General features: G+C 71.0%; 56 protein-coding genes (2 of these 56 cut by a window edge). 44 read left to right on the top strand and 12 right to left on the bottom strand.

Annotated elements, in window-relative coordinates; all coding sequences use genetic code 11:
- From ectA to ehuA, 8 genes are all read left to right on the top strand, one after another.
- On the top strand, positions 1 to 362 hold the 3' portion of the coding sequence (ectA, locus tag ACQEV1_RS36645; protein WP_285576467.1) for a diaminobutyrate acetyltransferase. It extends 175 nt beyond the left edge of the window; 362 of the gene's 537 nt are visible here — the last part of the coding sequence; its start codon lies beyond the left edge, outside the window; it ends in the stop codon at positions 360 to 362.
- Positions 363 to 367: 5 nt separating this feature from the next.
- Positions 368 to 1624 (top strand): diaminobutyrate--2-oxoglutarate transaminase, encoded by a 1257-nt coding sequence (gene ectB, locus ACQEV1_RS36640; RefSeq protein WP_433406037.1) that lies wholly within the window; start codon positions 368 to 370, stop codon positions 1622 to 1624.
- A 53-nt stretch (positions 1625 to 1677) separates the two neighbouring features.
- Positions 1678 to 2070 carry an ectoine synthase gene (locus tag ACQEV1_RS36635; RefSeq protein WP_285576470.1) on the top strand — a complete coding sequence of 131 codons (393 nt, stop codon included), beginning with the start codon at positions 1678 to 1680 and terminating at the stop codon, positions 2068 to 2070.
- A gap of 1 nt (position 2071) precedes the next feature.
- On the top strand, positions 2072 to 2980 hold the full coding sequence (thpD, locus tag ACQEV1_RS36630) for an ectoine hydroxylase (RefSeq protein WP_285632238.1): 909 nt from the start codon (positions 2072 to 2074) through the stop codon (positions 2978 to 2980).
- A gap of 77 nt (positions 2981 to 3057) precedes the next feature.
- On the top strand, positions 3058 to 3945 hold the full coding sequence (ehuB, locus tag ACQEV1_RS36625) for an ectoine/hydroxyectoine ABC transporter substrate-binding protein EhuB (RefSeq protein WP_285632241.1): 888 nt from the start codon (positions 3058 to 3060) through the stop codon (positions 3943 to 3945).
- A gap of 6 nt (positions 3946 to 3951) precedes the next feature.
- On the top strand, positions 3952 to 4653 hold the full coding sequence (gene ehuC, locus ACQEV1_RS36620; RefSeq protein ID WP_433400420.1) for an ectoine/hydroxyectoine ABC transporter permease subunit EhuC: 702 nt from the start codon (positions 3952 to 3954) through the stop codon (positions 4651 to 4653).
- Positions 4650 to 5303, top strand: a complete 654-nt coding sequence (gene ehuD, locus ACQEV1_RS36615) for an ectoine/hydroxyectoine ABC transporter permease subunit EhuD (protein WP_285576477.1) — start codon at positions 4650 to 4652, stop codon at positions 5301 to 5303. The genes ehuC and ehuD overlap by 4 nt, the downstream gene beginning before the upstream one ends.
- The gene (gene ehuA, locus ACQEV1_RS36610; protein ID WP_285632247.1) at positions 5290 to 6108 is read left to right on the top strand and encodes an ectoine/hydroxyectoine ABC transporter ATP-binding protein EhuA; all 819 of its coding nucleotides are present in this window, start codon (positions 5290 to 5292) and stop codon (positions 6106 to 6108) included. The genes ehuD and ehuA overlap by 14 nt, the downstream gene beginning before the upstream one ends.
- Before the next feature lie 57 nt (positions 6109 to 6165).
- Here ehuA and ACQEV1_RS36605 read toward each other — a convergent pair whose 3' ends face one another.
- From ACQEV1_RS36605 to ACQEV1_RS36590, 4 genes are all read right to left on the bottom strand, one after another.
- Entirely contained in the window at positions 6166 to 7341 is a 1176-nt protein-coding gene (locus ACQEV1_RS36605) for a geranylgeranyl reductase family protein (protein WP_433400416.1), read from the bottom strand.
- A gap of 41 nt (positions 7342 to 7382) precedes the next feature.
- A complete protein-coding gene (locus tag ACQEV1_RS36600) occupies positions 7383 to 8144 on the bottom strand; it encodes a DUF6928 family protein (protein ID WP_285632254.1) in 762 nt (253 codons plus the stop codon).
- Between the two features lie 75 nt (positions 8145 to 8219).
- A complete protein-coding gene (locus ACQEV1_RS36595; RefSeq protein ID WP_285632256.1) occupies positions 8220 to 8573 on the bottom strand; it encodes a hypothetical protein in 354 nt (117 codons plus the stop codon).
- Between the two features lie 86 nt (positions 8574 to 8659).
- Positions 8660 to 9796, bottom strand: coding sequence for an FAD-dependent oxidoreductase (locus ACQEV1_RS36590; RefSeq protein ID WP_433400413.1), 1137 nt, complete (start codon positions 9794 to 9796; stop codon positions 8660 to 8662).
- 179 nt (positions 9797 to 9975) lie between these two features.
- Here ACQEV1_RS36590 and ACQEV1_RS36585 point away from each other — a divergent pair, with 179 nt between their 5' ends.
- Both ACQEV1_RS36585 and ACQEV1_RS36580 read left to right on the top strand, forming a co-directional pair.
- Complete coding sequence (locus ACQEV1_RS36585; RefSeq protein WP_433400410.1) at positions 9976 to 10593, top strand: TetR/AcrR family transcriptional regulator; 618 nt, start codon at positions 9976 to 9978, stop codon at positions 10591 to 10593.
- 107 nt (positions 10594 to 10700) lie between these two features.
- Complete coding sequence (locus ACQEV1_RS36580; protein ID WP_433400407.1) at positions 10701 to 12962, top strand: FUSC family protein; 2262 nt, start codon at positions 10701 to 10703, stop codon at positions 12960 to 12962.
- 4 nt (positions 12963 to 12966) lie between these two features.
- On the opposite strand, the gene ACQEV1_RS36575 is transcribed toward ACQEV1_RS36580, so the two are convergent.
- A complete protein-coding gene (locus tag ACQEV1_RS36575; RefSeq protein WP_285632264.1) occupies positions 12967 to 13704 on the bottom strand; it encodes a GntR family transcriptional regulator in 738 nt (245 codons plus the stop codon).
- 179 nt (positions 13705 to 13883) lie between these two features.
- Here ACQEV1_RS36575 and ACQEV1_RS36570 point away from each other — a divergent pair, with 179 nt between their 5' ends.
- From ACQEV1_RS36570 to ACQEV1_RS36520, 11 genes are all read left to right on the top strand, one after another.
- Complete coding sequence (locus ACQEV1_RS36570) at positions 13884 to 14882, top strand: Gfo/Idh/MocA family protein (protein WP_285632267.1); 999 nt, start codon at positions 13884 to 13886, stop codon at positions 14880 to 14882.
- On the top strand, positions 14879 to 15730 hold the full coding sequence (locus ACQEV1_RS36565) for a TIM barrel protein (protein WP_433400403.1): 852 nt from the start codon (positions 14879 to 14881) through the stop codon (positions 15728 to 15730). Before ACQEV1_RS36570 ends, ACQEV1_RS36565 begins: the two co-directional genes overlap by 4 nt.
- A 51-nt stretch (positions 15731 to 15781) precedes the next feature.
- A complete protein-coding gene (gene iolC / locus ACQEV1_RS36560; RefSeq protein WP_433400400.1) occupies positions 15782 to 16711 on the top strand; it encodes a 5-dehydro-2-deoxygluconokinase in 930 nt (309 codons plus the stop codon).
- A 177-nt stretch (positions 16712 to 16888) separates the two neighbouring features.
- Positions 16889 to 17647, top strand: coding sequence for a Cgl0159 family (beta/alpha)8-fold protein (locus tag ACQEV1_RS36555; RefSeq protein ID WP_433400397.1), 759 nt, complete (start codon positions 16889 to 16891; stop codon positions 17645 to 17647).
- A complete protein-coding gene (gene iolB, locus ACQEV1_RS36550; protein ID WP_285632317.1) occupies positions 17644 to 18492 on the top strand; it encodes a 5-deoxy-glucuronate isomerase in 849 nt (282 codons plus the stop codon). The genes ACQEV1_RS36555 and iolB overlap by 4 nt, the downstream gene beginning before the upstream one ends.
- A 2-nt stretch (positions 18493 to 18494) precedes the next feature.
- Positions 18495 to 20354, top strand: coding sequence for a 3D-(3,5/4)-trihydroxycyclohexane-1,2-dione acylhydrolase (decyclizing) (gene iolD, locus ACQEV1_RS36545; protein WP_433400393.1), 1860 nt, complete (start codon positions 18495 to 18497; stop codon positions 20352 to 20354).
- A gap of 9 nt (positions 20355 to 20363) precedes the next feature.
- On the top strand, positions 20364 to 20906 hold the full coding sequence (locus ACQEV1_RS36540) for a hypothetical protein (protein WP_433400390.1): 543 nt from the start codon (positions 20364 to 20366) through the stop codon (positions 20904 to 20906).
- A gap of 152 nt (positions 20907 to 21058) precedes the next feature.
- Complete coding sequence (locus ACQEV1_RS36535; RefSeq protein ID WP_285576497.1) at positions 21059 to 22039, top strand: sugar ABC transporter substrate-binding protein; 981 nt, start codon at positions 21059 to 21061, stop codon at positions 22037 to 22039.
- Between the two features lie 81 nt (positions 22040 to 22120).
- Entirely contained in the window at positions 22121 to 23158 is a 1038-nt protein-coding gene (locus ACQEV1_RS36530; protein ID WP_285632324.1) for an ABC transporter permease, read from the top strand.
- The gene (locus ACQEV1_RS36525) at positions 23155 to 24000 is read left to right on the top strand and encodes an ATP-binding cassette domain-containing protein (RefSeq protein ID WP_433400386.1); all 846 of its coding nucleotides are present in this window, start codon (positions 23155 to 23157) and stop codon (positions 23998 to 24000) included. Before ACQEV1_RS36530 ends, ACQEV1_RS36525 begins: the two co-directional genes overlap by 4 nt.
- Positions 24001 to 24234: 234 nt before the next feature.
- Complete coding sequence (locus ACQEV1_RS36520) at positions 24235 to 24819, top strand: dihydrofolate reductase family protein (protein WP_433400383.1); 585 nt, start codon at positions 24235 to 24237, stop codon at positions 24817 to 24819.
- A 76-nt stretch (positions 24820 to 24895) separates the two neighbouring features.
- Here ACQEV1_RS36520 and ACQEV1_RS36515 read toward each other — a convergent pair whose 3' ends face one another.
- Positions 24896 to 25189 carry a hypothetical protein gene (locus tag ACQEV1_RS36515; protein ID WP_433400380.1) on the bottom strand — a complete coding sequence of 98 codons (294 nt, stop codon included), beginning with the start codon at positions 25187 to 25189 and terminating at the stop codon, positions 24896 to 24898.
- A gap of 263 nt (positions 25190 to 25452) precedes the next feature.
- Here ACQEV1_RS36515 and ACQEV1_RS36510 point away from each other — a divergent pair, with 263 nt between their 5' ends.
- The 12 genes from ACQEV1_RS36510 (at position 25453) to ACQEV1_RS36455 (ending at position 36084) form a co-directional block, all read left to right on the top strand.
- Positions 25453 to 26040: a methyltransferase domain-containing protein gene (locus ACQEV1_RS36510; protein ID WP_433400377.1), complete on the top strand. Its 588-nt coding sequence runs from the start codon at positions 25453 to 25455 to the stop codon at positions 26038 to 26040.
- 103 nt (positions 26041 to 26143) lie between these two features.
- Entirely contained in the window at positions 26144 to 26947 is an 804-nt protein-coding gene (locus ACQEV1_RS36505) for an IclR family transcriptional regulator (protein WP_433400375.1), read from the top strand.
- Between the two features lie 18 nt (positions 26948 to 26965).
- On the top strand, positions 26966 to 27979 hold the full coding sequence (locus ACQEV1_RS36500) for an ABC transporter substrate-binding protein (protein WP_433400372.1): 1014 nt from the start codon (positions 26966 to 26968) through the stop codon (positions 27977 to 27979).
- The gene (locus ACQEV1_RS36495; RefSeq protein ID WP_433400369.1) at positions 27979 to 28836 is read left to right on the top strand and encodes an ABC transporter permease; all 858 of its coding nucleotides are present in this window, start codon (positions 27979 to 27981) and stop codon (positions 28834 to 28836) included. Before ACQEV1_RS36500 ends, ACQEV1_RS36495 begins: the two co-directional genes overlap by 1 nt.
- A gap of 5 nt (positions 28837 to 28841) precedes the next feature.
- Positions 28842 to 29585, top strand: coding sequence for an ABC transporter ATP-binding protein (locus ACQEV1_RS36490; RefSeq protein ID WP_433400366.1), 744 nt, complete (start codon positions 28842 to 28844; stop codon positions 29583 to 29585).
- Entirely contained in the window at positions 29585 to 30346 is a 762-nt protein-coding gene (locus tag ACQEV1_RS36485) for an alpha/beta fold hydrolase (protein ID WP_433400363.1), read from the top strand. Before ACQEV1_RS36490 ends, ACQEV1_RS36485 begins: the two co-directional genes overlap by 1 nt.
- A 1-nt stretch (position 30347) precedes the next feature.
- Complete coding sequence (locus ACQEV1_RS36480) at positions 30348 to 30842, top strand: (2Fe-2S)-binding protein (protein ID WP_433400360.1); 495 nt, start codon at positions 30348 to 30350, stop codon at positions 30840 to 30842.
- Complete coding sequence (locus ACQEV1_RS36475) at positions 30835 to 33234, top strand: xanthine dehydrogenase family protein molybdopterin-binding subunit (protein ID WP_433400357.1); 2400 nt, start codon at positions 30835 to 30837, stop codon at positions 33232 to 33234. Before ACQEV1_RS36480 ends, ACQEV1_RS36475 begins: the two co-directional genes overlap by 8 nt.
- Positions 33231 to 34214, top strand: coding sequence for an amidohydrolase family protein (locus ACQEV1_RS36470; protein ID WP_433400354.1), 984 nt, complete (start codon positions 33231 to 33233; stop codon positions 34212 to 34214). The genes ACQEV1_RS36475 and ACQEV1_RS36470 overlap by 4 nt, the downstream gene beginning before the upstream one ends.
- Positions 34211 to 35086, top strand: a complete 876-nt coding sequence (locus ACQEV1_RS36465) for an FAD binding domain-containing protein (RefSeq protein ID WP_433400351.1) — start codon at positions 34211 to 34213, stop codon at positions 35084 to 35086. The genes ACQEV1_RS36470 and ACQEV1_RS36465 overlap by 4 nt, the downstream gene beginning before the upstream one ends.
- Positions 35087 to 35431, top strand: coding sequence for an NIPSNAP family protein (locus ACQEV1_RS36460; protein ID WP_433400348.1), 345 nt, complete (start codon positions 35087 to 35089; stop codon positions 35429 to 35431). It begins immediately after the preceding gene.
- Positions 35428 to 36084, top strand: a complete 657-nt coding sequence (locus ACQEV1_RS36455; RefSeq protein WP_433400345.1) for an SRPBCC family protein — start codon at positions 35428 to 35430, stop codon at positions 36082 to 36084. The genes ACQEV1_RS36460 and ACQEV1_RS36455 overlap by 4 nt, the downstream gene beginning before the upstream one ends.
- A gap of 84 nt (positions 36085 to 36168) precedes the next feature.
- Here ACQEV1_RS36455 and ACQEV1_RS36450 read toward each other — a convergent pair whose 3' ends face one another.
- On the bottom strand, positions 36169 to 36828 hold the full coding sequence (locus tag ACQEV1_RS36450) for a hypothetical protein (RefSeq protein WP_433400342.1): 660 nt from the start codon (positions 36826 to 36828) through the stop codon (positions 36169 to 36171).
- 218 nt (positions 36829 to 37046) lie between these two features.
- Between ACQEV1_RS36450 and ACQEV1_RS36445 the strand changes: the two genes are divergently transcribed.
- Entirely contained in the window at positions 37047 to 39083 is a 2037-nt protein-coding gene (locus tag ACQEV1_RS36445) for a TIM-barrel domain-containing protein (protein WP_433400339.1), read from the top strand.
- Between the two features lie 65 nt (positions 39084 to 39148).
- On the opposite strand, the gene ACQEV1_RS36440 is transcribed toward ACQEV1_RS36445, so the two are convergent.
- On the bottom strand, positions 39149 to 40171 hold the full coding sequence (locus ACQEV1_RS36440) for a LacI family DNA-binding transcriptional regulator (RefSeq protein ID WP_285632328.1): 1023 nt from the start codon (positions 40169 to 40171) through the stop codon (positions 39149 to 39151).
- 206 nt (positions 40172 to 40377) lie between these two features.
- Between ACQEV1_RS36440 and ACQEV1_RS36435 the strand changes: the two genes are divergently transcribed.
- From ACQEV1_RS36435 to ACQEV1_RS36410, 6 genes are all read left to right on the top strand, one after another.
- Entirely contained in the window at positions 40378 to 42315 is a 1938-nt protein-coding gene (locus ACQEV1_RS36435) for a glycoside hydrolase family 127 protein (protein WP_433400335.1), read from the top strand.
- A gap of 34 nt (positions 42316 to 42349) precedes the next feature.
- Complete coding sequence (locus tag ACQEV1_RS36430) at positions 42350 to 43594, top strand: sugar ABC transporter substrate-binding protein (protein WP_433400332.1); 1245 nt, start codon at positions 42350 to 42352, stop codon at positions 43592 to 43594.
- Between the two features lie 29 nt (positions 43595 to 43623).
- Positions 43624 to 44592, top strand: coding sequence for a carbohydrate ABC transporter permease (locus ACQEV1_RS36425; RefSeq protein WP_285632333.1), 969 nt, complete (start codon positions 43624 to 43626; stop codon positions 44590 to 44592).
- Positions 44589 to 45410, top strand: a complete 822-nt coding sequence (locus ACQEV1_RS36420) for a carbohydrate ABC transporter permease (protein WP_285632336.1) — start codon at positions 44589 to 44591, stop codon at positions 45408 to 45410. The genes ACQEV1_RS36425 and ACQEV1_RS36420 overlap by 4 nt, the downstream gene beginning before the upstream one ends.
- 39 nt (positions 45411 to 45449) lie before the next feature.
- A complete protein-coding gene (locus ACQEV1_RS36415; protein WP_285632338.1) occupies positions 45450 to 47141 on the top strand; it encodes an RICIN domain-containing protein in 1692 nt (563 codons plus the stop codon).
- Between the two features lie 407 nt (positions 47142 to 47548).
- Complete coding sequence (locus tag ACQEV1_RS36410) at positions 47549 to 48502, top strand: cyclase family protein (RefSeq protein WP_433400327.1); 954 nt, start codon at positions 47549 to 47551, stop codon at positions 48500 to 48502.
- Between the two features lie 95 nt (positions 48503 to 48597).
- Here ACQEV1_RS36410 and ACQEV1_RS36405 read toward each other — a convergent pair whose 3' ends face one another.
- On the bottom strand, positions 48598 to 49911 hold the full coding sequence (locus ACQEV1_RS36405) for a methyltransferase (RefSeq protein ID WP_433400324.1): 1314 nt from the start codon (positions 49909 to 49911) through the stop codon (positions 48598 to 48600).
- On the opposite strand from ACQEV1_RS36405, the gene ACQEV1_RS36400 reads away from it, so the two are divergent.
- Complete coding sequence (locus ACQEV1_RS36400; protein ID WP_433400321.1) at positions 49873 to 50247, top strand: hypothetical protein; 375 nt, start codon at positions 49873 to 49875, stop codon at positions 50245 to 50247. The genes ACQEV1_RS36405 and ACQEV1_RS36400 overlap by 39 nt on opposite strands.
- A 311-nt stretch (positions 50248 to 50558) precedes the next feature.
- On the opposite strand, the gene ACQEV1_RS36395 is transcribed toward ACQEV1_RS36400, so the two are convergent.
- Positions 50559 to 51794 (bottom strand): alpha/beta hydrolase fold domain-containing protein, encoded by a 1236-nt coding sequence (locus ACQEV1_RS36395; RefSeq protein WP_433400318.1) that lies wholly within the window; start codon positions 51792 to 51794, stop codon positions 50559 to 50561.
- A gap of 108 nt (positions 51795 to 51902) precedes the next feature.
- Here ACQEV1_RS36395 and ACQEV1_RS36390 point away from each other — a divergent pair, with 108 nt between their 5' ends.
- From ACQEV1_RS36390 to ACQEV1_RS36380, 3 genes are read left to right on the top strand one after another with little or no spacing between them, the layout of a single operon-like run.
- Entirely contained in the window at positions 51903 to 52556 is a 654-nt protein-coding gene (locus ACQEV1_RS36390) for an alpha/beta hydrolase (protein WP_433400315.1), read from the top strand.
- Positions 52547 to 54091, top strand: coding sequence for an MFS transporter (locus ACQEV1_RS36385; protein ID WP_433400313.1), 1545 nt, complete (start codon positions 52547 to 52549; stop codon positions 54089 to 54091). The genes ACQEV1_RS36390 and ACQEV1_RS36385 overlap by 10 nt, the downstream gene beginning before the upstream one ends.
- 29 nt (positions 54092 to 54120) lie before the next feature.
- On the top strand, positions 54121 to 54654 hold the full coding sequence (locus ACQEV1_RS36380; protein WP_433400310.1) for a dihydrofolate reductase family protein: 534 nt from the start codon (positions 54121 to 54123) through the stop codon (positions 54652 to 54654).
- 20 nt (positions 54655 to 54674) lie between these two features.
- Here the strand turns inward: ACQEV1_RS36380 and ACQEV1_RS36375 are convergent, their stop codons facing one another.
- Together ACQEV1_RS36375 and ACQEV1_RS36370 are read right to left on the bottom strand one after the other, a co-directional pair.
- Entirely contained in the window at positions 54675 to 55922 is a 1248-nt protein-coding gene (locus tag ACQEV1_RS36375; protein ID WP_285632347.1) for a 2-hydroxyacyl-CoA dehydratase family protein, read from the bottom strand.
- A protein-coding gene (locus ACQEV1_RS36370; protein ID WP_433400307.1) for a 2-hydroxyacyl-CoA dehydratase crosses the window boundary here: on the bottom strand, positions 55922 to 56171 show its final stretch. Its footprint extends 887 nt past the window's final position; the window shows 250 of its 1137 coding nt (coding positions 888–1137); its start codon lies beyond the right edge, outside the window; its stop codon occupies positions 55922 to 55924. Before ACQEV1_RS36370 ends, ACQEV1_RS36375 begins: the two co-directional genes overlap by 1 nt.

The following is a 56171-nucleotide window of genomic DNA, read 5'->3' as shown; positions in this document are numbered from 1 at the left end:
CCTCCGTGGTCGCCCGGTCCGGCGGTGAGATCCGCGGCTTCGTGACCGGTTTCGACCGGCCCGAGGAGCCCGGGACCCTCTTCGTCTGGCAGGTCGCGGTGGAAAAGGACTGGCGCGGCCGCTCTCTCGCCGGCCGTATGCTCGGCCACCTCGCCGACCGGGGCCACCGGTACGTCGAGGCGACCGTGACCCCGGACAACGTCGCCTCATCCCGGCTCTTCACCGCCTTCGCCCGCGATCGCGGCGCCGAACTGCGCCGCACCCCGCTCCTCTCCGAGGAGCTGTTCCCCGGCGACCACGAGCCGGAGGAGCTCTACCGCATCGGCCCACTGGACGTACCAGCCATGTCAGGAGACAGGTGAGACGCATGGACGTGTTCGAGTCGCTCGAGTCCGAGGTCCGCAGCTACTGCCGGGGGTGGCCGGCGGTGTTCCAAAAAGCCTCCGGCAGCCGCCTGTACGACGAGGAGGGCAACGCCTTTCTCGACTTCTTCGCCGGCGCGGGAACGCTGAATTACGGCCACAATCACCCGCTGCTGAAGGAGAAACTCCTCGCTTATCTGGCCGACGACAACGTCGTGCACGGCCTCGACATGTACACGGTCGCGAAGCGGCGCTTCCTTGAAACGTTCCAGAACGTCGTGCTGGCACCGCGCGGGCTCGACTACCGCGTCCAGTTCCCCGGCCCGGCGGGCACGACCGCGGTCGAGGCGGCGCTGAAGCTCGCCCGCAAGTACACCGGCCGGGAGACGATCGTCAGCTTCACCAACGCCTTCCACGGCATGTCGCTCGGTGCGCTCGCGGTCACCGGCAACGGCATGAAGCGTGGCGGCGCCGGGATCCCGCTGGGCCACTCGGTGCCCATGCCGTTCGACAACTACCTCGACGGGCGGACGCCGGACTTCCTGCTGTTCGAGCGGCTGCTGGAGGACAGCGGCAGCGGCCTGGACGCTCCGGCCGCGGTCATCGTGGAGACCGTCCAGGGCGAGGGCGGGCTGAACGCCGCCACCCCCGAGTGGCTTCGCGGCCTGGCCGACGTGTGCCGGCGCCACGAGATGCTGCTCATCGTCGACGACGTCCAGATGGGCTGCGGGCGCACCGGGCCGTTCTTCAGCTTCGAGCAGGCCGGCATCGTGCCCGACATCGTCTGTCTGTCCAAGTCGCTGAGCGGCTACGGCCTGCCGTTCGCCGTGACGTTGCTCAGGCCGGAGCTCGACGTGTGGGAGCCCGGCGAGCACAACGGAACGTTCCGCGGGTTCAACCCGGCGTTCGTCACCGCCACGGCCGCGCTGGAGTTCTGGGACGGCGAGGGCGGCAAGGGGATGGAGAAGGAGACCCTCGCCAGGAGCGAGCAGGTCGAGCAGGCGCTCGGGAAGATCGCCGCGGCCCACCCCGAGGCGATCAGCGGGGTTCGCGGGCGTGGCCTCGCCCAGGGACTCGCCTTCACCGAGCCCGCGGCGGCGACGAGGGTGTGCGCCGAGGCGTTCGACCGCCGCCTGCTCATGGAGACCTCCGGGCCGGAGAGCGAGGTCGTCAAGCTGCTGCCGCCGCTCACCACTACCTCCGACGAGCTCGACGAGGGGCTCGACATCATCGCGTCCTCCGTGGACGCGGTGCTCGCCTGACCAGAAAGACCAAGCAGACCAAGGCAGACAAGGCACAAGGAAGGGAGAACCCATTGATCGTCCGCTCGCTGAAGGAGATCAGCGGTACCGAACGCGACGTGGAGGCACCCACCTGGCGGAGCCGTCGCTTCGTGCTGGCGAGCGAGAAGGTCGGCTTCTCTATGCACGAGACCGTGATGTACGCCGGCACCGAGACGCACATGTGGTACGCCAACCACATCGAGGGCGTCTACGTCATCGAGGGCGAGGGCGAGCTCGTCAACGAGGAGACCGGTGAGAAGCACCATCTCGAGCCCGGCACGCTCTATCTCCTCGACGGCCACGAGCACCACACCGTACGGCCCCAGACCGACCTGCGGACCGTCTGCGTCTTCAACCCACCATGCACGGGACGGGAGGTGCACGACGAGAACGGCGTCTACCCCCTGATCACCGAGGAGGCCTGAAATGATCGAGCACCCGAACCCCGGACCCAACGACCTCTACCCCACCCGCAAGGCCGGCGAGCCCGCACTGCTCTACCGCACCGACCCCGTGGCGTACGGCGGCCCCGGCGACGGTCCCATCGACGCCGAGACCCTCACCTCGTACGACGAGAAGGGTTTCCTGACGATCGAGGAGCTGCTCGCGCCCGAGGAGATCGAACGCTACCGCGCCGAGCTGCGCCGGCTGTCCGAGGACGAGGCCGTGCTGCGCGACGAGCGGACCGTCACCGAGCGCGGCTCCGACGAGATCCGGTCCATCTTCGAGGTGCACAAGGTCAGCGAGGTGTTCGCCGAGCTGGTGACCGACCCGCGCGTGGTCGGCCGGGCCCGCCAGATCCTGGGCTCCGACGTGTACGTGCACCAGAGCCGGGTCAACTACAAGCCGGGGTTCAAGGGCAAGGACTTCTACTGGCACTCGGACTTCGAGACGTGGCACGCCGAAGACGGAATGCCTCGTATGCGTGCTGTAAGCATTTCCATCGCGCTCACCGAGAATTTCGTCCACAATGGTGGCTTGATGATCATGCCGGGATCGCATCGGACGTTCGTCTCGTGTGTGGGCGAAACCCCGAACGATCACTACAAAGAGTCGCTGCGCGGTCAGGAGGTCGGCACTCCCGACCCCGACAGCCTGTCGATCCTGGCCAACAAGCACGGCATCGATCTGTTCACCGGGCCCGCGGGCTCGGCGACGATGTTCGACTGCAATTGCATGCACGGTTCGAACGGCAACATCACGCCGTTCCCGCGATCGAACGTCTTCATCGTCTTCAACAGCGTCGAGAACACCTGTGAGGAGCCCTTCGCCGCACCGTCCCGCCGACCCGAGTTCATCGCCGCCCGGGACTTCACCCCGGTAGGCGACAGATAATCCCCCGAGCCTTCGGCGGTGGCCACCCCGGTTTCCGGGGTGGCCACCGCCGGGCTCTCGGACCTTGGAGATCCCCCATGACCTCATCACGACGTGACTTCCTCCGCACCGCGGCCGTGCTGGCCGGAGCCGTGCCTCTCGCGGCGGCGTGCTCGACCACGGACCCCGGCAAGGAACGGTCCGGCGGTGGCACCCTGGAACGCGCCAAGCAGCAGGGCTACATCCAGGTGGGCTTCGCCAACGAGTCGCCGTACGGCTTCACGGACAAGAGCGGCAAGCTCACCGGTGAGGCGCCGGAACTGGCTCGGGTGGTCTTCAAGGAACTGGGCATCAAGGACGTACGAGGCGTTCAGGTCGACTTCGGCGGCCTCATCGGCGGTCTGCAGGCCCGCCGCTTCGACACCATCGCGGCCGGCATGTTCATCACGCCCGAGCGGTGCGCCCAGGTCGCCTTCGCCGACCCGGACTACGTCGCGACGACCGCGTTCCTGGTGCCCAAGGGAAACCCGAAGGGCATCAAGCGGTTCGAGGACGCCGCCAAGCAGAACATCAAGCTCGGCGTGCTCACCGGAGCGGTCGAGGAGGGGTACGCCACCAAGCTCGGCGTGAAGAAGGGCAACATCAAGACCTTCGCCGACCAGCCCAGCGCGTACGAGGGCCTCAAGGCCGGGCGCATCGACGCGATCGCGCTGACCCGCATCTCGCTCGCCGACACGCTGTCCAAGCACCCGGGAGCGCCGTACGAGCTCACCGAGGCGTTCGTGCCGCTGATCGACGGCAAGGAGCAGTTCGGCGCGGGCGGCTTCGCGTTCCGCAAGGCGGACACCGACCTGCTGAACGCCTTCAACGGCAAGCTCGCGGAGCTCAAGCAGAACAACCGGCTCCTGCCGATCATCCAGCCGTTCGGCTTCACCCAGGCCGAGTTGCCGGGCAGCCACACCGCCGCCGAGCTCTGCAAGGGCTGATCCGGGGTGTCTGACGTCCTCAGCAGCTACCCGCTGCTGCTCCGGGGCGCGTGGGTCACCATCCAGCTCACCGTGTACGGCAGCGCGCTCGCACTCGTGCTCGCCTTCGTCTTCGGTCTCATGGGCGGCGCGCGGTCGGCGTGGGTGCGGGCGGTCGGCCGGGTCTACGTGGAGTTCTTCCGCGGCACCGCGACGCTCGTGCTCATGTACTGGCTGTTCTACGCGCTGCCGCTGATCGGGTTCAGGTTCGCGCCGATGTTCGCGGCCGTCCTCGCGCTCGGCCTCAACGTCGGCGCGTACGGCGCCGAGGTCGTGCGCGGCGCCGTGAAGGCGGTGCCCAAGGCGCAGTTCGAGGCCACGATCGCGCTGAACATGCGGCCGTGGCAGCGCCTGCGGCGGGTCCTGCTGCCGCAGGCGGTCGCGCTGATGCTGCCGCCGTTCGGCAATCTGCTGATCGAGCTCATGAAGGGCAGCGCGGTCGTGTCGCTGATCTCCATCGCCGACCTGATGCTCCGGGCGCAGCAGCTGCGCCAGTCCACCGGCCAGACCACCGCGGTCTTCCTGGTGATCCTGGTGATCTACTTCGTGATCGCCCAGGTGCTCCAGCTGCTCGTGCGCTACCTGGAGCGCCGCGCCGACATCATGCTGGGGCGGCGGCCGGGACGCGCGGCGCGGTCGGCCCTCGACACTCTGGGGGCGGCCAAGTGATCTGGGACTGGCACTTCGCCGGGAAGATCCTCCCGGACCTGCTGCGCGGGCTGGTCGTCACGGTCGAGGCGACGCTGCTCGGCTACGCCGTCGCGCTGGTCCTCGGCCTGCTCTGGGCCGTGCTGCGCCGCTCGCCCAGCCGGGTCGTGAACCAGGTGGTCCGCTGGGTGGTGGAGTTCATCCGCAGCACGCCGCTGCTGGTGCAGCTGTTCTTCCTGTTCTTCGCGCTGCCCTCGATCGGCCTGACGTTCAGCGCGCTGGTCACCGGCGTGATCGGCCTCGGCGTGCACTACTCCTCCTACACCTCGGAGGTGTACCGGGCCGGCATCGCGGACGTGCCCGCCGGCCAGTGGGAGGCCACGACCGCCCTCAACCTGCCGCGCCGGCGGGTCTGGTTCGGCGTCGTCCTCCCGCAGGCGGTGCGCAAGGTCATCCCGACCCTGGGCAACTACCTCATCGCGATGTTCAAGGACTCGCCGCTGCTGCTGGCGATCACCGTGCCCGAGATGCTGCACAGCGCGTACGACGTGGGCGCCAAGTCGCTGCGCTTCCTGGAGCCGATGACGATCGTCGGTGTGCTGTTCGTCATCGTCAGCGTTCTGTCCTCTCTCCTCCTGCGACGCCTGGAGTTCCGCTATGGCAACAACTGACCCCGCCGCCGAGGCGCTGCCGCCGCGGGAGCACGCCGACGGCATCCGGTTCGATGGGGTCGTGAAGCGTTTCGGCGACAACGTGGTCCTGCGCGAGCTGGACTTCGCCGTCGCCCCCGGCGAGCGCGTCACCCTCATCGGCCCGAGCGGTTCGGGCAAGACGACGATCCTGCGGCTGCTGATGACGCTGGAGAAGGTGGACGACGGCGTCATCTGGGTGAACGGCCACCCGCTGTCGCACATGAAGCGCGGCGAGCGCCTCGTGCCCGCGGACGACAAGTACCTGCACAAGGTCCGCGGCGACATCGGGATGGTGTTCCAGCAGTTCAACCTGTTCCCGAACATGTCGGTGCTGCGCAACGTCACCGAGGCGCCCGTGCACGTCCTCAAGCTGTCCCGTGACGAGGCGAACGAGCGGGCCCGCGGGCTGCTGGACCTGGTCGGCCTGGCCGACAAGGCGGACGCCCATCCCGCCCAGCTGTCCGGCGGGCAGCAGCAGCGCGTCGCGATCGCCCGCGCCCTCGCGATGCAGCCGAAGATCCTGCTGCTGGACGAGGTCACCTCCGCGCTCGACCCCGAGCTCGTGGCGGGCGTGCTCGACGTGCTGCGCGACATCGCGAACGAGACCGACATCACGATGCTCTGCGTGACGCACGAGATGGGCTTCGCCCGTGACGTGTCCCATCGGGTGCTGATGTTCGACCAGGGGCAGATCGTCGAGGAGGGCTCGCCGGAGAAGATCTTCAGTGAGCCGGAGAACCAGCGTACGCAGGACTTCCTGCACGCGGTCCTCGACCAGCACTGAGCGGCGCGCTCTCGTCGAGAGGCCGCCGGGACGCCCACGGGCTCCCGGCGGCCTTCGTCATTCCGCGTCGCTCGCCCGGCCGCTCGCCAGGAGACGGAGCGCCAGCCGCGCCGACCGGTGGCGCACGATCCGGGCGAGCGTGGTCTCGCCCAGGGTGATCCGGCAGAACAGCCGCCATCCCCACGGAGTGCGGGTCAGCAGCCGGTGCATCGTCCGGGGGCGGCGTTCGAACGCCGTCAGGAACAGGGCGCCGGCCCGCATCTCGCGCGCCAGCGACGAGTCGACCTCCGCCGCGTACGCGCCCTGCGCGTCGGCCAGCTCTCCGCGCGCCGCCCGTGCCGCGGTCCGGCCGGCCATGGTCCCCGACCTGACCGCGAAGGAGATGCCTTCGCGGGTCCAGGGTTCGAGCAGGCCGGCGGCGTCGCCGCAGAGCAGCACCCGGCCCAGGCCCAGGGGCGAGCCGGGGGTCCGGCAGCGCGTCAGATGGCCGGACTCATGGAGGACCTTCTGGTCCCGCAGCCCCTGCTCGCGAAGGAACGCCTTGAGGTAGGCGCGCGTGCGGTCGGGCGTGCCCTTACGGGCGATCACTCCGACCGTGAGGCGCTCGCCCTTGGGGAAGACCCATGCGTACGACCCGGGGATCGGCCCCCAGTCGATGTGGATCCGCCCCTGCCACGCGTCGCCCACGCCCGCCGCGTCGAGCTCGACCTCCAGGCCGAGGTCGACCTGGCCGAGCTCCACGCCGACGTGCCGGGCCGTACGGCTGGCGCTGCCGTCCGCGCCGACGACGTAACGCGCGCGCACCGGTCCCTGGCTCGTGGCCAGCTCCACCACGCCGTCCGCCTCGGTGATCGAGGAGACCGTCACGCCGTGCCGTACCACGGCGCCCTCGGCGACGGCGCCGTTCAGGAGCGCGTGGTCGAACTCGGTGCGGTCGGTGAGCGACAGGATGCGCGTGGGCGACGTGCGGTGCCGGACGTCCTTCCCGCGTTCGCTGAACGTCGCGGAGACGATCTCCTGCCGCACCGGGACGTCGAGGCCGGCGGGCAGCGAGGCGAGCGTGACGCCGATGAGGCCGCCGCCGCAGGTCTTGTAGCGGGGGAACGACGAGCGGTCGAGGATCAGGGTGTTCGCGCCGGCCCTGGCCGCGGCGAGAGCCGCGCTGCTGCCGGCCGGCCCCGCGCCGACGATGACGACGTCGTACGGCTCTGATGTCTCGATGCCCCCAGCCACGCCGTCACCCTATCGATCACCCGCGCACCGCCCGTACGCGTTCAGCCGCCGTCCGCGCCGATCTCCTGCCACGCCCCGTCCGGCCCGAGGGTGAACCTGCGAGGCCGTCCCATCGCCCGTACCGCCTCCGCGTAGGCGGCCTCCCGCACGGCCTGCTCCGCACCCGACGGGTCGGCCACCCGGAACCCGTGCAGGTGGACCTCGTGCGGATCGATGTCGTCCGGTGCCGGAGCACCCTCCACCGTGAAGCCGAACAGCGCACGCAACGCCTCTTCCCCCAGGTCGAGCGGGTGGAACGGCAACGGGTACGGGCCTTCGTCCGGCCATCCGGGCATGGGCTCGACGGGATGCTCGCCCGCCCAGAACGGCAGCTCGAAGTCGTACGGGTCGCCGATGTTCTCCATGACGCCGCCGTCGGGGGACAGGCTCAGCGACCGGACCAGCTCGCCGTCCTCCCAGACCCCGAAGCCGAGCCAGTCCACCACCGAGTGCATCCCGTGCACGACGATCCGCCGGCCCGCGGCCGCGTCGTGCAGGTGCGCCGGCAGCTCGGACGGGCGGTCGAGCATGAACCTCCGGTCGCAGAACAGCTCCGCCCCGGCAAGGACCGTCGCGTACGTCATGTCGTCCGGCGGGTACACCCAGTCCAGCAGCGTCCCGTCCCCGTCGGGCGCGACCGCGTAACCCGGAAGGACCCGGCGCACCGGCGTCTCGACCTCGGAGCGCTCCGCCCGCGTCGCTCCGCGCAACGCCGGACGGAGGTCACCCTCGCTGAACGCCAGCAACGCCGTTTTCGCACCCATGCCGCTCCCTCTTCCGGTCTCGCTTCCAGCGAGGTCCGCACGCTATCCGTGGGTGCCGACAGACGGGCGCGGCGTTCAGACCCCGGTCAGGGAGATCAGGTTCCACGAGGTGCCCCCGTGGGCGACGGTGCAGGTGTACGGCGCCGGCGGACGCCCGGCGACGAGTGCCGTACCGGTGACGACGTGCCGGACCGATGACAGGTCGCGGACCTTTTCCCGGGAGAAGCGCACGTCCGCGCCGGCCTCGCGGCCCCGGACGAAGCGTTCGCAGACGAGTTTCGCCTCGCCGTCATGGTTCTGCCCGGACGCCAGGACCGTGACGAGGCCCGCCGCGACGAAGACGGCGACGAGGCAGGCGACCAGCCAGGGCCGCCGCTCGCCGGGGAGGCCGGGGGAGCGCTCCTCCGGATCGTCACCGGGTTCGGACACGAGATCACCGCCGTGAGGAATCGGGCCGGCCGGCGCCGGTCAGGTGCCGAGACTATTCCCCACAATGCGGTCACCGGTGCGCTGGATCAATCCGCGAACATCTGGGCGGCCATGTGCCGGGAGTTATCGACGGCTTCGAAGCCGCGGGGCAGCATGACCGCCTGGTAGGCGGCGACGGCTTCGGTGAGCGACTTCTCACCCCGTGCGGCGGAGAGGATCTCGCCGGCCAGGGTGGCGGCGTCGGCCAGTGCGGTGTTCGCGCCCGCGCCGGCCGTGGGCGGCATCGTGTGCACCGCGTCGCCGAGCAGGGTGACCGGGCACGGTTCCCAGTTCGGGATCCGCTCGCTGATCCGGAAGGTGATCGGGAAGAACGTGTCGACGTCGGCGTGAGCGTAGATCTCGCGGATCGTGGGGTGCCATCCTTCGACGGTGTCCACGGAGAGTTTCCACAGCTCCTCCGACGACATGCGGAACAGCGTGTCGTCCGTGACGCCGAGACGTTCGGGGGTCGCGATGAGGGTGACCATCAGGTAGTCCTGTCGATGGTCCGCGCGAGTGCGGAATCGAACGGTGCCGAAGCCGGCGCCGCAGGTGCTGCCGCCGGATACCCAGCACAGGCCGCGCTCGAACTCCTCGGGACTCAGGGGGCCGGTGAGGGGCATCCGGCCGTAGACGCAGCGCAGGCCGAAATCGTTCACCACGGCGTCGGGCAGCAGCCGGCGGCGGACGGCCGAGCCGACGCCGTCCGCGCCGACCAGGAGATCGCCCTCGTCGCCGCCACCCTCGGCGAACTCGACCCGGACCCGGCCTGAGCCGGTGACCTGGTAGGCGCGCACGGTGCGCCCGAAGTGGACGACGTCGTCGAGGCCGGTGAGCAGCCCCCGGCGGAAGGAATCGCGGTCGACCGCGGTGAGCTGTTCGGCGGGGATGTCGGGGAAGTGCTGCACGAACACCCGCTGCAGCCCGGTGGTGAAGGTGGCCACCAGATCGCCGTTGCGGCCGCTGGTGCCGCGCAGCGTGTCCAGCACCTCCGGTGAGACGCACTCGGCCAGGGCGGCATTGCCGTTCGGGTCGATGTGGATGCGGTAGCCCTGATCGCGAACCTGAGGGGTCGAGTCCTGCTCGTAGACGGCGACGTTCAGGCCGGCGTGGTGCAGCGCCTGCGCCAGGGCCAGACCGCCGACGCCGCCGCCGGCGATGAGGATTCGTGGGCTGTCGGGCATGTCGATCTCCTTACTGATTCCTGCTTGTCGTTGTGCGGGTCCAAGGTGCCCCCGGCCGCGCCCCTCTGTCAAGCGTTCGTTTGAGACTTTCAAATGAACGCTTGAAAGTGCCACGCGGATGTATGATCGCGCCTGTGTCCGCTTCGAAACCCCGTAGGTCGCCCGGGCCGCAGGAGCGGGTGCGCGATCCCCAGCGCACCCGCGAGCTGATCCTGGACGCGGCGATGGCCGAGTTCGGCGCGCACGGATACGCCGGCGCACGGATCAGCGCGATCGCCGCCCGCGCCGGGGTGAACGTGCAGCTGATCTCCTACTACTTCGACGGCAAAGAGGGCCTGTATCGCGCCATTTCGCAGCAGTGGCAGCGGCGCCAGGGCGACCTGGCGCCGGCGGGCACCCCGTTGCCCGAGCAACTACGCCGCTATGCGCTGGAGGCGTTGCGCAACCCGGCCGGGGTCCGGCTGCTGGCCTGGAACGGGCTCGAGTACGCCGGGTCCGAATCCCCCTCGCACACCGGCCTGTTCGCCGAGACCATCGACGAGCTGCGGAAGCTGCAGGAGTCCGGTCGCCTGCCGGCCGATCTCGACCCGCCCTGCCTGGTGATCATGCTGATGGCCATGACCATGGCGCCGACCACGCTGCCGCACATCATCGAGGGCACCTGCGGCGTCGACCCGCGCTCGCCCGAGTTCCTCGAACGATTCGCCGACCAGGTGGCCGCCCTGGCAGGCCATCTCGGGCTCGGATCCGCGCACGCCTCCGAGACCTCCGCGGCGGCACCGCCGGATGAGGACTGACGCCACGTCGTGACTTGATCGCGGTGGACCACGGCCGTTGAGGCGCCGGCGTCTCCGCCGAGCGGCCCTGGCTGGACAGCCACGGCCGATGAGGCCAACCTGGCGGAATGTCCGAAATGCTGAAAGGGGAGGTCACTCTCATCCGGCGGGTCCTGGCTGCGCGGTTGCCGGCATGGATGCCCGGTTGGTCGGCCGAGGCGGCGTTGCGCGCGCTGCGGACCGTTCTCGTGGTGCCGGGGTTGTTCGCGTTCTCCTCCGAGGTGATCGGCGATCCGCAGGTGGCGACCTTCGCGGCGTTCGGTGGGTTCGCCACGCTGGTCATGGCCGGGTTCGGAGGGACGCGGAGGGAGAAGCTGGCCGCCCACCTCGGGCTCGCCGTCGTCGGAAGCGCCCTTGTCGCGCTCGGCACCGTCGTCGGTTCCACCCCGGCGCTGGCCGTTCTGGTCACCCTGCCGGCGGCCTTCGTGGTGATGTTCGCGGGGGTGGCCGGCCCGGCCGCCGCCTCGGGCGTGACGGCGGCTCTGGTCGCGTACGTGCTGCCCGCGGCGATGCCCGGTACGGCCGAGATGATCCCCTCGCGGCTGGCCGGGTGGTGGATGGCCTCGGTCGCGGGCACGGCGGCGGTGCTGCTCCTGTCGCCCCGGCCGCCGGGACACCGGCTCCGCGCCTGCGCCGCGGCGTGCGGCGACGCGCTGGCCGACCAGCTCGACGCGGCGCTGCGGAACGAGCTGACCCCCGAGCACGCCGAGGCGTCGCTCGCGGCCGAGCACGCGCTGCGCGGCGAGTTCACCGCGACTCCGTACCGGCCCACCGGCCTGGGCACGACCGATCAGGCACTGGACAACCTGGTCGGGCTCCTGGAGTGGTGTACCGCCGTGGTGTGCGAGAGTCTCGCCGAGTATCGGGACCTCAGCACGGTCCCCGCCGTGGAGCGCGAGCTGCTGACGGCGACCGCGCGGACGCTGCGTGATCTGGCCGCCGTACTCTCGGACGAGCGGGTCACCCCGGACCTGCCGGCGCTGCGAGAGTGCCTGGAGGCCAGCGTCGCCCACCTGCGCGGGTTGGGCGTGGTCGAGGCCCGCTACCGCGACGCGGTCCACCTGTCCTTTCACGCACGGACGCTGGCCCTCGTGGTCCAGCAGGCCACCGAGGACGCGCTGATCGCGATGCGGCGGGCCGATCCCGACACGATCGCCGGACGGAGGCGGCGTTGGTACGGCCTGCCCGGCGACCCGCCCTCCGCCGGGCCGAGGGTCGTGGAGGAGCGCCGGCCGCGCGAGGAGGCGCCCCGTACCGCCGCGCTCGCCGGGGCCGCCACCGTGACGTTGCGGCATGTCAGCGTACGTTCGGCGTGGTTCCTCAACAGCGTGCGAGGGGCGGTCGCGCTGGCCGCGGCGATCGCCGTGGCCGACCTGACGGGCGTGCAGCACGGCTTCTGGGTGGTGCTGGGCACGCTGTCGGTGCTGCGGACGAGCGCCGCCTCGACCGGCGCCACGGCGATGCGCGCCCTGGCCGGTACGGTCGCCGGATTCGTCGTCGGCGCGCTGCTCCTGCTGACGCTCGGCACCGGCCCGGCCGCACTGTGGGTGGCGCTTCCGGTGGCGATGGCCGTGGGCGCGTACGCGCCGGGGACGGCGCCGTTCGCGGTCGGGCAGGCGGCCTTCACGGTCATGGTCTCGGTGCTCTACAACCTGGTGGCGCCCGCCGGGTGGCGGGTCGGCATGCTGCGCCTGGAGGACGTGGCCATCGGCTGCGCGGTCAGTCTGGTGGTCGGCGTGCTGCTGTGGCCGCGCGGGGCGAGCGCGGTGGTCGGTGACGCGCTCGCGGACGCGTTCCGGCGGGGCGGCGACTACCTGTGCCAGTCGGTCGCCTGGGCGCTCGGGGTGCGTCCGTCGCCGCCCGACGCGGCGCCGGCCGTCACGGCGGGACTCCGGCTCGACGACGCTCTGCGCGGCCTCCTGGCCGAGCAGGGCACGAAACACCTGTCCAAGGAGGAGCTGTGGCGGCTCGTCGGGGGCACGGTGCGACTGCGCCTGACGGGCCTCTCCATGGCCGGGCTGCCCAGCCCGGACGCCGAACCCGATCCGGCGAGCCGTGCGCTCAGCGCGCAGGCCACCCGGCTGACCGGCTGGTTCGACGAGGTCGCCGGGCATCTCGGCCCGCCCGCCGGTAGGCCGTTCGTCCCGCTGCGGCCGCCTTCCCCAGAGTCACTGCGCCTGGCCCGGTCCGCACTCGACGCGTCGGACCGGAACATCGCCTGCACGCTGTGGGTGGCGCAGCACCTGGAGCACGTCGTGCCGTACCTGGAGGATCTGACCGGCCCGGCCGATCAGATCGCACGGCTCCGGCGGGCGCCCTGGTGGCGCTGACGGGTCAGCGTTCGACGAGGGTGAGGGTGAAGGAGTAGCGGCTCGCGCGGTAGACGTGCGTGGCGAACTCGATGGCGCGGCCGTTGTCGTCGAAGGCCGTGCGGGTCATGGTGAGCAGGGGTACGCCGCGGCGTTCGTCCAGCAGGGTGGCCTCCGCCGTGGTCGCGGCGCGGGCGCCGATGGTCTGGTTGGCGATCCGCAGGTTGACCCCGGTCGCGCGCAGGATCTCGTACAGCCCGTTGCTCTCCAGCCGCTCGGCGGTCAGGTCGACGATGTCGACCGGCAGGTGGTTGGTCAGCAGGGCCAGCGGCTCGCTGTCGGTCAGCCGCAGCCGGCGCAGGCGGATGACGGGGGTGCCGGGCGGTACGCCGAGGTTCTTGGCGGCCTCGTCGCCGGCCGGCGCGGTGGCCAGTTCCAGCACCTTCGTCCGCGGGGAGCGCTGGGAGGCGACCAGGTCGTCGTACAGGCTGGTGAGCTCGATGGGGCGTTTGACCTGCGCCTGGACGACCTGGGTGCCGACGCCGCGCTTGCGTACCAGCAGGCCCTTGTCGACCAGGTGCTGGATCGCCTGACGGACGGTCGGCCGGGAGAGGCCACACCGGTCGGCAAGTTCGATCTCGTTCTCCAGGCGCGATCCGGGGGTGAGCGTCCCGGCCACGATCGCGGCTTCCAGCTGTTCCGCGAGCTGGAAGTAGAGCGGGACCGGGCTGTTCCGGTCGACGGTCAGTGCTGGTCGCTGCACCTCGGGATCCTCAGGGTCGGAATGTCGCGATCCTAGCGTCCCGACGCCCCCTACTTAGGTATTACCTCTTAATGTCATGACAAATCGTTGACATGGGCGGAGATCCGGCCGCAGACTCGGGAACACCGAGTTGACCCGCTCGTAACGCGGCTCGCACACGTTCTACCACGGAGGACCCTATGAGAATCGGGCTCGCCGGAGCCGGGCGCATCGGGGCCCGGCACGCCGAAACCCTGGGTGGCCTGCCAGAAGTCGAGTCGGTCCTGATCGCCGATGTCGACGCCGACCGGGCGAGGGCGCTCGCCCGCAAGCACGGGGCGCGGGCGGCGGACTCGGTCGGCGACCTGTTCTCCTCCGGCCTCGACGGGATCGTCGTGGCGGCCGCGACCGACGCCCACCCGGACCTCGTGACGCGCGCGGCGGAGGCGGGCATTCCGGCGTTCTGCGAGAAGCCCGTCGCGCCGGACATTGTTGGAACGCTCCAAGTCATGGCGGCCGTCCGGGAGTCCGGCTGCCAGGTCCAGATGGGGTTCCAGCGCCGCTTCGACGCGGGTCACGTCGCCGTGCGCGATGCCGTGGCGGCCGGGCGGCTCGGCTGGCTGCACACCGTACGGTCCTGCACCCTCGACCCGGCGCCGCCGCCTCCCGGCTACATCCCGGTCTCCGGCGGCATCTTCCGCGACTGCGCGGTCCACGACATCGACGGTGTCCGGTTCGTCACCGGCCGCGAGGTGGTCCAGGTCATAGCGGTCGGCGCGAACAAGGGCGAGGACTACTTCGCCGAGAGCGGCGACGTCGCCACCGGCGCGGCCCTGCTCACCCTTGACGACGGCACCATCGCGATCATCAGCGAGACCCGCTACAACGCGGCCGGCTACGACGTGCGGCTGGAGGCGCTGGGCGCCAAGGACAGCCTGGTCGCCGGCCTCACCGAGCACACGCCGCTCTCGACCGCGGACGGGGACCTCCTGCATGCCGGCGCGCCCTGCACCGGGTTCCTCGAACGGTTCGGCCCCGCGTACACGGCCGAGATGCGGGCGTTCCTGCGGGTCGTCGCCGGTGAGGCCGAGAGCCCCTGCCCGCCGGAGGACGCGCTGGCGGCGTTCTACGTCGCCGAGGCGTGCGAACGGTCCCGGCGGGAGGCGCGTGCCGTGACGATCGAGGAGGTCCAGGAATGAGGATCGCCGGCGCGCCCATCTCCTGGGGCGTGTGCGAGGTGCCGGGCTGGGGGTACCAGATGGCCCCCGGCCGCGTGCTGGCCGAGATGCGGGACACCGGGCTCGCCGCGACGGAGTTCGGCCCGGACGGGTTCCTGCCGGCCGATCCGGCCGAGCGGTCCGCGCTGCTGGCGGAGTACGGGCTCGGCGCGGTCGGCGGGTTCGTGCCGGTCGTGCTCCATGACCCCGGGCACGACCCGCTGCCGGACGTCGAACGCGCGCTCGCCGGCTTCGGCGACGCCCGTACGCTCGTGCTGGCCGCCGCGACCGGCCTGGACGGCTACGACCAGCGGCCCGCCCTGACCGACGACGGCTGGCGGACCCTCCTGGCCAACCTGGACCGCGTCGCCGACCTCGCCGCGGCCCGCGGCCTGCTGGCCACGCTGCATCCGCACGTCGGCACGGTCGTGGAGGGCCCCGCCGAGGTCGACCGCGTCCTGGCCGGCTCGCGGATCGGGCTCTGCCTCGACACCGGCCACCTGCTCATCGGCGGCACCGATCCGCTCGCATTGGCCCGCGCGGCGTCCGGCCGGATCGCCCACGTGCACCTGAAGGACGTGGACGCCTCGCTGGCCGCGCGGGTGCGCGCCGGGGAGCTCGCCTACACCGAGGCCGTACGGCAGGGGGTCTACCGGCCCCTCGGCAAGGGCGACGTCGACATCCCCGGAATCGTCGACGCCCTCGCCGCGGCGGGCTATACCGGTTGGTATGTCATGGAGCAGGACACGATCCTGACCGCCGAGCCGCCCCCCGGCACCGGCCCGATCGACGACGTACGGACGAGCGTGGCGTTCATGGAGACCGCATGACCGACCGGAACGAGGGAATCGACGAGCACGACCGCCGAGAGGAGGCCCGCCATGGCCTTTGACCTCATCACGATGGGGCGGGTGAGCGTCGACGTCTACCCGCTGCAGATCGGCGTACCGCTGGAGGACGTCGAGACGTTCGGCAAGTACCTCGGCGGCAGCGCCACGAACGTGGCGGTGGCCGCCGCCCGCCACGGGCGGAACACCGCGGTGATCACCCGGACCGGCGAGGACCCGTTCGGGCGCTACATCCACCGAGCGCTGCGCGGGTACGGCGTGGACGACCGCTTCGTGACGCCGGTGCCCGGGCTGCCCACCCCGGTGGTGTTCTGCGAGATCTTCCCCCCGGACGACTTCCCGCTGTACTTCTACCGCTACCCCAAGGCGCCCGACATGGAGATCCGCGCGGACGAGCTCGACCTCGACGCGATCCGCGCGGCGACGGTCTTCTGGGCGACGGTGACCGGCCTGTCCGACGAGCCGAGCCGTTCGGCGACGCTCACCGGCCTGGAGGCGCACGCCGGGACCACCGTGCTCGACCTGGACTACCGGCCGATGTTCTGGCCGTCGCCGGAGGAGGCGCGGCACTGGGTGGACAAGGCCCTCGACCACGTCACCGTCGCGGTCGGCAACCAGGAGGAGTGCGCGGTGGCGGTGGGCGAGAGCGACCCGCGCCGCGCCGCCGCCGCCCTGCGGGAGCGCGGCGTGCGGCTGGCGATCGTCAAGCAGGGGCCCAAGGGCGTCCTGGCCGCCGATGACGAGGGCGTGGTCGAGGCGCCGCCGGTGCCGGTCGACGTCGTCAACGGCCTCGGCGCGGGCGACGCGTTCGGCGGCGCGCTCTGCCACGGCCTGCTGGCCGGCTGGGACGCCGGCCGGATCATCCGCTTCGCGAACGCGGCCGGCGCGATCGTTGCCTCGCGGATCGCCTGCTCGGAGGCGATGCCCACCACAGCCGAGGTCGAGGAACTGCTCTCCCTATGAAGAAAGGACGGTAGTGCCATCAGCGAGCGGAGCGAACGAACCGACACGCACCGCGGCGAGCTCGCGCGACGGATCGGCGCGCTGACCGAGATCCGCGCGCACCGCCCGCGGGCCGTCGCCGAGGCGGCGGCCCGCCGGAAACGACGGCCCTCGCTGCTCGGCCCGTCCGGCCGGCTCATGATCGTCGCGGCGGACCATCCGGCGCGGGGCGCGCTCGCCGCCGGTGACCGGCCGCTGGCCATGGCCGACCGCCCGGAGCTGCTGCGCCGGCTCTGCGTCGCGCTGGAGCGGCCCGGCGTGGACGGCGTACTGGGCACCCCCGACGTCATCGAGGACCTGCTGCTCCTCGGCGTCCTGGACGACAAGGTCGTGATCGGCTCGATGAACCGCGGCGGGCTGGCCGGGACCTCGTTCGAGATCGACGACCGGTTCACCGCCTACGACGCGCCGTCCATCGCCGAACGGGGCCTGGACGGCGGCAAGATGCTGCTGCGGATCGACGACGAGGACCCGGCGACCGCCCGCACGCTGGAGTCGTGCGCGCACGCGGTGACCGACCTCGCCCGGCACGGGCTGATGGCGATGGTCGAACCGTTCATCTCCCGGCGCGACGGCGGCCGGGTGCGCAACGTGCTCACCCCGGACGCCATGACGCGGGCCGTCGCGATCGCCTCGGGCCTGGGCGCGACCTCGGCCTGCACCTGGCTGAAGGTGCCCGTCGTGGACGAGATGGAGCGCGTGATGGCGGCCTCGACGCTGCCGGCGCTGCTGCTCGGCGGTGAGGTCACCGACGACCGGGACGCCGCACTGGCGACCTGGCGCAAGGCTCTGGCCCTGCCCAGTGTGATGGGCATCGTGGCCGGCCGCACCCTGCTGTACCCACCCGGAGACGACGTCGCGGCCGCCGTGGACGCGGCGGTGGAGGTCATGCCTTGACAAAGCACTACCTGCCCCAGGGGAGCACGGCGTCCGCGCCGTACGGTCTGGTGGTCACGCCGGAGACGGCGGGCTGGACCTACTCCGGGCTGCGGACGCTGGAGCTCGACGGAGAGCACGTGTTCGAGACGGGGGAGGAGGAGATGCTCGTGCTGCCGCTGAACGGCGGCTGCGCGGTCGAGTGCGACGGCGTGACCTTCGAGGTCGCCGGGCGCGAGGACGTCTTCTCCCGCGTCACCGACTTCGTGTACGTGCCGAGAGAGGCCACCGTGCGCGTACGGGGGAACGGGCGGTTCGCGCTGCCGTCGGCGCGGTGCGAGCGGCGCCTGACCGCCCGGTACGGCCCGGCCGAGGACGTCCCGGTGGAGCTGCGGGGCGCGGGCGTCGCCAGCCGCCAGGTGAACAACTTCTGCACCCCGGAGGCCTTCCCGTACGCCGACAAGCTGATCGCCTGCGAAGTGATCACGCCGGGCGGCTGCTGGTCGTCCTACCCGCCGCACAAGCACGACGAGGCACGCGAGGGCGAGTGCGAGCTGGAGGAGATCTACTACTTCGAGGTGGCCGGCGGCGGCATGGCCTACCAACGGGTGTACGGCACCGAGGACCGGCCGATCGACGTGCTCGCCGAGGTGCGCACCGGAGACGTCGTGGTCATCCCGCACGGCTGGCACGGCCCGTCGATGGCCACGCCGGGCTACGACCTGTACTACCTGAACGTCATGGCCGGTCCGGGAGCGGAGCGGCAGTGGCTGATCTGCGACGATCCCGCGCACGCGTGGATCCGCGAGACCTGGGCGGGGCAGGAGCCCGACCCCCGCCTTCCCCTGACCTCGGCAGCGGAGTGATCATGAGGCTTACCACCGGACAGGCGATCGTCCGTTTCCTGGCGAACCAGTGGAGCGAGCGCGACGGCGTACGGCAGCGGTTCTTCGCCGGCTGCTTCGGCATCTTCGGGCACGGCAACGTCGCGGGGATCGGCGAGGCGTTGCTGGAGTACGGCCAGGACCTGCCGTACTACCAGGCGCGCAACGAGCAGGCGATGGTGCACACGGCGGTCGGTTTCGCGCGGGCGCACGACCGGCTGCGCGCGTTCGCGTGCACCAGCTCGATCGGGCCGGGCGCGACCAACATGGTGACCGGCGCGGCGCTGGCGACCGTCAACCGGATCCCGGTGCTGCTGCTGCCCGGTGACGTGTTCGCCACCCGCGTCGCCAACCCCGTGCTCCAGGAACTGGAGGATCCGCGTTCGTACGACGTGTCGGTCAACGACGCGTTCAAGCCGGTGTCGCGGTTCTGGGACCGGATCAACCGGCCCGAGCAGCTTCCCTCGGCGCTGCTGGCCGCGATGCGCGTGCTGACCGACCCGGCCGAGACGGGCGCCGTGACCCTTGCGTTGCCGCAGGACGTGCAGGCCGAGGCGTACGACTGGCCCGAGGAACTGTTCGCCGAGCGGGTCTGGCACGTGGCGCGGCCCGTGCCCGAGCCCGCCGCGCTCGCGCGGGCGGCCGAGCTGATCCGCGGCGCCGAGCGGCCGCTGATCGTGGCCGGCGGTGGCGTGATCTACTCGCGTGCCACGGATGAGCTGCGCGCCTTCGCCGAGGCGACCGGCGTCCCGGTGGGGGAGACCCAGGCCGGCAAGGGTTCGCTGCCGTGGGACCACCCGCAGGCGGCCGGCGCGATCGGCGCCACCGGCACGACCGCCGCGAACGCCCTGGCGCGCGAGGCCGACGTGGTGATCGGCGTCGGCACCCGCTACAGCGACTTCACGACGGCCTCGCGCAGCCTCTTCGGCCGGGCCCGGTTCGTCAACCTCAACGTGGCCGCGTTCGACGCGGCCAAGCACGCCGGCGTCTCGCTGGTCGCCGACGCGGCGGCCGGCCTGGCCGGGCTGCGCGGCGCGCTGGAGGGCTGGTCGGTGCCCGAGGCGTACCGGGAGGAGACCCGCGAGCGCGTCGGCCGCTGGAACGCCGTCGTGGACGAGGCGTTCCACCCGTCGGAGGAGGGCCTGCCCGCCCAGGCCGAGGTGCTCGGCCTCGTGGGCGAGGCGGCGCGGGAGCGTGACGTCGTGGTGTGCGCGGCCGGTTCGATGCCCGGTGACCTGCACCGGCTGTGGCGGCCCCGCGATCCGAAGGGGTACCACGTCGAGTACGGCTACTCCTGCATGGGATATGAGATCGCCGGTGGCCTGGGCGTGAAGATGGCCCTCGACGAGGGCGGCGACACCGGCCGTGAGGTGTTCGTCATGGTCGGCGACGGGTCGTACCTCATGATGTCCAGCGAGCTGGTCACCGCCGTGCAGGAGGGCGTCAAGCTCATCGTCGTCCTGGTGCAGAACCACGGCTTCGCCTCGATCGGCAACCTGTCGGAGTCGGTCGGCGCGCAGCGGTTCGGCACCCGGTACCGCTACCGCACCGACTCGGGCCTGGACGGCGAGGTGCTCCCCGTCGACCTCGCCGCCAACGCCGCGAGCCTCGGCGCGCGGGTGTTCACCGCGCGTACCGCCCCCGAACTGCGCGACGCCCTCGCGCGGGCCCGCGCCGCGTCCGGGACGACGGTCGTACACGTGGATACCGACCCGCTGCGCCCGGCCCCGGACGGCGAGGCGTGGTGGGACGTCCCGGTCGCCGAGGTCTCCGGCCTGGACACCGTACGCGAGGCCCGCGCCCGCTACGAGAAGGACAAGCAGGCACAGCGTCCTTATCTCTAGTCTCGGGACATGACCGTGGAGAAGCGCGGTCGACGCCGGGACCTGGCGGGCCCGGCGTCGACCATCGCACTGTGCCTGACCGTGGCGGCCGGGTTCGTCGTCACGATCAACGCGCTCGTGCACTCCGGCGCCGCCGGCTGTCCTCCGACTCCGCCGCGGGAAGGGCGGTTAGGACAGCAGGGCCGATACCGCGCGACCGACGCGAAGCTGCTCATTCCCGGGACCCCGCGAAGCCTCGTCGTCTGCCGCTACGAGGGCTCGGAGATCACCGGATGGAACCTGGGACTGCGGTCGGGCGTCTCGGTGGAGCGACGCGACGTCGCTCGCGTCGTGGAGAGGGTGAGCGGCGCGTCATTGGAACCCGGCGATCACAGCTGCCCCTCTTGGGCGTCGACGCGACTGACCACCCTGACCGCCGGATACGCCGACGCTCCCGACCTCGTGGTCTCGATCAGCGATGGTTGCGGCACCCTCGGCAACGGAACCCTGCGCGGCTACTTCGCCTCGGGCGCCGCGAGGTCGGCGCTCTTCTCGGCGCTGCCCCGGAGCTGAGATGCCCCCTTGATCCCTCGTAACCGAACAGAGACGGTCCGCGCCGGTTCGACACCCGGCGGAGCCGGTACCCTCACGCCACCAGCGGCCGGACCGCAGCCAGTGGCTCCGGCCGTATGAGGTGCGTGCCCCCCGAGAGGAGACCCAGAGACATGAAGCGGAAGGTGATCGCCGCGGCCCTGGCCGGCCTTCTGGCGCTGAGCGCGTGCAGTAGTTCGGGCGGGAAGAAGGCCGACGAGCAGGCGACCAAGGCCCTGAACGGCAGCGGCGGTCCCCGGCTCAAGATCGCCATGGTCACGCACTCGGCTCAGGGCGACGCGTTCTGGGACATCGTGCAGAAGGGGGCGCAGTCGGCGTCCGCCAAGGACAACGTGCAGTTCCTCTACGCCGCGGACCCGGACGGCGGCAAGCAGGCGCAGCTCGTGCAGTCCTACATCGACCAGCACGTCGACGGCCTCATCGTCACCCTGGCCAAGCCGGACGCGCTGAAGGACGTCGTCGCCAAGGCCGTCGCGGCCAAGATCCCGGTCGTGACGATCAACTCCGGCGCGGAGGAGTCCGCCAAGTTCGGTGCGCTCGCCCACTTCGGGCAGGACGAGAACATCGCCGGTCAGGCGGCCGGTGAGCAGCTCAACAAGGCCGGGATCAAGAAGGCGGTCTGCCTGATCCACGAGCAGGGCAACGTCGGTCTCGAGGCGCGCTGCGCGGGCGCGAAGAAGACCTTCTCCGGCCAGATGCAGAACCTGTTCGTGCAGGGCGCGAACATGCCGCAGGTCAAGTCCGCGGTCACCGCCAAGCTCCAGGCCGACAAGGGCATCGACGGCATCCTGGCCCTCAACGCCCAGATCGCGCTGACCGCCGTCGACGCGGCCAAGGGCAGCGGGAGCAAGGCCAAGGTCGCCACGTTCGACATGAACAAGGACCTGGTGACGGCGATCAAGGACGGCCGCATCCAGTTCGCCGTCGACCAGCAGCCGTACCTGCAGGGCTACGAGGCCGTCGACGAGCTGTGGCTGTACAAGCGCAACGGCGACATCCTCGGCGGCGGCCAGCCCGTGCTGACCGGGCCGGCGATCGTCGACAAGTCCAACGCGGACGCCGTGGCACCGTACGCGGACCGGGGCACCCGATAAGGACGGCGCATCCATGACCGAGCGAAGCGAGGGAATCGAAGGCGCGCCCCCGTGGTCACTCTCTCCGACGGAAGAGGACTCATGACCATCGCACCGCCCGCCGCGGACGAACGCGTCGCGGCCCGCTCGTCGTTCCGCAAGCTGCTGGGACGGCCGGAGATCGGCGCCCTCATCGGCGCCATCGTCCTGTTCGTCTTCTTCTCTCTGGTCGCCGACGCCTTCCTGCGCGCCTCGTCGTTCTCGACCGTGCTGTACTCCAGCGCGTCGATGGGCATCATGGCCGTTTCGGTGTCGCTGCTGATGATCGGCGGGGAGTTCGACCTGTCCGCGGGGGTGATGGTCACCTCCTCGGCGCTGATCGCGTCGATGTTCAGCTACGAGCTCACGCTGAACGTCTGGGTGGGCGTGGTGGTCTCCCTCGTGGTGACCCTCGCGCTGGGCTTCCTCAACGGCCTGCTGTACGTCAGGACGGGGCTGCCGAGCTTCATCGTGACGCTCGGCACCTTCTTCATGCTGGCCGGCCTCAACCTGGGGTTCACCAAGCTGATCACGCACAACGTGGCGACGCCGTCGATCGAGGACATGGACGGGTTCTCCCAGGCCCGCGCCGTGTTCGCCCGCGACTTCACGATCGGCGGCGTCCAGGTGAACATCAGCGTGCTGTGGTGGATCGTGTTCGTGGCGATCGCGACGTGGCTGCTGCTGCGCACCCGCTCGGGCAACTGGATCTTCGCGGTCGGCGGGTCGGCCGCCAGCGCCCGCGCGGTCGGCGTGCCGGTCACCCGTACGAAGATCGCCCTGTTCATGGGCGTGTCCTTCACGGCGTGGTTCTACGGGATGCACATCCTGTTCAACTTCAAGTCCGTGCAGTCCGGTGAGGGCGTCGGCAACGAGTTCTTCTACATCATCTGCGCGGTCGTCGGCGGCTGCCTGCTGACCGGCGGGTACGGTTCGGCGATCGGCGCGGCGATCGGGGCCTTCATCTGGGGCATGACGAGCAACGGCATCGTGTACGCCGAGTGGAACCCGGACTGGTTCAAGTTCTTCCTCGGCGCGATGCTGCTCGCCGCCACCGTGGTCAACCTGGTCGTACGGCGCCGGGCGGAGGCAGGAAAATGAGCACGACCGAGGAAGCGCCGCTGGTGCGGCTGGAGGGCGTCGGCAAGCGGTACGGGAACATCATCGCGCTGCGTGACATCGACCTGGAGGTCGGCGCGAGCGAGATCACCTGCGTGCTCGGCGACAACGGCGCGGGCAAGTCCACCCTCATCAAGATCGTCGCCGGTCTGCACCGGCACGACGAGGGCGTGTTCCGGGTCGAGGGTGAGAAGGTGTCGTTCGGCTCGCCCCGCGAGGCGCTCGAACGCGGCATCGCGACGGTCTACCAGGACCTGGCCGTCGTGCCGCTCATGCCGGTGTGGCGCAACTTCTTCCTCGGCTCGGAGAAGCGCACCGGCGCCGGCCCGTTCAAGCGGCTCGACATCCCGTTCATGCGGTCGACGGCCAAGAGGGAACTCCTCGACATGGGGATCGACCTGCGCGACGTCGACCAGCCGATCGGCACGCTGTCGGGCGGCGAACGCCAGTGCGTCGCGATCGCCCGTGCGGTGTACTTCGGCGCGAAGGTGCTGATCCTGGACGAACCGACCGCCGCGCTCGGCGTCAAGCAGGCGGGCGTCGTGCTCCGCTACATCGCCCAGGCCCGCGAACGCGGTCTCGGCGTCATCTTCATCTCCCACAACCCGCACCACGCGTACCCGGTGGGGGACCGGTTCCTGCTGCTCAAGCGGGGCCGCACCCTCGGGTACCACACCAAGGAGGACATCTCCCTCGCCGAGCTGACCGCCGAGATGGCGGGCGGCGCGGAACTGGAGGAGCTGGCGCACGAGTTGGAGAGCGCGGGCGTCCAGGGCGCCCCGGAACTCCGCGAGGACGCCCGCGACCTCGGCCTGTCCGACTGACCGGCCCACCCGCCCCGCCCTGCCCGGTTCGTACCGGGCAGGGCGGGGCGCCCGGGTGGAGGCGGACGGCCACTGCCGTAGGTGACCCGTCATGTGGCGGGGAGTGCCACCGCCCGAGGCGTCGCCGCGGGCTCGGCGTAAGTTCGTGGCGGTGTCGATTTCGCCGGTGGTCATCCGTGTAGGGGGTGACAGGGCCGCGACAGGCCGGCCCGCGGCAGGGAAGAGATCAGATCGATGCGTTCGATCACGGCCACGATGTTCGTCAGCCTCGACGGAGTGGTTCAGGGACTGGGCCGCCCGGACGAGGACACCAGCGGAGGCTTCGCCCACGGCGGCTGGGGCCCGCGGTACAACGACGAGGTGATGGGCCGGGAACTGGCCGAGGGCATGGCCAGGCCGGGAGACATGCTGTTCGGCCGCTCGACCTGGCAGGACTTCACCACCGCGTGGGCACATGCGACCGACGGCAACCCGTTCACCGCGCACCTGAACGCGGCCACGAAGTACGTCGTGTCCAGAACGCTGGAGGACGCGGACGCCTGGCAGAACTCGATCCTGCTGCGCGGCGAGGCGGCCGACACGGTGGCCGGGCTGAAGGCCCGGCCGGGCGGCGATCTGTCGATCAACGGCAGCGCGTCGCTGGTCCGGAGCCTGCACGCCGCCGGTCTGATCGATCGTTACACGCTGCTGATCCACCCACTGACCTTGGGCAATGGCAAGCGGCTGTTCGACGGGCCGGCCCCGCTGGCCGAATTCGCGCTGACCGGCAGCGTCACGACCACCAAGGGCGTGATCATCGCCTACTACACCCGCAGATGAGGGAAGGGGCCCTGCGGGGAGGTGGAACCCTCCTGCTGAGGCCCTCCTGGGGGAGCCGGCCCTCGCCTCCTCGAGGTCACGTCCTGTGAGCTGGTGCTTGATTCTCCGCGATGGGCCGTAGCCGGGTTGGCAGGTCGGACCGGCCGCTCACGGTCAGCCCGATCTGGGTGGCGCCGGTGATGTCGATCATCCCGGTGAGCAGCCCGAGGATCGCGCGCGGCGGGCCGTCCAGGACCAGGTCGGGGTCGGCGGCGTGGTCGGTCCAGGTGCGGACCTGACCTTCGTCGATCTCGATGACGGCCTTCTCGCCGGAGGAGAGGAGCTGATGACCGCCGGCGGAGCGCCGGGGTCGGCATCGGTCGTGAACCACGTGGGCGCGTAGGCGAGCCACTGCGCCCGGAACGCATCATCAGGCCGTTCGACGGTCATGTACCGCAGGCCCCACAGCCCCAGAGCCTTCAGCACGGGCTCCAGCGCCAGACCGTCCCCGGTGGTAGCCCACGAAGGTCACCATCGGGTTCTTCGCGCTGTTCGGGTTCATCTTCCTGATGACGCAGTTCTTCCAGTTCGTCTGGGGCCTACAGCCCACTGTCCACCGGCGTCCACCTGCTGCCGGTGGCGATCTCCGTCGCCGTGGGATCGACAGTCGGCACGCGGCTGGCCATCCGAGTCGGTACCAAGGCGGTCGTCACGGCCGGGCTGGCCCTGCAGGCGCTGTTCTACGTCTGGGTCGCCGCCGACATCGCTCCCACCCTCAGCTACGCGATCATCGCCGTTCAGATGGTCCTCTACGGCCTGGGCATGGGCCTGACTTCCGCCCGCGACCGAATCGATCATGGGGGCGGTCGCGGCTCGTCAGGCGGGGATCGGATCCGCCGTCAACGAATCCACCCGCCTGCTCGGCGGAACCCTCGGCGTGGCCGTCATCGGCAGCGTCTGTTCCTCGCTGTACGACTCACGGCTCGACGCCTCCCTCCGGCCACACTGCCGCCCCCGCTGACCAACCTCGCCCTGGCCGCCAGCGACCGGGTCCTGGACCTCGGCTCCGGATTCGGCGGCCCCGCACGCCAGATCGCTCGGCGCACCGCACACCACGTCGTCGGCATCGACCTCACGCCCGCCTACGTCGAGGCCGCACAGGCTCTCACCGCCAAGACCGGGCTGAGCGAGGTCGCCGCGCAGTTGCCTGAAAGTGCGCCGCCTCGCCGGCCGGCCCCTTGACACGGGCTCTAGCCTGACCGCTCTGTCCGGTTCGTGCCCGACAGGGCGTTTTTGTGTCGGTACACTATTGACATTAAGACCGTGTTCCAACTAGAAGTTACTTATGGAACAAGGGTCCAACTTTGCGGGCAGCGCTCAGCTCGAACGCTCGCTCGACATCCTGGAGCTGCTCGTACGCTCCGGCGGCCCGCGTCGGCTCACCGAGATCGTCGACGAGGTCGGCGGGCCGAAGGCGACCATCCACCGCCTGCTGACCACACTTCAGGCGCGGGGCTACGTCACCCAGGAGCCGCGCACGTCCCTCTACTCGGCCGGCGTCCGCTGCTTCGAGCTCGGCAGCATGTGGGTGCAGAACCTCGATCTGCGCGCCGTCGCCGCCCCCCACCTCGCGGAGCTGAACGAGGAGACGGGGGAGACGATCCACCTCGCGGTCTACGACCACGGCGACGTCGTCTACATCGAGAAGCTGGAGAGCCGCCAGCCGGTCGTGGCCAAGTCCTACGTGGGCCGCCGCTGCCCGGCCACGTGCGTGGCCACCGGCCGGGCGCTGCTGGCGTTCGAGCCCGCCGAGGAGATCGAGCGCGTCCTGACCGGCCCGCTGCCGGCCTACACCGCCGACTCGGTGACCGACCCGGCCGCGCTCGCCGATCTCCTGGCGGCCGTCCGCGACGAGGGACACGCGGTCAACCACGGCAGCTACCGCGACGGGGTCGGCGGTGTCGCCGCCCCGATCCGTGACCACACCGGGAGGGTCGTGGCCTCGGTCGGCATCTGCCTGCCCGAGCAGCGCTTCGGCCCCGACCGCTTCCCCGCCCTCCGCGACCGTACGGTCGCCACGGCCGTCGCCGTCTCACGGGCGCTGGGCGGCCCGGCGTCGCTGGTCACCGCCGCCCGGCATGACGCCTGACAACCCCGAGGAGCCGTGATGACCACACCGCGGAATCCGTCTGTGACCCGCCGGGCCCTGCTCGGCGGCGGCCTGTCGGCGATGGCGCTCGCCGCGGCCGGCTGCGGCTCGGCCGAGGGCCTGACCGTCGCCGCGGACGGCCGGGCCTCGATCCGGGTCCTGGCGTTCCGCGCCCCCTCGCTCGGCGCCTTCCTCCCCGCCGTGATCAAGAGCCAGGGCATCGACGTCGCGCACGGTCTGCGTCTCTCCTACGCCTACGCGACCCCGGACAACTACAACACCGAGTTCGCCTCCGGGCACTACGAGGTCGGCGCCAGCGCCGCGCTGCTGTCGGAGGCGCTGCGCACCGAACGCGGCGTCGCCGTGACCTACCTGTTCAACCTGTTCGACTACTTCACCGCGGTCGTCACCTCCGAGCCCGCCATCCGCGGGCTGGAGGACCTGCGCGGCCACAGCCTCGCCGCGGCGACCGGCACGACGAACCACGCGATGTTCGAGTGGTTCGCCCGCCAGGCCGGGCTCGACCTGCACAAGGTCGAACTCCTCAACCAGACCACCGCCGGCCTGTCGACGATGGCGCTCATGGGACGGGCCGACGCCACCGAGATCTGGGAGCCCGCCTACTCCTCGCTGCGGCACGCCAAACCCGGCATCCGCACCCTGGATCTGGGCCTGTCCAGCTGGCAACGGGCGTTCGGCACCGACCAGATGCCCTACCTCGGCCTGGCCGCCCACACGGGGTGGGCGCGGTCCCACCCGGACACGGTCGCCACCCTTTACAAGATCTACTCCGACGCCGCCACCTTCACCCGGCGCGAGCCGGCGAAGGCCGCCAAGGCCATCGCCGCCGCGATACCCAAGGGCAAGCCGGCCACGATCCAGGCGCTCATCGAGGACAACACTCGCCTGCGCCTCAACGTACAGCCCGCCGCCCAGCTGACCGCTGGCATCCGCGCCGTGTTCGACGCGGGACGCCAGACCGGTTACCTGACCAAGAATCCACCTGCCGGAATCGTCTACCGGGGGCTTTGATGGCCACCTCAACCGTCACGCCGTCGCCCAAGGCGGCCTCCACCACCGAAACCAGACCCGCCCGGCGCCGGTTCCGCGACCCGAGCATGCCGATCCTGATCGTCGTTCTCCTCGCGGCGTGGGCGATCGTGTCGCGCTTCACGCCCGAGTACGACGTGCCGAGCATCCCCAGCGTCGCCCGCGAGCTCGGCGCCATCCTCACCTCCGGCGACTCGCTGCGCAGCCTCTTCACGACACTGCTGCGCGTCTTCGCCGGGCTGGCCGCGGCCTTCGTCGTCGGCCTGGCCCTCGGACTGCTCATGGGCGGCGGGTCGCTCGCCGCCCGCTACCTGCTGCCGCCGATCCGCTTCGTCCAAGGCATCCCGTCCCTGTCCTGGGTGATCATCGCGGTGATCTGGTTCGCCAATGTGGAGTTCCGGATCTGGTTCGTGATGTTCCTCGTCACGCTGCCGGGGTTCGCGCTGCAGACGTACGACTCCTACCGCGCGGTGCCGGCAGAGCTGCGCGACATGGCGCGGTCCTTCCGCCCGGGCCGGTGGGCGCTGTTCCGCGAGCTCACGCTGCCGGCCATCACGCCGGGGGTCTTCACCGCGTGGAAGGTCAACCTCGGCCTCGGCATCCGGATGGTGCTGATCGCCGAGCTGGTCGGCGCGACGGTCGGAGTGGGCGCGCAGCTCCTGACCGCGCAGCAGCTGTTCGACATGGCGTCGGTGGTCTCGTGGACCCTGCTGCTCGCCGTCTGCATGCTGCTCATCCAAGGCGTCGTCGAGCTCATCGAGGCCTGGGCGCTGCGTTACCGGCCGTCCGCCGCCGGCCACACCCGTGTCTCCACCACCGCCCCGTCGCAGAAGGGCTGATCGCCATGCCCGTCATCGAGTTCACCGGGGTCGAGAAGACCTTCACCGACCACCACGCGCTGCACGACCTGACCTTCGGCATCGACGAGGGCGAGCTGGTCAGCGTCGTCGGTGTCACCGGCTGCGGCAAGTCGACCACGTTCAACCTGATCCTCGGCCTGTTCCCGCCCAGCGAGGGCACGGTACGGGTCGCGGGGCACGACCCGTACGCGGAGTTCGACTGGTTCCGCCGCCGTGTCGCGGTGGTGTTCCAGGACGCGCGCCTGCTGCCGTGGCGTACCGCCCTGCAGAACGTCTGCATCGGGATGCGGTTCGCCGGGATCCCCAAGGACCAGTGGCAGGACCGCGCACGCGACTGGCTGGCGCGCCTCGGCCTCGCCGGGCGGGAGAACGCCTATCCGCACCAGCTCTCCGGCGGGCAGCGGCAACGCGTCTCGCTGGCGCGCGCCTTCTCCGTCGACCCGGAGATCATCCTGTGCGACGAGTCGTTCTCCGCGCTCGACGAGATCACCGCGCAGGGGCTGCGGCGGGAGTTCGTCGACCTGGTACGCGAAGGCGGCAAGACCGGCGTCGTCATCACGCACTCGCTCGCCGAGGCGCTGACGCTCGGCAGCCGCATCCTCGTGCTGCGCCCGCCCGGACACCTCGCCGACGACATCGCCGTGCCGTCCGACCCGGACCCGGCCGTGCTGGAGGCGCTGCGCGCGCGGGTGCTGGCCGGCATGACCCCGGAAGGAGGCGCGGAGTGATGGTGCTGAACCACGTGAGCACCGGACCCGATGGCGACACGGCCGTGGTGTTCCTGCACAGCCTCGGCACCGACCACCGGATGTGGCGCGACCAGGCCGAGGCGCTGGGGACCCGGCACCGGGTGGTCCTGCCGGACAGCCGCGGGCACGGCGGCTCCGCCTGGACCGGCCCGCCGGCCGTCGACGACTGGGTGACCGACCTGGACGGCGTTCTGGACGCCGCCGGCGTACGGCGGGCCGTGCTCGTCGGGCTCTCCCTCGGAGGCATCCAGGCCATGGCGTACGCCGCCGCGCACCCCGGCCGGGTGTCCGCGCTCGTCGTCGCCGACAGCTTCGCCGCCCTCGACCCGGAGGTCGCCACGGCCAAGGCCGAGGGGCTGGCCGCGCAGGCGCTGTCGGAGGGCACCGCCGCGCTCGCCGACACCTACGTCGCGGACACCTTCACGGTCTCGCCGCTGCCACCGGGAGCCGAGGTGGTGCGGTCCGCCATCGCCGGCATGGACGCCGAGGCGTACGCGGCGACCGCCCGCGCCTGTTTCGGCGCCCGGGTGGAGGATCGGCTCGGCGCGGTCCGGGCGCCCACGCTGGTGCTGTGGGGCGACCGGGACCGTAAGACGCCGCGCGCGCTGTCCGAGCGGATCGCCGCCGGCGTCGAGGGCGCCGAGCTCGCCGAGGTCCCCGGCGCGGGCCACCTGTCCAACCTGGAGAACCCCGCGGAGTTCACACGCCTGGTGGCCGGCTTCGCCGACGGAAGGAGCTGACGTGGGCAGCCGACATGAGATCTGCCTGGTCGTCAACGGCGAGGAGCGCCGCGGCACGGCGCCCGCGCGGACGAGCCTCGCCGACTTCCTGCGCGACACCCTGGGCCTGACCGGCACACACCTGGGCTGTGAGCAGGGTGTCTGCGGCGCCTGCACGGTGCTGCTCGACGGCGCGCCGGTCCGCTCCTGCATCGTGCTGGCGGTCCAGGCCGAGGAGCGCGAGGTCACCACGATCGAGGGCGTCGGCGGGCCGGACGCCCTGAGCCCGGTGCAGGAGGCGTTCTGCGAGACCCACGCCCTGCAGTGCGGCTACTGCACCTCCGGCATGGTGCTGGCCGCGCAGGCGCTGCTGGACGCCGACCCCGACCCCTCCCGCGAGGCGATCGACGAGGCGCTCGGCGGCAACATCTGCCGCTGCACCGGCTACGTACAGATCCGCGCGGCGGTCGAACGCGCCGCGCGGACGCTCGCGGAGGAGGCCGTGCCGCATGAGTGAGTCCTACCGCTGGGTGTCCCGGCCGGGGAACATCCGTGAGGACCGGCGTTTCGTCACGGGCCGGGGACGCTACGTCGCCGATATCACGCCGGCGGGCACCCTTCACGTCGGCCTGGTCACCAGCCCGTACGCGCACGCCCGCATCACCGGCGTCGACGTGTCGGAGGCCCTCGCGCTGGACGGCGTGGTCGCCGTGCTGACCGGCGTCGAGCTGGCCAAGGACACCGATCCGCTGCGGCAGTACCTCGCCGTCCCGGAGGTCGAGTGGCGGCCGCTCGCCGTCGAGGAGACCCGGTACGCCGGGGAGTGGGTGGCCGCCGTGGTCGCCGAGTCCCGGGCGGTCGCCGAGGACGGGGCCGAGCTCGTCTCCGTCGACTACGAGCCGCTGGAGGCGGTGCTCGACCCCGAGGCCGCCGCGGCGCCCGGCTCGCCTCTCGTCCACGCGGCCCACGGCACGAACGTCATGGCGCACCGGGAGTTCCGGTGGGGTGAGGTGGACGCGGCGTTCGAACAGGCCGCCGGCACGTCCCGCGTCCGGTGTCGCTGGAACCGCAACTCCACAGTGCCGATCGAGACCTTCGGCGTGGTCGCCTCCTGGGACCGTACGCGCGACCTGCTCGACGTCTGGGCCTCCATCCAGATGCCGCAGTTCCCCGACCAGCTCGCGCACGCCCTGCGCATCCCCACGAACCAGGTGCGCGTGCACTTCGACGTCGACGTCGGCGGCAGCTACGGCGTCAAGCGCGGCATCAAGCACGGCGTGCTCACCGGCTACCTGTCGCGGATGCTCGGCGTGCCGGTGAAGCTCATCGAGGACCGCACCGAGAACATGCACGGCGGCGACTTCCACGGTCCCGACCGGATCTTCGACGTCGAACTCGCCTACACCGCCGACGGCGTCTTCACCGGCATCCGCATCGACGTGATCGACGACGAGGGCGCCTACCCCGGCCGGTCGCCGCTCCAGCTCGCCAAGCCGATCGGCGCCATCGTCGGCCCGTACCGGATCGGCGGCGTCGCCTACAACGCCACCGCCGTCGTGACGAACAAGACCGGGCAGGTGGCGGTGCGCGGGTTCGGCCAGTCGCCGACGAACTACGCGATCGAGGCCGCGGTGGACGCGGCAGCGCGTGACCTGGGCGTCGACCGGCTGGAGCTGCGGCGCCGCAACTTCATCCAGCCGGAGGAGTTCCCGTACCGGATTCCCAGCGGCACCGAGTACGACTCCGGGGACTACCCGGCCGTGCTCGACAAGGCGGAGGCGCTCGCCGACCTGGCCGCGCTGGAGGCCCGCCGCGACGAGATCCGCGCTTCCGGGCGCCTGGCCGGCATCGGCGTCGCGACGTGCCTGGAGCCCGGCGGCGGCAACGCGATCTTCGAGAACGTCATGAACCCGGCCAACGACAAGACGACCTTCCCGGAGGGTTGCCGGCTCCGCGTCGACTCCGACGGCCAGGTCACCGCGGTCATCGGGATCTCCTCCGCCGGCCAGAGCCACGACACGATGGTCTCCACCCTCGTGGGGGAGGAGCTGGGCCGCGACCCGCGGACGATCGCGGTGATCCGGGCCGACTCGCTCACCGGGATGCCCTCCCAGAGCCCCGTGGGCAGCCGGATGACGATCGTCCTCGGGCAGGCGATCCGCGGCGCCGCCGACGAGCTGAAGGCCAAGGTCGCCGCGATCGGCGCGCACAACCTCGGCGTGTCACCCGAGGAGGTCGGGTACGACGGCGGCGAGGTGTTCGTCCGTACGGACCCGGACCGACGGCTCGGCTGGCGGGAGATCGCCGCGATCGCCCACCGGAAACAGCACCGGATGCCGCCGGGGATCCAGCCCGGCCTGGAGGTCGTCCACGTGGCGCACACGCCGCGGTCCGGCACCCTCGCCGCTCCGGACGGCACGGTGCAGCTCTACCCCTGCTACTCGTTCGAGGCCCACCTGGTGCTCGCGGTGATCGACCCGGGCACCGGCCGGGTCGAACTCGACCGCTACTTCATCGCGCACGACTGCGGCACCGTGATCAACCCGGACGTCGTACGCGGGATGGTGTACGGCGGCACCGCGCACGGGATCGGGGTCGCGCTGTACGAGCAGTTCGCCTTCAGCCCGGAGGGGCAGCCGCTCACCACGTCCTTCATGGACTACCTGCTGCCCAGCGCCCACGAGGTCCCCGACATCGCCGACGCCGAGCACTGCACCCCGTCGCCGTTCACCAGCCTCGGGCAGAAGGGCGCCGGGGAGGCCGGCTACATGGGCGCTCCCGCCGCCGTGGCCGGGGCCGTCAACGACGCGCTCGCCGCGCGCGGCGCTCCACCGATCCACGCACTGCCCATCAAGCCGAGCGACGTCTGGTCGGCGCTGCGGGCGACCGAAGAACAAGGAGAGAAATGACCGCTATGCCGGTGACCGATATCCACGCACACCTCGTGCCCCGCGGGCTGCTGGAGGATCTGGCCGCGGGCCGCGTGCGGTTCCCGCATGTCGAGGTGCGCCCGCACGAGGCCACGCACGTCGTCAGCTTCGCCGGCGGAACGCCCACCCGGCCGATCGCACCCGGCCTCGTCGACCTGGAGCGGCGCCGGAACTGGCTCACCGAGCAGGGCATCGGCCGCCAGGTCGTCGGCGGCTGGCTCGACATCTTCGGCTACGACCTGCCCGCCGACGAGGGCACCGACTGGTCGATTTGCCTGACCGAGGCGATCGGCGAGGTGGCCGCCGCCGACGACCGGCTCGTCGGGCTCGGCACGGTGCCGCTGCAGGACCCCGGACGCGCGGCCGAGGCGCTCGCGGCCTGCCGCGCCGCCGGCCTGCCCGGCGTCATGATCGCCACCCGGGCGGGCGGACGTGAGCTCGACGACCCGGCCTTCACCCCCTTCTGGGAGGCCGCCGACGCGACCGGCGCGGTCGTCCTGCTGCATCCGGGCTTCGGCGGCGCCAGCGCGCGGTACCAGGACTTCGGGCTGGTCAACGGGCTGGCCCGCCTGGAGGACAGCACCGTGACGCTCGCGCGGCTGCTGTACGCGGGCGTCCCGGCGCGGCACCCGGGCGCGCGGATCGTCATCGCGCACGGCGGCGCCGCCCTGCCGTACGTCCTCGGCCGGCTGGTCCGCAACCACCTCATCAACCCGGAAGGAACCGCCGACCCGCTGGAGTCGTTCGGCCGGCTGTACTTCGACAGCGTCGTGTTCGACCCGGCCGCGCTGGAGTTCCTCGTCGGCAAGGTCGGTGCCGAGCGGGTCCTGCTCGGCTCGGACTACCCCTTCCCGATCGGCGACCTCACGCCGCGCCAGGTGGTCGACCGGGCGGAGCTGAAGGACGGGGACCGGTCCGAGATCCTGGGCGGCGCCGTCGCGCGGCTCCTGTCGTCATGAAGCCGGTCGACTTCACGCTGCACCGGCCGGCCACGACGGACGAGGCGGTCGCGCTGCTCGCCGAACACTCCGCGGACGTCAAGGTGCTGGCGGGCGGCCAGAGCCTGCTGCCGTTGCTGAACTTCCGGCTCGCCCGCCCGGAGCACCTGGTCGACCTCGGGCGGATCGCGGCACTGGCCGAGCTGCGGCGTACGCGCGACGAACTGGTGGTCGGCGCCATGGTCGTCCAGGCGCGGGCCGAGGCGTCCCCGGCCGTCGCGGCGCACGCCCCGCTGCTCGCCGCGGCGTTCCCCAACATCGCCCATCCGCCGATCCGCAACCGGGGCACCGTCGGCGGCAGCCTCGCGCACGCGGACCCGGCCGCCGAGCTGCCGGCCGTCGCCCGGGCGCTCGACGCGGTGTTCGTCGCCGCCGGGCCGCGCGGGCGACGCGAGATCGCGGCCCGGGACTTCTTCCGCACCCACCTCACCACCGACCTGGAGGCGGATGAGCTGCTCGTGGCGGTCCGTTTCCCACGTGCCGCCCCGCGCACCGGCGCCGCGTTCGAGGAGGTGGGGCGCAGGCGCGGCGACTTCGCGCTGGTCGGCGTGGCCGCGCAGGTCACCCTGGACGACGGCCTGCTCGCCGACGTGCGCGTCTGCCTGACCGGCGTGGCGTCGACGCCGTACCGCGCCACCGAGGCGGAGGAACTGCTCCGCGGGCGCCCGCCGGAGCCCGCCGAGCTGACCCGCGCCGCCGACGCGGTCCGCGACACCGTCATGCCGAGCGACGACCTGCACGCGACCGCCGGCTACCGAAAGGACGTGGCCGGCACCCTGCTGACCCGCGCCATCAGCTCCGCCTGTCGCCGTGCCGTACCCGAGGAGAACTGAATGATCTACGAACTACGTGAGTACGTGGCCGTGCCCGGCCGCGCCGACGCGCTGCACGCGCGCTTCGCGGACCACACGCTCGGCCTGTTCGCCCGGCACGGGATGCGGGTCGCCGGATTCTGGACCGACCGGGCGGACCGCGACCGCGTCGTCTACCTGCTGGCCTTCCCGGACGCCGACGCCCAGCGCGCGGCGTGGGCCGCGTTCCAGGCCGACCCCGACTGGCAGCGGGTGAAGGCGGCGAGCGAGGCGGACGGAAAGATCGTCGCGGAGATGCACAGCCGCACGCTGGACCGCGCGCCGTACTGGCCGCACGAGACCGTGAGCTCGGAGGGCGGGCGATGAGACTCGAGAACACCTTCCGCGTGCCGCTGCCGGTCGAGCGGACCTGGGAGCTGCTGACCGACCTGCCCCGGATCGCCCCCTGCCTGCCGGGCGCGCACCTGGACGACGTCGTCGACGGCGAGTACCGAGGCGGCCTGTCCACCAAGATCGGCCCGATCACGGCCCGCTACCGGGGGACCGCCCGCTTCGTCGAGCGCGACGACGTCGGCCACCGCGGCGTCATCGAGGCACGGGGCCGCGAGGAGCGCGGTGCCGGCACCGCCGCCGCCACGGTGACCGCGACCCTGCACCCGGACGGCGACGGCACCCGCGTCGAGGTCGCCACCGAACTCTCGATCAGCGGCCGGGCCGCCCAGTTCGGCCGCAGCCTGTTCAGCGAGGTCAGCGCCGCGCTGATGGCCCAGTTCGCGAGCCGGTTGGAGGCGATGGCACGGGAGGGGACGACGGCCGCGCCCGCGCCGGTCGCCGACGGGCCGGGGGAGAGCCTCGACCTCGCCGCGACGGTGGTCGTCCCCGTGCTGCGCCGCGCCGCGGTCCCCGCCGTCACCGCCGTACTCGCCGGACTGGCCGGCCTCGTCGTCGGCCGCTGGAGCGCCCACCGGAGACCTCATGGCGGTGTCGATTTCGCCGGTGGTCGTTCGTGTAGGGGGTGACGGGGCCGCGCAGGGCGGCCCGCGGCGCGAAGGGACCAGGCGATCATCGCCCACTACACCCGCCGCTGAGCGCCGGGCGGCACGTCAGCGTGGCCGCGCCGTGGCGGTCGCCACCACGCCGGCGGCGTCCGGGCCATTCGACTCCAGGGACGGGTCCCTGCTGCTCGGTACCCCGCCGGCCAGCTGGACGACCGCGAGCCAGTGGGCGTGCCGTGGCGGGTCGGGCACGTCCCAGCGCTCGACCCGCCACGAGCCGTCGGGATCGAGCCGGGCGGGCGGTGACACGAGCCAGTGCTCCTGGTACACCACCGGCGGTGACGGATGGCCGCCCGTCGAGGAGGAGAGCACCGGCACCGGTTCGGTGGCGCGCACCGGTGCGGTCTGGGCGACGACGTACACGGTGAAATCGCCGGGCCCGACGCCGCGTACGGTCCCGGCGAACGTGAACGACCTTCCGTGCGGGGGCAGTTCGTCCTCGGTCCAGGACGTGATGGCGAGTACGGGCGCGGCCGAGGCCGCCGGCCGGGGCGTCTCGCCGGGTGCGGACGGCCCGGAGTCGTCGCCGTGGGGCACGAGCCCGATCAGCGCCGCCACGATCGTCGCGACCGCCCCGATCACCGCGACGAGCACCGCCTGCGTCTTGTCCGGCTGCCACCGGCGGCGCTTGGTCGCCCCGGCCGGTAAGGCCGTGTTCGTGGGGGCCTCATGCTCCGGTCGCGGCCCGGAACCCTGCTCGTTCGCCATCGTGGCTCCCCTTCACGAGGATTCCGCCCTCAGCATGACGGATCGGTGACGGGCGCGCCACCGTCCGTCAGAGCCCGGGCGGCCGCGGTGGGTCATCTGGGGGAAGATCTTGACGTGGCGTTCATTTATGCGCAGTATCCCGCAGTAGTGCGCAAGAATGAGCAGTCGGGCGGGGAGCGCGCTGGACCGCTCGCCGACCCGGCTCCGAACCACGCGAGGTGATCGCGCTGAGATCCCGCCGACTGTTTCCCCCTCTCGCCGCCCTCGTGCTCGTCGCGACGTCCCTCACCGTGGGTCCGGCCTCCGCCACGCCCGCCGTGAAGTACCACGACGGCGCGGGCACCATCACGCTGACCACGTCCGCCTACCAGGTGACCGTGGCCAAACGGAGGTTCCAGATCACCACCCGCCGCGCCGGCCGTACGGTGCTGGCCACCACCGACACCGGCGCCCTCGGGTTCTCCGGCGCGAACGGCCGGGTCACCGCCACCGACGTGCGCAAGTCGGCCTGGTCCCACGGCGTGCTGAGCCTCCGGGTGGGCACGACCGATGCCAAGGCGACGCTGGCGGTCAAGATCACCCCGTCCGCCGACCGGTACCGGCTGGAGAGCACGGTCCAGGGGGCGACGCCGGAGTCCACCGGCATGCACTTCGCCATGGGCTCCGCCGGGCACTGGTACGGGCACGGTGAGGCGAGCACGGACGCCGGCGGCCCGTACACCGACCAGCCCTGGCCGCTCGACTCGGGCAAGGTCGCCGACGACGCGTTCGGACCCGCGTCGTACCAGATGGTGGACCCGTTCTGGTTCACCCAGTCGGCGGCCGGCATCTGGTTCGACACGCAGGACCTGATGAAGGTCTCCCTCGGCAAGGACAAGCCGGGCGTCGCCGGCATGGAGGTGACCGGGACGCCGAGCCTCGCCGCCACCTTCTTCGTGGAGAAGACCCCCAAGGCGGTCTACGACGACTACATCGGCATCACCGGCAAACCGGCCAAGAGTGACGCCGAGGCGTACCAGTACGAGACGCCGCTGTGGAACTCCTGGGCGCAGTTCTACACGAACGTGGACCAGGCGAGCTTCCTGGACTACGTCCACCGCCTGCACGACGCGGGCGTGCCCGGCCACACGATGTCGCTCGACGACGGCTGGATGAGCCACTACGGCGACTTCACCTTCAACGGCAAGTTCCCCGACCCGAAGGCCATGTCGGACGAGGTGCACTCGCTGGGCTACAAGTTCGGCCTCTGGGTGACGCTGTGGATCAACCTCGACGCCGACAACTACAAGGTCGCCGCGGACAAGGGATACCTGCTGAAGTCCAAGGACGACCCGTCCCAGCCGTGCACGGTCACCTGGTGGAACGGCAAGGCGGGCATCGTCGACCTCGGCAACCCCGACGCCCGCGCCTGGTACGAGGGACAGCTGAAGGCGCTCCAGCAGAAGTACGGCGTGGACGGCTTCAAGTTCGACACCCGCTTCTACGACGAGACGTGCGCCCCCGCGTCCGGCTACACCGCGAACGACTACGTCAAGCTGGGCGCCCAGCTCACCGACGAGTTCGACCAGCAGGGCGTCGGCGTGCGGATCCACTGGACCGGGTCGCAGAAGTACGGCTTCGTGACCCGCGAGATCGACAAGGGCACCGACTGGAAGTCGCTTCAGGCGGCGATCCACCAGAGCCTGGCGATCTCCACCATCGGCTACCCGTTCGTGGAGACCGACATGGTCGGCGGCTCGGAGGGTCAGCCTCCGCCGTCGAAGGAGGTCCTGATCCGCTGGGCGCAGGCGGCCGCCGCGATGCCCCTCGTCTACTCGTCCACGTCACCGGTCCGCGTCTACGACTACGTGAACAAGAAGTGGGTCGACTACGACGCCGACACGGCGAAGCTGTACGCGAAGGCCCTCGACGTGCACAAGCGCCTCACGCCGTACATCGAGCGGCAGGTGCGGCGGACGCTGAACACGGGTGACCCGATCATGCAGCCGCTGTTCTTCGCCTTCCCGTCGGACCAGGCGTCGTACACCGTGGGCGACGAGTGGCTCCTGGGCGACTCGCTGCTGGCCGCGCCGCTCCTGTCGGCGGGCACGAGCCGCGACGTCCATCTCCCGCCGGGCGCCTGGTACGACGTGGCGCGCGGCAAGGTCGTCCACGGCGACCTGAAGGCCTACCCGACGGACCTGGGCACCCTGCCGCTGTTCGTCCGGATGGGCACCGCCGACACCAAGTCCCTGATCGGCGCCCTGCGCCACTGAGAGACGAGCCCGGACGGCACCGCGTGCCGTCCGGGCTCACCCGACGACGCTGAGCGGCGCGCTGGTCAGGCGGAATCGCGGACGACCAGCCGGCACGGGACCCGGTGCAGGCCCGGTGACGGCTTGTCATCGATCGCTTCGAGGAGACGCAGGGCGGCGATGCGTCCGATCTCGGTCAGGCCGACCTCGACGGTGGTCAAGGGGGGCCGGGCCGCAAGGGTCATCGCGTCCCAGTTGTCGTAGCCGATGACGGCGACCTGGTCGGGCACCTGGACGTCCCGCTCGCGCAGGGTGTCCGCCACACCGCGGGCGATCTGGTCGTTGCCGCAGAAGAAGGCGTCGGTGTCGGGCGCCGCTCGCAGGACCGTCTCCGCCGCCCGCCGGCCCCACGCTTCGCTCCAGTCGCCGAAATGAGCCCGGCCAGTGGCGAACCCCAGTGAGGCATCGTTCAGCAGGCGCTCGGTGAAGCGGGCGCGGTCGGCGGCCGCCGCGTGGTGGGCCGGGCCGGTGACGTGGGCGATCCGGGTACGGCCGCCGCCCAGGAGGTGTTCGATGGCCAGCCCGCAGCCCTGCTCATCGTCGGAGACGATCGAGATGTCCGAGGGATCGGTGGAGGGGGAGAGGGCGTAGGCGACGGGGATGCCGTCGTGGAGGCCGGACAGCGGCGGGCGCGGGTCGGTGCGGCGACCGGTGACGATGATGCCGTCGACCCGCCGGTCCATGAGATTCTGCAGGTGGTGGCGTTCGCGGATGAGGTCGCCGCGCGTGTCGCAGAGCAAGACGGAGATCCGGCCCGCGCCCAGAGCGTCCTCGGCGCCGAGCAGCACCGGGATGCTGAAGCGGCCGATACCGTCGGTGGTGATCAGACCCACGGTCCAGCTACGGCCGGTGTGCAGACTCTGGGCCTGCTGGTTGGGACGAAAGTCGAGCGACTGGGCGGCGTCCTTGACTCGTCGGCGGGTCTCGGGCCGCATGCGCCCATTGCCGCTGAGGGCCCGGGAAGCCGTGCCGACGCTCACCCCTGCCAGTTCGGCCACGTCGCTCAACGTGACCCTGGGCCTGGAGGTGCTGTGACTCCGTCCCGCCATGCGCAATCCTTTGCTCACTAATTTCTACTGGCTCTATGGTGCCATCGCCGCTGCGTGCTGGCCAAATCGCGCAAGCAGCCTGAAAAACCATGAGCAACGCTCTTGACGGCTTAGCGCGTTAACCGTACCTTCCAGCGTGAAAAAAGGTTTGCGCAAGTTTGTGGCGGTGCCTGGCTGGGCAAGCCGCTGCCGATCCGGGGAGATCCATGTCCCGTACGTCCTCGTCCGCCGCCGGAACCGGCCCCATCCGGCTCGGTCCGCAGACCCGAGCGGCTCTGCGCCCGACCGAGGCACCGGCGGTGACCGGCGGCTTCTGGTATGACCGGCGCCTGACGAACGCCCAGGCCGGCATCCCGCAGGGGCCGCGGCTGCTGGAGTCCGCGGGCAACCTGCACAACCTGCGCCTGGTCGCGGGGAAGGCCCAGGGCGCCTTCCGTGGCGATTACCCCTTCCAGGACACCGACGTCTACAAGTGGCTGGAGGCGGCGTCCTGGCAACTCGCTCAGGACACCGTGGCCGGCCGGGACACCACCGCCCTGACCGAAGAGGTCGACCGCGTCATCACTCTGGTCGCCGAGGCACAGCAGGAAGACGGTTACCTCAATACCTGGTTCCAGTCCGGTCGAGGCGCCGGCCGGTACAGCGATCTGCGGTGGGGGCACGAGCTGTACAACGCCGGCCACCTCATCCAGGCCGCCATCGCCCACCACCGCGCCACAGGGCGTACGGAGCTCCTCGACGTGGCCTGTGGGTTCGCCGACCACATCGGCATCGTCTTCGGGCCGCCGGGCAGCGGCCGGCCGATCGACGGGTTCGACGCTCACCCGGAGGTCGAGACCGCGCTCGCCGAGCTGTACCGCGAGACCGGCGACCAGCGCCACCTCGACCTCGCCGGCTACTTCGTCGACCGGCATGGCCACGGCCTGCACGGTCACGAGGCGTACTGCCAGGACCGGGTGCCGCTGCGCGAGGCCGACACCGTCGAGGGCCACGCCGTGCGCCAGCTGTACCTCCTGGCCGCCGTCGCCGACCTGGCGATCGAGACCGGCGAGGAGTCCCTCGCCGCGGCGAGCGCCCGGTTGTGGCACGCCATGGCCGCCACGAAGACCCACCTGACCGGCGGTGTCGGCGCGCACCACGACAAGGAGGACTTCGGCGACCCGTACGAGTTGCCGACCGAGCGCGCGTACTGCGAGACCTGCGCCGCCATCGCGTCCGTCCAGTTCGGCTGGCGGATGGCCCTGCTGACCGGGCAGGCCCGCTACAGCGACCTGGTCGAGCGCACCCTGTTCAACGGCTTCCTCGCCGGGATGTCACTGGACGGCGAGAGCTGGCTCTACGTCAACCCGCTCCAGGTGCGCGACGGCTACGTCGACGGGGGCGGCGACCAGTCGTCTCGCCGGACCCGCTGGTTCCGTTGCGCCTGTTGTCCGCCGAACGTGATGCGCCTGCTCGCCAGCATGGAGCATTACCTCACCTCCACCGACGGCCGTGGCCTGCAGATCCACCAGTACGCCTCCGGCGTCTTCCACGGCGAGGCCGGCGGTGCGCCGGTGGAGGTGAGCGTTGACACCGAGTACCCGTGGCGAGGTCGTATCGCCGTCACCGTCGAGCGGACCCCCGGCACGTCCTGGACGCTCTCGTTGCGAATCCCGCAATGGTGCACCGAGTACACCGTCGGCGGCGTCGCCGCCGACGCTCACGTCGACGTCGAGGACGGCTGGCTCCGGATCCACCGATCGTGGAGCGCCGGCGAGGAGCTGCTCCTGGACCTTGAGTTGGCCCCGCGCCTGGTGTCCGCCGACCCACGGGTGGACGCGGTACGCGGCTGCGTCGCGATCGAGCGCGGCCCGCTCGTCTACTGCCTCGAACAGGCCGACCACCCCGGTGGGGGCCTCGACGACGTCGTGATCGAGGCCGGCGGCCCGCTGACCGCCAAGGAACGCCCCGACCTGCTCGGCGGAGTCGTCACCGTCGTCGGCACGGGGTACCGGCGGTCGCTTCCCGAGCCGGGCTGGTGGCCGTACGTCCCCGCCGGCTCGCCCCAGGCTCCGGGCACCCCCCTGGAACTGGTCGCCGTGCCGTACTTCGCGTGGGCCAACCGCACCGTCGGCAGCATGCGCGTCTGGCTGCCCACCTCCTGACCGGCTTCTCCCTCCACTCGCAGACGAGGTCACCATGAGACACCTGTACCGCCCCTTCGTCGCCGCCGTGCTCGCCACCGGCGCACTGACGTCCGCCGCCGCGTGCTCCTCCTCCGACGGCGGCGGCTCCGGCGGCTCGGCGTCGGGCGCGTACACCTTCTGGGACCCGTATCCGCAGTTCGACGCCTCCTCCGACTGGGCCAAGCGGGTCGCGAACTGCGGGGCCTCGGCCGGTGTCACCGTCAAACGCACCGGAATGGACACGACCGACCTGGGCAACAAGGCTCTCCTCGCCGCCCAGCAGGGCAACGCTCCCGACGTCATGCTGGTCGACAACCCGGTCGTCTCCACGCTCGTCCAGGCGGGCATCCTCAACAAGGCGCGTGACCTGGGCCTGGACACCTCCACCATCCAGCCGAACATCATCGGTGCGGGAACGCTCGACGGCGCCGCCTACGGCGTCCCCATCGGTGCCAACACGCTGGCCCTCTACTACAACGGAAAGGTCCTCAAGGCCGCCGGCGTCGACCCTGCGGGCATCAAGGACTGGGCCACGCTGACCTCCGCCCTGCAGAAGGTCAAGGCCGCCGGGAAGAAGGGCATCACCTTCTCCGCCATCGGCACCGAAGAGGGCAGCTTCCAGTTCCTGCCCTGGTTCTGGGGTGCCGGCGGCGATCTGACCAAGATGAACGACCCCGGTGGCGTGGCGGCGCTGTCGCTATGGAAGGACTGGCTGGCCCAGGGACTCGCGCCCAAGGACGTCCTTCAGAACACCCAGACCACCAGCTGGCAGGAGTTCGCCACCGGCAAGTACGCCTTCGGAGAGAACGGCACCTGGCAACTCGCCAACGCGGCCAAGGCCGGCTTCCCGTACGGGGTCATCAACATTCCCGGCCAGCACGGTGGCTCGGCGCCGGTGCCCACCGGCGGCGAGTTCGTCACCGTGCCCGTGCAGAGGAAGACCGGCCGTTACGCCGTCAGTACGAAGATCGTGAACTGTCTGATCAGCCCGACGAGCCTGCTGGCGACCGACACCACTCTCTCCTACATCGCGCCGCTCGCGGCGGTGCAGAAGGAGCAGGTCGAACGGGACGCGACGCTCAAACCATGGGTGTCGGCGGTGGCCGCGGCCCGAGGGCGTACGAGCAACGGCCTCGGCACGAAGTATCCCGTGATCTCCCAGCAGCTCTGGACCGCCGTCCAGTCGGCCCTGTCCGGTGGCAAATCCCCGCAGGGCGCCCTCGACACGGCACAGCAGGCCGCCGCCTCCCACAGCTGACCCTTCCGGCGCGCAGCAAGGAGTCACGCATGACCCTCGCCCGAACCGACCACCCGCAGCGGTCACCGGCCGCGTTCCGGGCGGCCCCGCGCTCAGGGACAAGGCACCGCCGCGCACGCCACCGGAAGAGCCGCCTGACCGCCTGGGCGTTCGCCCTGCCTCTGGTGATCTATCTGGCCGCGTTCTACGTCTATCCGCTCTACCGGAACCTGGACCTCAGCCTGCGCCGCTACACGGTGCGGTCCTTCGTCGAAGGCGACGCGCCGTTCGCCGGCTGGGCCAACTTCGACCAGGTCCTGCACGACCCGACGTTCGGGCCGGCGATCCGTAACACCCTGGTGTTCACCCTGGTCTCGATCGCGGTCCAGTACGGAGCAGGGCTCGCCCTGGCCGTCTTCTTCAACCGGCGTTTCCACCTCTCCGGTCTCCTACGAGCCCTGTTCCTGGTTCCCTGGCTACTGCCGCTGATCGTTTCCTCGTCCACGTGGGCGTGGATGCTCAACAGCGAGAGCGGTGTCGTCAACCACGCCCTCCACCTCGTCGGCGTCTCGCCGGTCGACTGGCTCGGCTCACCTCACTGGGCCCTCACCTCGGTGATCATCGCGAACATCTGGATCGGCATTCCGTTCAACCTGGTCATCCTCTACAGCGGGCTGCAGAACATCCCCGCCGACCTGTACGAGGCGGCCGCGCTGGACGGGGCGGGAGCGTGGCAGCAGTTCCGCCGGCTCACGTTCCCGCTGCTGCGGCCGGTCACCATGGTCGTGCTGCTGCTCGGTTTCGTGTACACGCTCAAGGTCTTCGACCTCATCTGGATCATGACAAAGGGCGGTCCGGGGGATTCCTCCTCGACGCTGGCCACCTGGTCGTACCGGCTCGGGTTCGGATCCCTGCTGCCGCAGTTCGGCCCCGGCGCCGCCGTCGGCAACGTCCTCATCGTCATCGCTCTGGCCTTCGGGCTGCTCTACACCCACGTGCAGAGGAGGCAGGAGGCATGACCGGACGACGACGCGGGATTCGGGTCACCGCGATCGGCATCGTGCTCACCGCCCTGATGCTGTTCCCGGTCTACTGGATGATCAACGTCTCGCTCACCCCGCAGCAGGACATGCGTAAGAATCCACCGGACCTTCTCCCGCTGCACCCGACCTTCGAGGGCTACCAGGCGGTGCTGCACGACCAGTTGCCGTACCTGCTGACCAGCCTGCTCATCGGTCTCGGCACCGTGGCGCTCACGCTGGTCCTGGCCGCTCCGGCCGGGTACGCGCTGGCCAAGCTGCGCCCGCGCGGGGGCGGCGCGCTCGGCCTCGCCCTGCTGATCGCCCAGATGATCCCGGGGATCGTCATGGCCATGGGGTTTTATGGGATCTTCCTGAACCTCGGGCTGATGAACACCTGGTGGGGACTGATCGTCGCCGACTCCACGATCGCCGTGCCGTTCGGCGTCCTGATCTTCCGCGCGTTCATGTCCGGCATCCCCGACGAACTCCTCGCCGCCGCGCGCATCGACGGCGCCGGGGCGTTCCGTGCGTTCTGGTCCATCGTCCTCCCGGTCAGCCGGAACGCGCTGGTCACCGTCTCCCTGTTCAGTTTCCTCTGGGCGTGGTCGGACTTCGTGTTCGCCAACACCCTCGACGCGGGCGGCGACCTGCGTCCCATCACGCTCGGCATCTACCGCTACATCGGAAACAACAACCAGGAATGGAACGCGATCATGGCCACCGCCGTGGTCGCGTCCGTGCCCGCCGCGCTCCTCCTCGTCCTCGCCCAGCGCTACGTTGCCGCCGGCGTCACCGCCGGAGCCGTCAAGGACTGATCCTCCGCCACCGTCGTCCCCCTATCCCGGAGAGTCCCCATGAAGAAGAGGACCCGTCTCGCCCTGCTCACCGCCGCGCTCACCCTGACCCCGGCCCTGGCCACCGCGCCGCCCGCACACGCGGCCACCACGCTCGTGGTCAACGCCGGCTCCGCCCTGCGGCCCGTCACCCACGTCGCCACCGGCTCGCTGTACGGTCTGGCCAACGCCGCGACCCCCGCCGACAACCTGGTCCAGCAGATCAAGCCCAACACGTTCGTGCAGATGGCGGCGGGCGGTCACCAGCAGGGGTCCGGCGACATCCTCGTCGTGGCGCCGAAGGCGGCCCGCGCCGGCGCGAAGGTCGTGGACCGCCTGTCGGACTACTACGCGGGCTGGCCTTACCAGTTCAGCTGGTCCAACTGGCTCAGCGTCGTCGACCAGCAGATCGCCCAGGTCCAGGCGTCCGGGATCACGAACCTCGCGTCGTGGGAGCTGTGGAACGAGGCGGACAACACCTGGAAGTCCTCCAACGGCACCTTCGAGGACTTCTGGACCAGGACGTACCGGGAGGTACGGGCCAAGGACTCTCGCACGCCGATCCAGGGGCCGAGCTTCTCCGACAACATCGGTGACATGCAGAACTTCCTGCAGAACGCGGTCAACACCAACACGGTTCCGGACATCATCTCCTGGCATGAGCTGGAGAGCTCCTCCAAGATCGCTGGGGACGTCTCCAAGGTCACCACCATCGAGCGGAATCTGGGCATCACCCCGCGCCCGATCGCGATCGAGGAGTACGCCGCGCCATCCCAGGTCGGCATCCCCGGCGCGCTGATCGGCTACATCGCCAACTTCGAACGCCTTGGCGTACACGACGCCGAACTGGCCTTCTGGAACCAGTCCGGCGCGCTCGGCGACCTGCTGACCGGCCAGGGCGGCTCGCCGAACGGCGCGTACTGGCTCTACAAGTGGTACGCCGACATGAGCGGCACCATGCTCACCACCACTCCGCCCGCCTCGACCGGCCTGGACGGAGCCGCCGCCATCAGCAGCGCGGGCGACCAGGTCAGTGTCATCTTCGGCGGCGGCTCGGGCTCCACGGCGGTCACCGTGAACGGCCTGGGCTCGGCGTTCGGCGGCACGGTCCACGCGAAGCTGGAATACACCCCGTCGAACGGTCGCACCACGGCGGTCTCCGGGCCGACCACCATCTCGGAAGGCGATTACGCCGTCTCCGGCGGATCGGTCACCGTACCGGTGACGATGAATTCCACCTATGGCTACCATCTGGTCCTGACTCCCGGCAGTGGTTCCTCGTCGCCGTCCGGCCCGTACCGGATCACGAACGTCAACAGCGGTCTGGCGCTCGACACCCAGAACTCCGGAACCGCCCAGGGCACCCTGGTGGACCAGGCCACGGTCAACGCCTCCAGCAGGACCCAGACGTGGGTCCTGACACCGGCAGGCTCCGGCCTCTACAAGATCGCCAACCAGGCCAGTGGGCTGGTCCTGGGCATCACCAACATGAGCACCTCAGACGGCGGTACCGCCCTGATCTGGGGCGACAGCGGCACCGCCGACCACCTGTGGCAGCTGGTCGCGGACGGTAGTGGCCACTACAAGATCGTCAATCACAACAGCGGCCTGTTGCTGGGCGTCACCAACATGAGCACCGCCTCGGGTGCCCAGGTGCTCCAGTGGGAGGACAACGGCACCGCCGACCACCTGTGGACTCTCACGGCGCGTTAGCGCCAGGCCTCCCGGCGGCTCTGGCCGGTAGGGGCTCAGGCGGCCAGAGCCCGGGGGCCGGCGGCTTGTCGCGGTGGCTTGCGCGTTCACTGCTCGTGTGACGCCCTGCCATTCGGCTCTATGCCAATATGCCGTCTCATGCGACTAGGAGGCGGAAGCGGAACTGCGGCCGGTGATCGCGGCCCTGCCTCCGGAGAACCGCGTCGCCCTGCTGGCTCGTACGGGACTCGCCGGCCGCCAACGGTTCAATGAAGCCGAATGACGGTCCGGCTGCCGGGGCCACAGCGTCACAGGTGTGCCGTACGCTACCTCCTGACCGCCCGGCCGCTGGCCCGCTGATCCAAGCGTCATGCCAGTTCAGCGGGCCTGGTGCCTCACACCACGTGACCGGAGGAGTCGATGCTGGGATGACCGCAGGGCGACCGCTGCCCACACAGGACGACGTGCTCGGGTACTTCGACACGCTGTCGAACTGGGGACGGTGGGGCGACGACGACGAGCTCGGCACTCTGAACCACATCACCGACGACGTCCGGCTGGCGGCGGCGCGGGCCGTGCGCCACGGCAGGAGCGTGTCGTGCGCATGGGAGGTCGCCGTACCGGAGGACATGGAGCGGTCGACGACGACGTGCCCGCGCGCCGCCGACATGCCGGGTGCCGAGCACATGCCGGAGCCCTTTCACAACGACCGGCGCTGGGGCTTTTCGAACGAGCGGCTCGGCATCCTGTTCCACGGCAACACCATCACCCACCTCGACTCGCCGTGCCACATTTTCTGGAACGGCACGATGTACAACGGGCGGTCGCACTCGTTGGTCGACGCCGCGACGGGATCGGCGTGGGCGGCCGTCACGGCGGCGGCGAACGGGATCGTCACGCGTGGTGTCCTGCTGGACATCGCGGGGGTCCGCGATGTGCCGTGGCTGGAACCGGGGCAGGGCGTGTCCCCCGACGATCTCGAGGAGGCCGAGCGTCGCCAGGGCGTACGGGTGCGACCCGGCGATGCGGTACTCCTGCGGACCGGCTACGGCCGCGTCCGGCACGAGGCCGGTGAGACCGGCGGTTTCACGCAGGCCGGCTGGCACGCTTCCTGCCTGCCGTGGCTGCACGAACGGGGGGTCGCGCTGATCGGCGCCGACACCCCCCAGGACGTTCAGCCGTCGGGGTACGAAGACGTGTTGATGCCGGTTCACGCCGTGAGCCTCGTCGCGATGGGTCTGTGGCTGCTCGACAACTGCGACCTGGAGGCGTGCGCGACGACGGCTGCCGAGCTCGGCCAGTGGGACTTCCAGCTCGCGGTCGCGCCGGTCCGCTTCGCCGGTACGTCCGGCAGCCCGGTCAACCCGATCGCCACCTTCTGACCGCGGGACTCCGAGCCCGGACGGCGCCGCACGCCGCGGCGCCGTCCGCCGCCGTTGAGGATCAGGCGGAGCGAGTGCTCAGCCCACCGCCCCGGTCACGAGCCGCCGGCCGGGACGGCGGTCAGGACGGCCATGTCCAGGGTGAGGGGCCGGATGTCGACCAGGTCGAAACCGGCCGCGCGCAGCAGCCGGCGGTACTCCTCGTCGGTGCGTTCGCGACCGCCGAGGTTGTTGACGGCCATGTGCACGTCCCAGGCGATGGCCAGGGACGGTGTGCCGTCCGTCGGGATGGGGCGTTCGACGATGACCAGCCGGGCGGCCTCCGGCATGGCCCGGCGGCAGTTCGCGAGGATCTTCAGGCAGTGTTCGTCGTCCCAGTCGTGGAGTATGCGGGAGAGCAGATAGACGTCGCCGCCTTCGGGTACCCGTTCGGTGAAGTCGCCGCCGATGACGTCGCACCGGTCGAGCAGGCCGTCCTTCTCCAGTTCCTCGCGGGCCGCGTCGGCCACCGCGGGCTGGTCGAAGAGCACTCCGCGAATGGCGGGTGCGGCCTTGAGGATGTGGCGGAGCAGATCACCGTGGCCACCGGCGACGTCGACGACCATGCCCGCGTCGGTGAAGTCGATCGCCCGGGGAACGCCGCTGAACCACGACGACCCGGCCGCCATGGCGCCGTGGAAGACGCGGGCCTGCTCGGGATGCTCGTTCAGGTAGTCGAACGGTGGCAGGCCCAGGGCGTGCTCGAAGGCGTTCTCGCCCGTACGGACGGAATGCGCGAGGGAGCCGAAGCTGCGGTAGAAGATCCCGCCGTACAGTCGCGCGACGTCGCGGAGTGCTCCGGTCCGTAACGTCATGCCGAGCCCGGTCAGGGCCCACTGCTCGCCGTCCCGGCGTACGACGTCGAGGGACGCGAGGTAGCGCAGGACCCGGTGCAACAGGTCGGGGTCGGCGTTCGTCAGCATGGCGAGTTCGGCGCTGGTGGCCGGCTGGGAGTACAGGTGGTCGCCGATGCCGAGCTCGGCGGCCGTGCACAGGGCCTGGGTGGTCCACGCGCCGGTCAGCATCTCGAACATCCGCCGCGTCGCCTCCTCGCCGGCGGGCGGCTCCGGCAGGAGCCGGGCCGGGCCGGACGCTTCGGTCGACCGCAGGTGGGTGGCCAGCAGCTCGTCATGACCGTCGACGAGCAGCTCCAGCCTGCGCGGCCATCCCTTCACCGTGCCCCCGGTACGGAAGTACAGCACGGTGCGGCCCGCAGGGCCTTCGTGTGGGTTGAAACCGCCGCCGTCGGGCGTCATTCCCGCCGGGCCGGTGAGCAGCTCCCACAGCCGTTCTGTGTTGTGCGGTTCGGATGTGACGACGGCGAGCGCGAAATGCGTCTGGTGGTCGGCTCGGCGTTCGTCATTCAGCAACCGTTCGAATCCTTCCCCGGACCCGGCCGGGCAAAGGAAGATCTCAAGCTCGCCCCCGCGGTCGGGCTCACCGCCGGAAATCGCGGCGTGCACGATCTGGACCGGCAGATCCTCTCCATATCCGCGGGCCACCCTCTCGCGTACGACGGTGCTCGGCCGTGGCGACCCGGCGTTCAGCCCGACACTCGCCAGCTGAGCGATGCAGCCGTCCGGCCGGCCGGAGGGAAAGACCATGACCGAGCCGTGCGCGAAGCGGCAATGTCGCGCGATGTCCGCGACGACGTGCGCGGACGTGCCACGGGGCGTGATTTCGGCGAGAAGTTCGAAGGTGTTTAACGACCGAGTGAACTCCATGACCCGTCGGAGGCGCCGCATATCGACATCTTCAAGTGGTAGATCGTCAGTGCCCCTGGCCTGGTCCGCGGCATGCCGGTCTCCGGATATTCGCATGGCATTCTCCCGAGTGACTGGTCGTGCTCGATTTCGCTCGCACTGATCCGTACGAATGACGCTGACACGGTACTGGTCATCACCGGCTAGGAACGCGATGGACTTCCCGCCCGGACTGAGGCGTTCTCCGCGACCGGCGTCTACTCCACCACCGACGACATCGCCCGCCACCTCGCCACGCTGGCCCTTGGCGCACCCTAGCCGGAGGCGACGGCGTTCCAGTCGTCGGTGGCGGCGGCGATGAAGCGGGCCGCCTGCTCGATCGCCTGTTGCGCCTCGGGCAGGAAGGACCAGAACAGGTGGAAGCCGTGCGTGGCGACCGGGTACAGCTCAAGCGTCACCTCGACACCGTTCTGGCGGGCCCGGTCGGCGAGGTGCTCGGCCTGGGGCAGCAGGTGGTCGCCCGTGCCGGCCTGGATGAGCATCGGCGGAATGCCCCTGAGCTCCTCGGCGAAGCCGAGCGGATTGACGACCGGGTCGTGGAGGGAGTGCCCGGCCAGGTACTGGTCCACGCACCGGCGCATGAGCCTGTCCGTGACCATGAGCTGCGGGTCGTCGGGAGTCTCCTCGGGCAGGGTGTAGGCGAGATCGACCCAGGGGCACAGCAGGGCAAGGCAGCCGGGTGAGGGCAGTTTTCGCCGCTTGATATGGAGCATCAGCGAGACGGCCAGCCCGGCGCCGGACGAGTCGCCGCAGATCGCGATCCGGCGAGAGTCCGTGCCCTGGTCGAGCAGCCACAGGTAGGCACGCAGAGCGTCGTCCACCGCGGCGGGGAAGGGGTGTTCGGGGGCCAGCCGGTAGTCGGGGACGAGTACGGCGGACTCCGTGGCCGCGGACAGCGCGCCGGCCATCGGCCGGTAGCCGTAGGCCGAGCCCATCACGTAGCCGCCGCCGTGGAGGTACAGCACGGTGGCGGGCCGCTCCGGCTGGTCGGTGACGAGTAGCGACGGCACCCCACCGGCCTTGACGGGCCGGATCTGGATCTCCGGCGGCGGGGAGAACCGCGCGAGCAGCCCCTCGTACGCGGCGCTCAGCTCCTCCAGATCGCCGTCGTCGGCGTTCCAGGCGGCGACGGGTGCCCAGAGCCGGGCCGCACGGCCCGACAGCTCGCCCCCGACGGATCGAGTCGCCGAGACCGCCTCGTCCAGGTCGGTCAGCAGCACGCGTACCCGGTCGAGCAGGGCCTCACCGGCCAGGGTGAGTTCCACCCGGTGGGTGGAGCGTCTGAGCAGGTCGCAGCCGATCAGACGTTCGAGGCCGCTGATCTGGCGGCTGAGCGCGGGCTGGGAGAGGTAGAGCCGGGTGGCGGCCCGGCCGAAGTTGAGCTCCTCGGCGACCGCGACGAACGCGCGCAGATGCCGGAGTTCGATCGCGTCCGGCGCCTGCGGCAGGGCGAGCAGGCGGCCCTGGGGCTCTTCACGGTCGTTCGCCATGGCTGCATTATCGGCTGTGACCGGGGAGTTCGGTCATGCCGTTCGCGCACCGCCGTGATGCGCGATCGGCCTTTCCCTTCGACCTCCGGTCGCTGCGAGGGTCTCGGCATGGCCACCTCACCCGAACAGCCCGTCCCCGCTCGCGTCGCCGACGTCTACCTCAGAGACGGGCCACGGGCACGCGTCCACTGGCCGGCCGCATCGGGCGCCAGGCCGGCGCTGTTGATGTTCTTCCATCTTCAGGAAGCCATCGACGAGTACGCCTGCCGCAGACTGGCCCGCGAGGGCGGCTTCGTGGTCCTGGCGGTGAGCCACCCGCTGGCGGCGGACCATCCGTACCCGGCCGTCGTCCGGGACGCGGAGGCGACGCTGGGCTGGGCCGCCGACCATGCCGCCGAACTGGGCGCGGATCCTGACCGGCTGGTCGTCGCCGGTGCGGGCCCGGGGGCAGGGCCCGCCGCGGGCGTCGCGTTGTCCGCCCGCGACGACGGTTGGCCGCCGATCGTCCGGCAGTTGCTGATCCGGCCTGACCTTCACTCGTACGGCGGGGGCCCCCTGTCCGGGGTGCCGCCGGCGACGGTGGTCTCGACCCGCCAGGACGACGGCCGTCTCCACTCGGCGCGGCTCCGGGAGGCCGGCGTTCCGGTCCGGGAGATCCATTACGACCACACACCCGACCAGCCCAGCGTGCTCGGCGACCTCATCCGCGTGCTCGATCAGGATCGCGCGGCCGACGGAAAGGACAGGGACTCATGGAGATGACCATCGGCCCGCGGGCCGGGCGACGCGAATGGATCGGGCTGGCGGTGCTGGCACTGCCGACGCTCCTGGTCTCCCTCGACACCTTCGTGATGGTGATGGCGCTGCCGACGCTGAGCACGGAGCTTGGAGCCGACAGCACGCAGCAGCTGTGGATCATGGACGTTTACGGCTTCATGGTCGCGGGCTTCCTGATCACGATGGGAACCCTGGGCGATCGCATCGGCCGACGCAGGCTGCTGATGATCGGCGCCGCCGCGTTCGGTGCCGCGTCGGTGCTGGCGGCGTTCTCCACCGGCCCCGGGCTGCTGATCTTCGCGCGGGCGCTGCTCGGGATCGCCGGCGCCACGCTGACGCCGTCCACGCTGGCGATGATCATGAACATGTTCCACGACGCGCGGCAACGGGCCAGCGCGATCGGTCTGTGGGCGGGCTGTTTCACCGTCGGGGCGGTCATCGGTCCGCTGGTGGGCGGCGTGCTGCTCGAACGCTTCTGGTGGGGTTCGTTGTTCCTGCTGGGGGTGCCGGCGATGGTGCTGCTGCTCCTCGTGGGTCCGCTGCTGCTGCCCGAGTACCGCGACCCCGGGGCCGGCCGGATCGATGTGCCCAGCGTCGTGCTCTCGCTCGGTGCCATCCTGCCCGTCGTCTACGGGCTCAAGGAGACCGCGCGCAGCGGCTTGCACCCGCTGCCGGCCGTCGCTCTGGCGATCGGGGCCGCGGTGGGCGCCGTCTTCCTGCGCCGCCAGCGCCGGCTCGCCGACCCGCTGCTGGACCTGTCGCTGTTCACCAACAAGGCCTTCGCCGTCACGCTGGGCGCGATGCTGACCTACGCCATGCTCTCCGGCGGGACCATGACCTTCGTCTCCCAGCATTTCCAGCTGGTCGACCACCTGTCGCCGCTCCAGGCCGGGCTGGCCCTGCTGCCCGGAATGATCGCCGCCATGGTCGGCTTCCAGCTGTCCCCGTTGCTGGCCCGGAGGATCAGGCCGGTGCCGCTCATCCCGATCGGCCTGGCCATCACCGCGGCCGGGATGCTGATCGTGACCCGCTCGGGCGCCGGTTCGGGTCTCACCGTTCTGGTGATCGGCTTCGCCGTCTCCTGCCTGGGCGCGGGTCCACTGGTGAGCCTGGGCACCAACCTGGTCGTCGGCTCCGTACCGCCCGCCAAGGCCGGCTCGGCGGCGGGCATCGCCCAGACCGGCAACGAGTTCGGGTACGCGCTGGGCATCGCCGTGCTGGGCAGCATCGGCACGGCCGTCTACCGGGGAAGGATGACCGGCCACGCCGGCGCCGCCCACGACAGCCTGGTGGGTGCGACCGAGACGGCCGCCCACCTCGGGCACGGGCCCGCCACCGCCGTGCTCGACACGGCTCGGGCGGCCTTCTCCACCGAGTTGCACGCGATCGCCTTCATCAGCGCCGCCGCCCTGACCTGCGTCGCCGTGCTCATCACCGGAACCCTCCGCCATCTGCAGCCCGTCGGCGGCGACGACCACGAAGTCCCGGCAACCGAGGTCCGCGAGCCGGTCCACTCATGACCCACCCCCATCGACAAGGAGATTTCGCAATGAGGAAGATCGTTTCAGAACTGTTCATCACCCTGGACGGCGTCGTCTCATCGCCCGACAAATGGCACGGCCCGTACCACGACGAAGCGATGAACCACACCATCGAGGAGCAGCTCGCCGCCGCCGACACCATGCTTCTCGGCCGGCACACCTATCAGGAGCACGCCGGCTTCTGGCCGGGCGAGACCGGCACGATGGCCGACCGGATGAACTCCATCCGCAAAATCGTCTTCTCGACCACCCTGACCGGGCTTGAGTGGTCGAACTCCACCCTGGCCGCCGGGACGGCAGCCGACGTGATCGCCCGGCTCAAGCGACAGGAGGGCACCAACGTCCTGATCACCGGCAGCCCGACCCTGGTGCGCGGCCTCCTCCGCGACCGGCTGCTCGACGAGATCCGCCTGCTCATCGACCCCATCGTCGTCGGTGCCGGCTCCCGCCTCTTCGAGGACGTGCACGAACTGGGCCTCGACCTCGTCGGCAGCCAGACCTTCGACACCGGCTGCGTCGCCGCCACGTACCGGATCCCCTGAGGGCCCGGATGCCGCCGCGATCAGGCGACGCGGGTGATGAGCCAGTCGTCGATCGCGGCGCGGACGGCGGTCAGGTCGTAGGCGCGCTGGTCGACGTTGTCAACGCGCAGTTCGAACACCGGTATACCCGCGCGTTCGAGCGTTTCGGTGATGAACCAGCCGCTCCGCGCGTCCTCGCCGACCAGATGCACGACTCCGTCGACCTGGTGCAGCCTCGCCTCCTTGAGGTACCACTCGTTCGACCACGGTGGGCGGTACAGCTGGTCCGAGAAGGCGGCGAACCTGGCCGCGAGGGCGCGCATCGGGTCGTCGCCGTAACGGATGTAGCCGTCGGCCGCGATAGCCAGGTACATCGACCAGACGAAGACGGCGCCGTGACGTTCCTCGAAGTGCCGGTAGAAGTCCATGTCGTACCAGAGGCCGCGGCCGATCCACATCAGCCGCAACCGCTCGCCGGGGCAGGCGGCGTCGCCGGCGGCGACGCGTGCGGCGACCTCGTCGTGGAAGCGCCGGGCGGCGTCACGGGCCCAGACGGTGCCACGGTGCCACTGCGGGACCATGACGCTGGAGATGCTGTCGTCCACGCGAAGCGGGACCGGACGCGTACGGGCGATGAGGTCGCGGGTGCGGCGGTTCCATTCCTCCTGTTCGTTGATCAGAGTCATCACCTCGCGGAAGCGGGACTCGCGGAAGACACGGCCGGTCGTGGTCTCCAAGAAGCGCACCAGCCCTTCCAACTCGGCGACCATGAGGTCCAGACGAGGGGTGCCGATGGCGGCCTCCCACTGTTCGGGCATCAGGTCCCACCAGTTGACCGGGACGGTGTCGGCGGCGGCGTTCTCCAGCGGGTAGTAGGCGATCCCGTCCTGCTCGTCCCAGATGTCGAACACCTTGCGTGAGGCGTCGCCGGTGGTGTCGCCCAGGACGATCGTGGGCCGGGGCAGCCCGTCCCACGGAGGGTCGGGGATCTCCGCGAGGACGGACGCGAGCGATGTGGCACTGTACTGCTCGGAGTAGTCCGGATAGCCGTTCTCGCGGAGCGTCCGCAGGTATTCCCCCGTACGCCGCTTGGCGGCCACGACGGACGCCCACCATTGGTTCACCACGTACGGGATGCCCATCGCCCGGAAGATCTCCTGCGGGGTGTCGGCGTTGACGAGGGCGAGTGGTTCGCCACCGGCCACGGCCTCGCGCAGCCCGGCGAACCATTCCCGCTGGTAGCGGGTGGCCTCGGTCGAGGAGGCGAGGAGCTTGTTCCGCCGGGCCATCAGCCGGCCTCTCCCTTCGGACGGGCGGTGCGCAGGGCGTCCGCGATGATCGGTAGCGCGTCTTCGCCGAGTTCTCCGTAACGGCGGTGTTCGAGGATCACCGCCGGCACACCGGCGGCTCGGCGCTGGGCCGGGAAGTCCCATGCCGGTGCCTCGTCCCCGTCGCGGACGTAGCACACGAGCAGGTCGGGGCGGGAGCGTTCCACGGTGGCGGCGGCCTGGCCGGCGCGGACGCGGACCGACGACCGC

Origin of the sequence: Actinoallomurus sp. CA-142502 (genome assembly GCF_050936355.1) — a bacterium.
Taxonomy (GTDB): Bacteria; Actinomycetota; Actinomycetes; order Streptosporangiales; family Streptosporangiaceae; genus Actinoallomurus; species Actinoallomurus iriomotensis.
Note: the sequence above shows the minus strand (reverse complement) of the source record. Positions and strands in the feature narration are given on the sequence as shown.

Coding starts and splice junctions, on each gene's coding strand:
- ACQEV1_RS36400 (WP_433400321.1), top strand. CDS start 49,873: ATGCGTCTGGTGGTCGGCTCGGCGTTCGTCATTCAGCAACCGTTCGAA.
- ACQEV1_RS36525 (WP_433400386.1), top strand. CDS start 23,155: ATGAGCACGACCGAGGAAGCGCCGCTGGTGCGGCTGGAGGGCGTCGGC.
- ACQEV1_RS36465 (WP_433400351.1), top strand. CDS start 34,211: ATGAAGCCGGTCGACTTCACGCTGCACCGGCCGGCCACGACGGACGAG.
- iolD (WP_433400393.1), top strand. CDS start 18,495: ATGAGGCTTACCACCGGACAGGCGATCGTCCGTTTCCTGGCGAACCAG.
- ectB (WP_433406037.1), top strand. CDS start 368: ATGGACGTGTTCGAGTCGCTCGAGTCCGAGGTCCGCAGCTACTGCCGG.
- ehuA (WP_285632247.1), top strand. CDS start 5,290: ATGGCAACAACTGACCCCGCCGCCGAGGCGCTGCCGCCGCGGGAGCAC.
- ACQEV1_RS36530 (WP_285632324.1), top strand. CDS start 22,121: ATGACCATCGCACCGCCCGCCGCGGACGAACGCGTCGCGGCCCGCTCG.
- ACQEV1_RS36485 (WP_433400363.1), top strand. CDS start 29,585: ATGGTGCTGAACCACGTGAGCACCGGACCCGATGGCGACACGGCCGTG.
- ACQEV1_RS36380 (WP_433400310.1), top strand. CDS start 54,121: ATGAGGAAGATCGTTTCAGAACTGTTCATCACCCTGGACGGCGTCGTC.
- ACQEV1_RS36430 (WP_433400332.1), top strand. CDS start 42,350: ATGAGACACCTGTACCGCCCCTTCGTCGCCGCCGTGCTCGCCACCGGC.
- ACQEV1_RS36565 (WP_433400403.1), top strand. CDS start 14,879: ATGAGGATCGCCGGCGCGCCCATCTCCTGGGGCGTGTGCGAGGTGCCG.
- ehuB (WP_285632241.1), top strand. CDS start 3,058: ATGACCTCATCACGACGTGACTTCCTCCGCACCGCGGCCGTGCTGGCC.
- ACQEV1_RS36415 (WP_285632338.1), top strand. CDS start 45,450: ATGAAGAAGAGGACCCGTCTCGCCCTGCTCACCGCCGCGCTCACCCTG.
- ACQEV1_RS36505 (WP_433400375.1), top strand. CDS start 26,144: ATGGAACAAGGGTCCAACTTTGCGGGCAGCGCTCAGCTCGAACGCTCG.
- ACQEV1_RS36540 (WP_433400390.1), top strand. CDS start 20,364: ATGACCGTGGAGAAGCGCGGTCGACGCCGGGACCTGGCGGGCCCGGCG.
- ACQEV1_RS36375 (WP_285632347.1), bottom strand. CDS start 55,922: ATGGCCCGGCGGAACAAGCTCCTCGCCTCCTCGACCGAGGCCACCCGC.
- ACQEV1_RS36435 (WP_433400335.1), top strand. CDS start 40,378: ATGTCCCGTACGTCCTCGTCCGCCGCCGGAACCGGCCCCATCCGGCTC.
- ACQEV1_RS36490 (WP_433400366.1), top strand. CDS start 28,842: ATGCCCGTCATCGAGTTCACCGGGGTCGAGAAGACCTTCACCGACCAC.
- ACQEV1_RS36520 (WP_433400383.1), top strand. CDS start 24,235: ATGCGTTCGATCACGGCCACGATGTTCGTCAGCCTCGACGGAGTGGTT.
- ACQEV1_RS36580 (WP_433400407.1), top strand. CDS start 10,701: ATGTCCGAAATGCTGAAAGGGGAGGTCACTCTCATCCGGCGGGTCCTG.
- ACQEV1_RS36425 (WP_285632333.1), top strand. CDS start 43,624: ATGACCCTCGCCCGAACCGACCACCCGCAGCGGTCACCGGCCGCGTTC.
- ACQEV1_RS36420 (WP_285632336.1), top strand. CDS start 44,589: ATGACCGGACGACGACGCGGGATTCGGGTCACCGCGATCGGCATCGTG.
- ACQEV1_RS36470 (WP_433400354.1), top strand. CDS start 33,231: ATGACCGCTATGCCGGTGACCGATATCCACGCACACCTCGTGCCCCGC.
- thpD (WP_285632238.1), top strand. CDS start 2,072: ATGATCGAGCACCCGAACCCCGGACCCAACGACCTCTACCCCACCCGC.
- iolC (WP_433400400.1), top strand. CDS start 15,782: ATGGCCTTTGACCTCATCACGATGGGGCGGGTGAGCGTCGACGTCTAC.
- ACQEV1_RS36475 (WP_433400357.1), top strand. CDS start 30,835: ATGAGTGAGTCCTACCGCTGGGTGTCCCGGCCGGGGAACATCCGTGAG.
- ACQEV1_RS36460 (WP_433400348.1), top strand. CDS start 35,087: ATGATCTACGAACTACGTGAGTACGTGGCCGTGCCCGGCCGCGCCGAC.
- ACQEV1_RS36535 (WP_285576497.1), top strand. CDS start 21,059: ATGAAGCGGAAGGTGATCGCCGCGGCCCTGGCCGGCCTTCTGGCGCTG.
- ACQEV1_RS36390 (WP_433400315.1), top strand. CDS start 51,903: ATGGCCACCTCACCCGAACAGCCCGTCCCCGCTCGCGTCGCCGACGTC.
- ACQEV1_RS36590 (WP_433400413.1), bottom strand. CDS start 9,796: ATGCCCGACAGCCCACGAATCCTCATCGCCGGCGGCGGCGTCGGCGGT.
- ACQEV1_RS36500 (WP_433400372.1), top strand. CDS start 26,966: ATGACCACACCGCGGAATCCGTCTGTGACCCGCCGGGCCCTGCTCGGC.
- ACQEV1_RS36455 (WP_433400345.1), top strand. CDS start 35,428: ATGAGACTCGAGAACACCTTCCGCGTGCCGCTGCCGGTCGAGCGGACC.
- ACQEV1_RS36450 (WP_433400342.1), bottom strand. CDS start 36,828: ATGGCGAACGAGCAGGGTTCCGGGCCGCGACCGGAGCATGAGGCCCCC.
- ACQEV1_RS36570 (WP_285632267.1), top strand. CDS start 13,884: ATGAGAATCGGGCTCGCCGGAGCCGGGCGCATCGGGGCCCGGCACGCC.
- ACQEV1_RS36395 (WP_433400318.1), bottom strand. CDS start 51,794: ATGGCGAACGACCGTGAAGAGCCCCAGGGCCGCCTGCTCGCCCTGCCG.
- ACQEV1_RS36410 (WP_433400327.1), top strand. CDS start 47,549: ATGACCGCAGGGCGACCGCTGCCCACACAGGACGACGTGCTCGGGTAC.
- ACQEV1_RS36555 (WP_433400397.1), top strand. CDS start 16,889: ATGATCGTCGCGGCGGACCATCCGGCGCGGGGCGCGCTCGCCGCCGGT.
- ACQEV1_RS36495 (WP_433400369.1), top strand. CDS start 27,979: ATGGCCACCTCAACCGTCACGCCGTCGCCCAAGGCGGCCTCCACCACC.
- ACQEV1_RS36385 (WP_433400313.1), top strand. CDS start 52,547: ATGGAGATGACCATCGGCCCGCGGGCCGGGCGACGCGAATGGATCGGG.
- ACQEV1_RS36440 (WP_285632328.1), bottom strand. CDS start 40,171: ATGGCGGGACGGAGTCACAGCACCTCCAGGCCCAGGGTCACGTTGAGC.
- ACQEV1_RS36600 (WP_285632254.1), bottom strand. CDS start 8,144: ATGGGTGCGAAAACGGCGTTGCTGGCGTTCAGCGAGGGTGACCTCCGT.